Genomic DNA, 57,142 nt, shown 5'->3' with positions numbered 1-57,142 from the left:
CCTGGCCACCACATGGGTGACCTCGCCGCGCACCACCACCAGACGCAGGTCGGCCGAGCGGCCGCCGAGCGCGGCCTTGGGCACCCACCGCTCCACGTGCAGCCCGTCCGGGGCCAGCCGGTCGACGATCGCGGCGATCTCGGCCTCGGCGGTGTAGCGGCGGACCCGGAGCGAGTTGTGCAGCCCGTCCGGGGCGAGCTCCACCGAGGTGGTGGCGTGCACCCGGCCGCGCGGGCCGAACTCCAGCGCCACCACCCCGGCGGCGGAGGAGCCGTGCGCGGGCTTCACGAAGACCCGGTTCAGCCCCGCCTCCGCCAGCCGCCGGCGCAGCCCGTCCCAGCCCTCGACCGGCCCGCCGCCGAGCGCCCGGGGCACCGGGACGCCGTGAGCCGTCATCAGTGCGTGGGTGGCCCGCTTGTCGCAGACCACGGCCACCTGGGCCGGGTCGGCCAGCAGCCGGGCGCCGGGGGCGCGGCCGACCGCCTCCGCCAGGGTGCCCAGGCCGCGCAGCAGCCCGGCGTACCAGGCGGCGCTCCCCTCCACCCGGGTCGGCGCGTACCCGGGGCCGCGCAGCAGCGCGTCCACCTCCGGGTCCTCGCCGGGGGAGTCCACCCGGACGGCGGCGCCCTCGGGGACCTCGACCGCGCCGCGCAGCACCTCCCGCCAGGGCAGCAGCACCGGCTCGGGCAGCCCGGCCGCCCGGACCGCCGCCGCGAAGAGCTCCACCCGGCGGTGGCCCGGGTGGCCGACGACCGCGTGACGGACCGTCATTCGCCGTTCGCCACGTACCGCCAGTCGTCCTCCGGGTCCTCGGCCCCCGAGAGGTCCAGCTCGACGCCGGGCAGAGCGGCGCGCAGCCGCTCCTGCGCGGCCTCGGTGAGGTAGTGGTGGTGCAGGTCGAGGCGCTTGAGGTGGGTCAGCCCGAGCAGGGCGTCCGCTCCCGCGTCGGTCAGGGTGCCGAGGGCCAGGCTCAGCCCCTCCAGGCGGGCGGTCAGCGGGGCGGCGGCCACGGCGGCGGCCAGCGCGTCCTGCCGCATGCCGTTCTCCAGACCGAGGTGGCGCAGGGCGGGGAACAGCTCGCCGGAGAGCAGCGGGGCGAGGTCCTCGTCGGTGTAGCTGGCGCCGTAGTCGGAGGTGCCCAGCCAGAACTCCAGCCGCTCCAGCGCCGGCAGGTCGGAGGCCAGCACCGACCGCACCACCTCGCCCGGCAGCCCGCCGGACTCGAAGCGCAGCGCCCGCAGGTGCTGGTGCTTCACCGGCTCCAGCCTCAGCCCGCCGTTGCCCTCGTAGTCGCCGTCGGCGCCGCGGACCACCAGCTCCGTCAGCTCCGGATAGGCCGTCAGCAACGGGGTGACGTCGTCCATCTGGAGCCAGGAGATCTCGCACTCCTCGAAGGTGACCTCACCGAGGAAGAGCCCCCGCAGCTGCGGGAAGCGCGCGGCGTCCGCCACCAGCGCGGTGACCACCGGGGTCACCAGCTCGTACTCCTCCTCCCACCACGGCCCGATCACCAGGGCCCGCACCCGCGTGGTGTCCACCGCCGCGGTGAAGGCCGCCCAGACCGCCGCGAAGTCCTGGCCCCCGTCGTACTCCACCTGCACCCGCCAGGCCACCGACTCCGGCGCGGGCCCGGCATCGGGCGTGCCCTCGTGGTCGGTGAAGTCGTGGACCGGGAGCCCGTGGAACTCCTCGATGTGCTTGCTGATCGCCATGGGCACCTGTCTACCAGTCAGCTCCGACGGAGCACCGGTGGCCCGCTGTCAAGCGTGCTGGACACCGAATCGGTGCTCCGGCGGCTTGGATGAATTGATAGGAATCCGCCGACTGGACACCTCTGGATCGAAGGCTCCGGCGGTTGATATACCTCGGATGCTCCTCCATGGCATGCGACGAACCAGGTGGTGATGGGCAGTGAAGCTCCTCCGAGTCGGCCCCCAGGGCGCCGAGCGCCCCGTGGTGCTCGGGCAGGACGGCACCGCGTACGACCTCTCCGGGATCACCGGCGACATCGACGGGGCCTTCCTGGCCGCGCTCGACCCGGCCGGGCTCGCCCGGGCCGTCGCGGCCGGCGAGCTGCCGGTCACCTCGATCGAGGGCGAGCGCACCGGCGCCCCGGTCGCCCGGCCGGGCAAGGTGGTCGGGATCGGCCTCAACTACCGTGACCACGCGGCGGAGGCCGGCGCGGCGATCCCGGCCGAGCCGGTGGTCTTCCTCAAGTCCTCCAACACGGTGGTCGGTCCGTACGACGAGGTCCTGGTGCCGCGCGGCAGCACCAAGACCGACTACGAGGTCGAACTGGCCGTGGTGATCGGGCGGACGGCCCGGTACCTGGACGACCACGAGGCCGCGGCCGCGGCGATCGCCGGGTACGCGGTGGTCAACGACGTGACCGAGCGGGCCTTCCAGTTCGACCGCGGCGGCCAGTGGGACAAGGGCAAGTCCGCCGAGACCTTCACCCCGCTCGGCCCCTGGCTGGTCACCCCGGACGAGGCCGGGGACCCGCAGGAGCTGGGGCTGCGCCTCTGGGTCAACGGCGAGCTCCGGCAGGACGGCACCACCGCCGAGATGATCTTCCCGGTGGTCGAACTGGTCCGCTACCTCAGCCACTTCATGGTCCTGGAGCCCGGCGACGTCATCGTCACCGGCACCCCCGCCGGCGTCACCCTCGGCCGCCCGGGCACCCCGTTCCTCCAGCCCGCCGACGTGGTCGAACTCGAGGTCACCGGCCTCGGCCGCCAACGCCAGGTCCTCGGCAAGGCCTGACGAACGGCGCACCTGGCTGACGGAAGTGGTCACACCGGGGGCGCGGGGAACTGCGCGCGGTGGAAAGGCAGCACGTGCAACCGGCTGACGGCGGTTCAGTTGCCGGTGGGCCGCCTCCCGACCCGCGCAGTTCCTCGCGCCCCTAACGGCCCAGGCGGTGCAGGAGGGCGACCGCCTGCGGGTCGCGGTCCAGGAGGGCGGTCAACACCCCTGCGGTCTGCGGGTCGTGGGCGGCGGTCGCGGCGGTCATCACCACGAACTGGTCGATCAGCCAGTCCCGCAGCGACTCCGGCTCGATCTGGCGCCCCTCGTCGAGCCAGGTCAGCGCCGAGGCCTCGACCACCGAGATCCAGGAGCGGACCAGCAGGGTCAGCCGCGGTCCCGCGGCCTCCCGCACCCCGAGGTGCCGCAGCGTCCGCCGCAGCGCGACCCGCCGCACCTCGTCCACGATCGCCCCGGTCCGCGCCGTCTCCACCACGGACCCGCCGCGCAGCAGCGCCCCGTACCCGGTGTGGTGCTCGGCCACGAACTCGAAGTACCGGTCCAGGACCGCGGCCAGCTGCTCGGTCGGCGTGCCGTCCGGCGGCACGGTGAAACGGCCCGACAGCTCCTCCGCCGCGCTGCGCAGGGCGGCCTCGTAGAGCTGCTGCTTTCCGGCGAAGTACCGGTAGACCAGCGGCCGGGAGGCGCCGGCCGCCTCGGCCACGTCGTCGAGGCTGACCTCCTCCGGAGGGCGGGAGGCGAACAGCTCCAGCGCCACCGCGATCAGCTGCTCCCGACGTTGCTGCACGGGCAGCCGCCGGTATCCGGGCCGCCGCGTCGCCGTGGCCGGGTCCGCCGGGACCTCCGCCGTGGCCGTGGCCGGAGCCAGTGCCGGTGCCGGGTCCGTGGTCGGGATCGTCGCAGTCATGGCCGTCAGGGTAGCCGCCCGCCCGGCCTCCACCCCTCCCCCGATCTGCTCCGGTTTCGGCGGGGCGGCCCGATGAAGCGGACATAACGGACCATCATGTCAGCGTCGGCCGCACCAGCGAGGGAGTCGGGTTGCAGGAGAGCGTGAACGAGCAGCCCGTGCGCCGGGGCGCGGCCGCCCGCGCGGGGCAGGCGGTCTGGCGGTACGTCAGGGCGGCGCCCGGCACCTTCACCTGGCTGCTGCTGCTGGCCTGCACCAGCTTCGTGGTGGCCCGGATCGACCCGGCCAACCTGGACTGGTTCCTGGGGAAGCGGTCCACCAACATCGACCAGCTGCGCTCGCACCCGGTGCACGCCCTGCTGGCCAGCGCGATCTGGACCGAGTCCGCCTCCTTCCCCTTCTACTTCGTGATCTTCAACGTCTTCCACGTCCCGGCCGAGCGCTGGCTCGGCACCCTGCGCTGGCTGGCCGTCGCGCTCACCGCGCACGTGCTGGCCACCTTCATCAGCGAGGGCATCGTCGCCTGGGGAGTGGACGCCGGACGGCTGCCGGAGAACATGGCCACCACGGTGGACGTGGGGGTCTCCTACGCGCTGGCCGGGGTCGAGGGCGTGCTCACCTACCGGTTCGCCGGCCGCTGGCGCTGGGTCTACGGCACCGGCCTGCTCTTCTTCTACCTCCTCCCGCTGATCACCTCGCACACCTTCACCGACCTCGGCCACTTCTGCTCGGTGCTGATCGGCCTGAGCTTCTACCGCTTCGCCCGCGGCCGCCCGGTCTGGGACCCGGTCGAGGCCCTGCGCGCCCTGCGCCGCCGTGCCGCCCCCTGACGGTCGGTCCGAACTGCCGGGGGCAGTTTCCGGCGGCGCCCCGGCATCCCTCTCCGGGGGGCTTGCAAACCGGCCCGCCTGCGCGAGGATGTCCGGATGGTTGAACCACTGATCAACTCCGACAGCGACGGCTCCACCCCGCGCCGCATCGCCGACGCGTACGTCCACGCCCTGGTCGCCCTCGACCCGCTGACCGCGGTCTACCTCGGGCTGGGGCCGCAGGACGACGACCGGCTCCCCGACCTCTCCCCGGCCGGCCAGGCCGCCGTGGCCGAGCTGGCCCGCCACACCCTGGCGCGGCTGGACGCGGCGGAGGCGGCCGGTGCGGCCGCCGACGAGGCCGAGCGCCGCTGCGCCCGGCTGCTGCGCGAGCGGCTGACCGCGGAGCTGGCCGTCCACGAGGCCGGCGAGGACTTCCGCGCCGTCCGCAACCTCTCCTCCCCGCTGCACGGCGTCCGCGAGATCTTCGACCTGCTGCCCACCGGGACCCCGGAGCAGTGGGAGCTGATCGGCCGCAGACTCGCCCGGGTGCCCGCCACCCTGGCCGGCTACCGCGAGCTGCTCGCCGAGGGCATCGAGCGCGGCCTGCTCTCGGGCCCCCGTCAGGTCACCACCGTGGTCGGCCAGTTGGAGGAGTGGCTGGAGGGCGGCCCGGGCGGCTGGTTCGGCCGCTTCGTCGAGCCGGCCCCCGCCGAGCAGCGGGAGGCCCTGACGGCGGCCGCCGTCTCCGCCGCCGAGGCCTTCGCCGAGCTGCGCGACTGGCTGCGCGACGTCTACGGCGCGGCCGCCGCCGGCCAGTCCGACACCGTCGGCCGCGAGCGGTACGCCCGCTGGGTCCGCTACTGGACCGGCTCCGACCTCGACCTGGACGAGGCGTACGCCTGGGCCTGGGGCCAGTTCCACGAGCTGGACGCGCAGATGCGGGCCGAGGCCGGCAAGGTGCTGCCCGGAGCCACCCCGATGGAGGCGATGGCCTGGCTGGAGAAGGACGGCCCGGCGATCCGGGGGGAGGAGGCCGTCCGGGAGTACCTCCAGGGCCTGATGGACCAGGCGATGAGCGACCTCCAGGGCGTGCACTTCGACCTGGCCGACCCGCTGCTGCAGGTCGAGTCCCGGATCGCCCCGCCCGGCAGCGCCGCCGCCCCGTACTACACCGCCCCCTCGCTGGACTTCTCCCGCCCCGGCCGCACCTGGCTGCCGCTGCTGGGCCGGGAGAGCTTCCCGGTCTGGGACCTGGTCTCCACCTGGTACCACGAGGGCGTCCCCGGCCACCACCTCCAGCTGGCCCAGTGGACGTACTGCGCGGACAGGCTGTCGACCTATCAGGTCACCCTCGGCGGCGTGAGCGCCAACCTGGAGGGCTGGGCCCTGTACGCCGAGCGCCTGATGGACGAGCTCGGGTACCTGACCGACCCCGGCCACCGGCTCGGCTACCTGAACGCGCAGATGATGCGCGCGCTGCGGGTGATCGTGGACATCGGCATGCACGTCGGCCTGGACTTCCCGGCCGACTCGCCGTTCAAGCCCGGCGAGGCGATGCTGCCCGACGACGCCCGGGAGTTCTTCGGCCGTTACTGCGGGCTCTCGGTCGAGTTCCTGGACAGCGAGCTGATCCGCTACCTCGGCCTGCCCGGCCAGGCGATCGGCTACAAGCTCGGCGAGCGGGCCTGGCTGCGCGGCCGCGAGGCGGCCCGTGCCGCCGCCGCGGCCCGCGGCGAGGAGTTCGACCAGAAGGCCTGGCACATGGCCGCGCTCTCCCAGGGCTCGCTGGGCCTGGACGACCTGGTCGAGGTGCTGGCCGCACTGTAGCGGCGGACGGCCGCCCGGGCACCGGCCCGGGCGGCCGAATTGCCGCTCACCCGTCCGAGGGATCTCCTGGATGGAGCAGCTCGGAGAGAGCGCGCTCTCTCCGGCGTCCCCCGGAAGGCGGCCCACGGTGTCCCATCTGCACGCTCCCGAAGACCGCACGGCCGATTCCCGCCGCTGGTGGGCACTGGCCGTGATCGCCATCGCCCAGCTGATGATCGTGCTGGACGCGACCATCGTGAACATCGCGCTGCCATCCGCCCAGAAGGCCCTCGGCATCTCGGACGCCAACCGGCAGTGGGTGATCACCGCCTACACGCTGGCCTTCGGCGGACTGCTGCTGCTCGGCGGCCGGATCGGCGACCTGTTCGGCCGCAAGCGGACCTTCACCGTCGGCCTGCTCGGCTTCGCGGTGGCCTCCGCGATCGGCGGCCTGGCCACCGAGGGCTGGATGCTGTTCGCCGCCCGCGCCCTCCAGGGCGCCTTCGGCGCGGTGCTCGCCCCCTCGGCCCTCTCGCTGCTCTCCACCACCTTCACCGACCCGAAGGAGCGCTCCACCGCCTTCGGTGTCTTCGGCGCCATCGCCGGCTGCGGCGCGGCGATCGGCCTGATCTCCGGCGGTCTGCTCACCGAGTACCTGGACTGGCGCTGGTGCCTGTTCGTCAACATCCCGATCGCCCTCGGCGCCGCGATCGGCGCCTTCTACCTGCTCCAGCGCGACCACGTGGAGAAGCACCACCGGACCAGGCTCGACCTGCCCGGCGCGGTGCTCGGCTGCGGCGGCCTGCTGGCCATCGTCTACGGCACCTCGGAGGCCACCGGCCGCGGCTGGGGCGACTGGCTGGTGCTCGGCTGCCTGGTTCTCGGCGTGCTGCTGCTGGCCCTGCTGGTCGTGGTGGAGAAGCGCACCACCCACCCGCTGCTGCCGCTGCACATCATCGGCGACCGCAACCGCGGCGGCGCCGCGCTGGCGGTCGGCATGGCGATGATCGGGATGTTCGGCCTGTTCCTCTTCCTCACCTACTACCTCCAGGTGATCAAGGGGTACTCGCCGGTCATGGCCGGCGTCTCCTTCCTGCCGATGACCGGGGCGATCATCCTGGCCTCCACCGGCTTCGCGGCCCGGATGATGACCAGGGTGCCGTCCCGGAACCTGGTGGTGCCCGGGCTGCTGCTGGCGGCGGCCGGCATGGCCTGGCTGATCAACCTCAAGGTGGACAGCTCCTACCTGACGATGGTGCTGCCCAGCGAGCTGCTGCTCGGCTTCGGCATGGGCCTGATCTTCATGCCGACCATGAGCCTGGCCACCCTCGGCGTCGCCCCGAACGAGACCGGCGCCGCCTCCGCCGTCATCAACACCGCCCAGCAGGTGGGCGGTTCGATCGGCACCGCGCTGCTCAACACCATCGCGGCCAGCGTCACCACCACCTACCTGGTGAGCCGGAACGCGGCCGACCCGGCGGTGCAGGCCCAGGGCGCGGTGCACGGCTACTCGGTGGCCACCGTCGTGGCCATGGGCATCCTGATCGCGGCGGCGGTGATCGCCTTCCTGATGATCGACCACAAGCCCGTCCCGGGGGAGGCGGAGTCCGAGCGGACGGTGCACGCGGCGGTCTGAGCCCCGCCCGACGGGGCGTCAACTCCCGGCAATCCCTTGCGGAAAGATCCCGCAAGGGATTGCCGTCGTGCGGGCGCCCCTGGTTGACTCCCGCCATGACCGAGAACGACCTGCTGGTGGTCGGCGGAGCCGGCGTCGACACCATCGTCCGGGTGGACCGGCTCCACCTGCCCGACGCCGACTCGCTGCACGTCCCACCGGTGCGGGACCACGCCGCACACACCGGCACCGGGGTCGCGCTCGGCGCCCACCGGCTGGGGCTGCGCACCACCTTCCTCGACTACCTGGGCGAGGACCCGCAGGCCGAACTGCTGCTGGCCGAATTCCGGCGCCACGGGCTGCCATTCCACCACCTGGTCTCCCCGGACGGCACCCCGCGCTCGGTCAACCTGGTGGACGCCCAGGGCCGCCGGTTCTCCTTCTACGACGGCCGGCACCCGGCGGCGCTGCGGCTGCCGTCCGCCTTCTACCTGCCGCACCTGGAGCGCAGCCGGCACGTCCACCTCTCGATCACCGGCGTCAACCGCGACATGTTCGAGGACGTCCGGCGGCTCGGCCGGACCAGCTCGACCGACCTGCACGACTGGGACGGCGAGAACCCGCACCACCTGCACTACGCGCTCAACGCCGACCTGGTCTTCCTCTCGGCGGCGGGGAGCCGGGGGCGGACGGCGGACCTGATGCGGCGCGTCCTGGCGGACGGCCGGGCGCGGGTGGTCTGCGCCACCGACGGCGCGGCCGGCAGCCGGGTGCTGCTGCGCGAGGACCCCTCCGTCCTGCACCACGTCCCGGCCGTGGACCCGGGCCGCCCCGTGGTCGACACCAACGGCGCGGGCGACGCCCACGTCGCCGGCTTCCTGCACGCCTGGCTCGCGGGCCGCCCACCGCTCGACGCCGCCCACGCGGGCGCACTGACCGGGGCGTACGCCTGCACCGCCGCCGGAACGGGGCCCGTCGTACGCACGTGGTGACGCGAGGGACGTAGCGGCGATCCCGGGCGCGTGCCGGGACGTGCCCCGCAGGGGCGCGGGGAACTGCGCGCAGGGGAACGGCAGCACGTGCAACTGGCTGACGGTGGTTCAGTTGCCGGTGGGCCGCCTTCCGATTCGCGCAGTTCCTCGCGCCCCCAGGTCGCTGCCCTTCCGGGCCGAGTCCTACGTGTGGTCGTCCGGGCGGATCTCTATGTGGTCGGCTGCCAGGTCGGCCGCGACGCGGTGCTGCATGCCGAGGGCCGCCACGAACTTCGGGGGGAGCTGGACCCGGCCGGTGCGGTCGAGCATCACGTACTCGCGCTCGCTGACGCTCTCCTGGCCGTCCTCGTCGGTGACGGTGCGCCGCAGGACCTCGCTGCTGGTGCGGCCGTCGCGGATGGCGACCGTGCGGCGGACCTCGCCGGCCACCATCGGGTCGTGGGTCACGACCACCACCGTGACGCCGAGTTCGCGGTTGACGGTGCGCAGGGCCTCGAAGACGCCGGCGGCGGTCTCGGAGTCGAGTTCGCCGGTCGGCTCGTCCGCCAGCAGGACGGCCGGGTCGTTGGCCATGGCGACGGCGATGGCGACGCGCTGCTGCTGGCCGCCGGAGAGCTGGGCGGGGCGGCGTCCGGCCAACTCGCCGATCTCCAGGGCCTCCAGGAGCTCGCCGACCCGGGCGGCCTGCTGCCGCCCGGACTTCCGGGAGCCGCCGCGCAACTGCATGGGCAGGGCCACGTTCTGGGCCGCCGTCAGGAAGGGCAGCAGGTTACGCGCGGTCTGCTGGAAGACGAAGCCGACCACCTCGCGGCGGTAGCGCAGCAGTTCCTTGCCGCCGAGGGTGAGCAGGTCGCAGCCGGCCACGGTGGCGGAGCCGGCGGTCGGGGTGTCCAGCCCGGCGAGCACGTTGAGCAGGGTGGACTTGCCGCTGCCGGACGCGCCGACCAGGGCGACCAGGTCGCCGCGGTCGACGGTCAGGTCGAGGCCCTGGAGGGCCTGGACCTCCACCTTGTCGGTGGTGAAGATCCGGACCAGCCGCTCGCAGACGATGGCGGCGTCGCCCTTGGGGGCCGCCGGGGCGGCGGCGGCCAGCGCCTTGGCCCGGAGGTCGGCCAGGCTGGGCGGTGGGGTGGTGGTCACTGGTCACCTGCTCTCAGTTCGGTGGTGATCTGGCGTCGGGCGGTGACGGCGGCCTCGGCCAGCACCGCGAGGGTGGCCAGCGCGGCCAGGCCGAGGGCCTGGGCGGCGACCGGGCCGGTGAGCAGCCGCAGGCCGGGGTCGACGGCGGTGCCGACCAGCGGGCTGAGGTCGACGGCCGGGCCGAGCAGCAGGACGGCGGCCACCGCGACCCCGGCTCCGCCGGCTGCGGCCAGCAGCACCGGGGGCAGCGATTCGGCGAGCACCAGGGCCAGGCCCTGACGCGGCATCAGGCCCATGGTGCGCAGCCGGGCGAGCAGCGCGGCCCGTTCGGGCACGGCCCGGACGAGGGTGAGCAGCACGGCGAGCACCGCGTAGAGGGCGGTGGTGGCGACGGCGGCCCAGAAGGTGCGTTCGGCGGCGGCCTGGAGCGGGTCCTCGCCGAGCGCGCGCACCGTCCCGGCGCTGGTGTGCACGCTGAAGCCGGGCTTCTGCGCGTCCGGCACCGCGGCGTCGTCGACCCGGGGGAAGCTCTTCTCGGCGAGCGCGCGCAGGGCGCCCTCGTCGACCGGGCCGGTGGCGAGCCAGCTGTTGGCCGGGCCGACCGCCGGCACGGCGGCGATCTGCACGGTCGGGATGGAGGTGCCGAGCACGGCGGGGCTCATGCCCACCGTGCCGACGGTGTGGATCCGCAGCATGCCGCCGGGCAGGTAGAGCTTGTAGTCGCCCTGCGGGATCGAGGGGCTGACCAGGGCGGGCAGCACGCCGTCCCGGGCGGGGCCGAGCAGGGCGGGGTCGAAGGTGCCGCGCCCGGCGACCGCGGCCACCTCGGCGTACGGGACGGGGTCGGCGGCCACCAGGGCGACCCGGGCCGAGCCGCCGTCCTCCGAGGTCATGGTCAGGTCGTCCTCGGTCCGCACCGGGACGGCGGTGCGGACACCGGGCAGCCGGGCGGCGGCCTCGGCGAAGCCGTCCGGGAGGGTGCCGGGCACCAGGGCCCGGACGGTGGCGTCGCCGCCGACCTGGTAGCGGGCGGAGGCGGCGCGCTCGGTGGTCACCCCCGCCAGGGCGGTGGAGCCGAAGGCGGCGCAGCCGACCGCGAGCAGCAGGGCCAGCAGGGGCAGGACCGAGGGCCGTCCGCCGGGACCGCCACGGGCGGCCCGGGCCAGGCCGAGGAAGCCCACCGCGCCGGGACGGCGGGCGGACCACCGGGCCGGCAGGCCGATCAGCAGCGGCTGGAGCCGGGCCAGCAGCACCGCGCCGGAGAGCGCGAGCAGCAGCGGGGCGGCGACCAGCAGCGGGTCGATGCCCTCGCCGACCGGGGTCACGCCCCGGCGGCGGGCCTGCGTCACGGCGGCCACCGTGGCGGCCAGGACGAGGAGTTCGGCCATCAGCCGGCGGCGGCTGCCGGGCTTCGGGGCCCGCAGGGCGAGCAGCGCCCGGACCGGGAAGGCCAGCCAGGCGAGCAGGGTGACCGTCACCGCCGCGACCAGAGCGGTGGTGTGACGGTACGTCGGGAGGAGCAGCAGGGCGGTGGCGGTGCCGAGCGCGGCGGTGGGGAGCACGGTGACGGCGCCCTCCGCGAGCAGCCGCCGGGCCAGCCCGCCGGTGCTGCCGCCGCGGGCCCGGAGCAGCCGGAGTTCGGCGCTGCGGCGGTCGGCGGCCAGCGCGGCGGCCAGGCAGAGCACCACGGCGGCCACTCCGGCGGCCCCGGCGGGGCCGACCGAGGTGAGCGTGGTGGCGGCGGTCTGCCGGGCCCGGGCCTCGTCGATCAGGGCGCGCAGCTGGGACTCCACCCGCAGGTCGGCGCGCCGGCTCTCGGAGACCACGGAGGCGGCGACCGGGCCGGAGGTGACGGTGGCCAGCGAGCCGGAGGTCTCGGCGAGCCGGTCGGCCCGCAGCGCCTCGGTGCTGACCGGCAGGCGCCAGAAGTCCATCGTGCCGGTGCCCCAGGCGCCGACCGCCTTCACGTAGTCGGGGCTGACCAGGGCGGCCGCCTGCCAGTACATGTCGTACGGCGGGGTCCGGGTGTAGGTCTGACAGGCCTTCAGCGCGCAGCCGTGGCCGATCCAGAACGGGTCCTTGGGGTCGGCGGTGAACAGCCCGGCCACCTTGACCCGGGGGGCCTCGCCGCCGAACCGCGCGTCCGCTCCGGCGTCCAGGACCTGGCCGAGGTGGATGTTCAGGGTCTTGGCGGTGGCCTCGGAGAAGACCACCGGCCAGGGCTCGCCGTCCTGCGGCCGACCGGTCGGCCACTGACCCTGCGTCAGCCGGAGGTGCTTCTCGGCCTCGTGCAGGTAGAGCAGGGTGAGCTCCGGCGGCACCCCGTCCGGAGCGGCCACCCCCGGGGTGCTGAGCCCCTGCCAGTGGACGCCGCCGGTGCCGTACACCGGGCCGCCCGGAGCGAGCGGCAGCTCGGCGCCGATCTTCTCGGTGAGCAGCTTCGCGACGGAGTCCAGCGAGGCGATCTCGTTGCCGTACCGGCCGGGAGCGCCGGCGTGCAGGCTGGTGGCGTCCTCGCCGGCACCGGCCAGGTAGCCGCGCAGCGCGCGGTCGGCGCCCCGGTCCGCGGTCAGCGGGAGGGCGGCGGCCAGGAAGGCGGTGACCAGGGCGAGCAGCGCGGTCAGCAGGGCAGCCGCGGGCATGGCCCGCAGACGGGTGCGGACCCAGGGCGCGCCGGCGGGGCGGTGCCGGGGCTCCGGCCCGTCCGGGGTGGTGGTCAGCTGAGCGGTCATGACTCCTCCGGGCGGCGCAGACCGGCGGCCGGGCCGCCTCGACGGGCGCCGCCGAGCGCGGCCGTGAGCAGCGGGAGCCCGGCGGTGGCGGCGGTCAGCGCCAGGGTGGGCCAGAGCGGCAGGCCGACCAGCACCTCGGGCAGGGGCTGCCGGGCGGCCGGGGTGAGCACCAGCAGCGGCACCACCAGCTGGACCAGGGCGGCGCCGAGCACCAGGCCGACGCCGGTGCCGAGCAGCACCAGGACGGCCTGTTCGGCCGCCACCGCCCGGGTCAGCAGCCGCCGGGGCGTGCCGAGTGCCAGCAGGACGGCGGACTCGCCGGCCCGTTCGGTGGCCGAGGCGGCGGCGGAGGCCGCGAAGCCGATCGCCGCCAGCAGCGCGGAGACCACCGCCAGCGCGGCCAGCGCGCCCTGCGGGGCGGCGCTCAGCGGATCGCGCAGCATGGCGTCGGCGCGCTCGCCGGAGAGCTCCAGCTGCTGGAGGCCGGGCCCGCCGCGCAGCGCGGCGGCGGCCACGGCCGGGGCGCGGTCGCCCGGTGCGGCGGCGGGCAGCCACCACTCCATCAGGGCGCCGGTCTCCATCCCGCGGGCGGCCAGCCGGCCGTGCACGGCCGGCAGGTCGACGGCGATCGCGGTGGCCCCGGCCACCGGCAGCGCCTCCACCGCCCGGACGACCCGCACGGGCAGCTTCACCCCGCCGACCAGGACCTCGATCCGGTCGCCGGTCTTCGCGCCGATCGAGGCCAGGTAGTCCCGGGTGGCGACGGCGGGCAGCGGCCCGTCGTCCGGGCGCCCGTCGGGCCGGGCCCCCGGCGGGGCCAGCACGACGGAGGCCAGGCCGAAGGGGGAGGCGCCGGTCGGCTGGTACCCCATCGCCAGGCCGCCCTCCGGGCCGGGCAGCACCTTGAGCGCGTCCTTCGGCGTCGACTCGCCGGGCCGGACCTCCGCCTCCTGGTGCGCCTGCCAGCCGGTGCCGGGCAGCGCCACCGGCGCGGCCGGGCCGTCGGCGGTGTCGGACACCGCGAGCCGGCGGACCGTCAGTTCGCCCTCCGGTTGGGCGTAGCTCTGGGGGAAGTTGACCAGCACGGCGGCCAGCGTGAGCGGGGTGGCGACGGAGCCGACCGGCGGGCCGGCCAGGGCGGCCAGGTCGACCCGGACGGTCCGCTCGCCGCCGGTCCCGAGCGAGGGCACCGACACCCGGTGCACCAGGCCGTACCGGTCACGGAGCATCAGCCGGAGCGAGGGGCCCTGGACCGAGTCCGGCGGGAAGGCGGTCTCCGGCATCGGGCCCAGCTTCACGTCCACGGTCAGGTCGATCCGCACCGGACTGCCCGGCAGCGGCACGCCGCCGCCGGGCGCGCCCGCCAGCGGGCCGAGCACGTCCCGGGCCGGGACGCCGTCGAACAGGTCGGGGCGGACGGGCAGTTCGCGGGCCGCCTTGGCGGTGTCGAGCAGCAGCAGCTTGCCGATCTTGCCCGCGGGCAGGCTCTGGTCCACCTGCGAGGCCGGGACGAGCCGCTCGCCGCCGGGCAGCGAGCCGTAGCGGCCGGACTGGCCGAGGACGCCGATCGCCGAACCCCAGATCCGCAGGCCGCCGCCGGTGGCGAAGTCGGCCTGGTCGTGCTGGGAGCGGCTCCAGGCGGTGTGCTGACCGAGCGCCAGCACGCCGGTGGCCACCGCCAGCACCAGCAGCAGCACCGGGCCGTTCGCCCGCCCCGGGCGGCGGGCCAGCTGCCAGCCGGCCAGCGCCGGACCGAGCCCCGTGCCGCGGGCCGCCGTCCGGGCGCCCCAGCGGGCCGCGAACGGCAGCAGCCGCAGCACCAGCAGGGTGCCCGCGCAGAGCGCCAGGGTCGGCGCCGCGACCAGCACCGGGTCGACCCCGAGCTCGCCGTCCGCGGCGGTGGACAACCCGCCGGTGCGGCCCGCCAGCTGACGGTAGGCCAGCACCGCGAGCACCAGCAGCGCCACGTCCGCGCCGGAGCGCGCGGCCGTGCTCACCACCGCCTGCCGCCGGGACCGGGTGCGCTGCGCGCCGCCCCGAGGCAGCGAGGTCAGCACCACGCCGGCCAGCGCGCAGACCAGCGCCACCGGCCAGCGCTGCCACCAGCCGGTGCTGTCCAGCGCCAGCCCCGCCAGCGCCTCCTGACGGCCCAGCAGCCGCAGCACCGGGCCCGCCAGCAGGGGGGCCAGCAGCGCGGCGGGCAGCGCGAGCAGCACCGACTCCACCGCCGTGTACCCGGCCAGCTGGGCCCGGCTGCCGCCGCGCGCGGTCAGCAGCGCGTTCTCGCCCGCGCGGCGCTCGGTCACCAGGTGCACCACCAGCAGCAGTGCCGCCACCGCCAGCACCACCAGCTGGAGCGCCCCGATCAGCAGCGTCGACCGGGCCACCAGCGCGGCCGAGCGCAGCTCGCCGACCAGATCGGCCAGGCCGGTCTCGGCCTGCAGCCCGCTGCGCTGCTGGAAGTCCTCCCGCAGCTGCGGGAGACGCTGCCGGAGCGACGCCATCCGCTCGGTGGTGACGGTGGAGAAGTCCGTGGTCAGCAGCCAGCTGCGGCCGCCCTGGTCCACCCGGCCGCCGGTGAACGCGGAGTCGTCCACCAGCATCGGCCCGTACGTGGTGAAGCCCTTGACCTGCACCTCGCGGGCGCCCAGCGGGTCCAGCCGCCAGTAGTCCGCGGAGCGGTCGGCGGCCCGGTAGACGCCGGTGACCAGCACGTCGAGCGGGACGTTGGTGTAGCGGTCGACGATGGTCAGCTTCGCGGGCAGCGCGGCGGCGTCCAGGCCCAGCCGGGGGAGCGCGCCCTGCGGCGCGGCCACCTCGACCGGGGCGCCCGGCCGCGGCGGCTGCGGCAGCCGGCCGCCGAGCAGCTCGACCCGGTCGGGGGAGAGGGCGGCCAGTACGGTCAAGTCCGGCTGCGCGTCGGCCGGTTGGGCCTGCTTGGCGGGCAGCCCGTACGCCTTGCTGCGGGCGACGCTGCGGGTGGTCACCGGCAGCCCGTCGAACACCTCGCGGCCGAACGCGGCCACCGCGGCGTCGTCCTTCTCGCGCGCACTCTGACGGTCGGTCCCCACCAGTACGGCGGCCCGGGGCTCCCCGGTCAGGGCACGGCGGAGGCCGGCCTCGCCGACCGTGCGGTCGAATGCCGCCAGCGCGGTCAGCACGGTGGTCGTGGTGAGCACCATGAGCAGGACCGCAGCGGCGAGCGGCAGCCGCCCACGCAGGCGCCGCAGAACGAACATGAACATTCCCCGTAAACCCCCGTCCCGGATAGCGGACGACTCTGTCAGAGATCGTTCGTTACGGGAAGGGTCTTGCGCGAATCGAGATGTTGATGGGCAGAATTCTTCCCTCGTCACACTCTCTGGGGGATGCCGAAATGACGGAGAACCAGTCCGGGCCCATGGTCCAGGTCTCTGACCTGCGACGGAGCTTCGGCAGCGGGGCCAATGAGGTGCATGCCCTTAGGGGCGTTTCCTTTATGGCCGAACGGGGGGAACTCACTGCCCTGAAGGGCAGGTCCGGTTCCGGTAAGACCACCCTGCTCAACCTCGTCGGCGGTCTCGACAGCGCCACCGGCGGAAGCATCGTCATCGACGGCACCGACCTCTCCGCGCTCGACGAGAACGGCCGGCTCGCCCTGCGGCGCGACCGCATCGGCTTCGTCTTCCAGTCCTTCGGCCTGCTGCCGGTGCTCACCGCCGCCGAGAACGTCGGCGTCCCGATGCGGCTGCGGCGCCTGCCCGCCGCCGAACGCGAGGAGCGCGTCCACACCCTCCTCGCCCTGGTCGGCCTGGCCGGCCACGCCGACCAGCTCCCCTCCGAACTCTCCGGCGGCCAGCAGCAGCGCGTCGCCATCGCCCGCGCCCTCGCGAACGACCCCGCCCTGATCATCGCCGACGAGCCCACCGGCCAGCTCGACTCCGAGACCGGCCTCGCCGTCATGGACCTCCTGCGCGCCGTCGTCCACTCCCAGGGCGTCACCGCCCTGGTCGCCACCCACGACCCGACCCTGATGTCCCAGGCCGACCGCGTCCTCGAACTCCACGACGGCCGCATCGTCGAACCCGCGGTGGTGGACTGACGCCGCGTGACCGACCTCAGGTAGTCGCTCCCAGGTTCCGTCCGGGGGATTCCCAGGCTCTTCAAGGCGGTGGATCATCCGATCCTCAGAACCGCAGCCCAAGGTGGGAACCCCCGGACCCCTCTCGGCAGGAGCGCAGCCTTGAACCTCTGGCACCGCCTCGGCCTGGCCGCCGCCTTCAGCCTGCTGCTCGCCGTCACGCCCGCCGCCGCGCGCAACGCGACGCCCCCGGAGACCGCCCCCACCCCGCAGGCCCTCACCGCCGCGGAGGCGGTCACCGTCCCCGAGGCCGACCCGCCCTCCTCGCCCGCCCCCGCGCCCGTGCCCTCCCCCACCCCCGCGCCGTCTCCCGCCCCCGTCGCCGTCGTGTACGGCACCACCTCCACCGCACCGTCCGGCCCCGAGGCCGACCGCGTCGGCGTCCTCTCCTCCGGCGGCCACCACTTCTGCACGGCCAGCGTCATCGACAGCCCCGGCGGCACCCTGGCCGTCACCGCCGCCCACTGCCTGGACACCGCCGAAGGCGTCACCTTCACCCCCGCCTACCGCAACGGCGAAGCCCCGTACGGCACTTGGCGCGTCACCGCCGTCCACGCCACCGAGGCCTGGCAGGACTCCGAGGACCCGGACGAGGACTTCGCCCTGCTCGAGATCGCCCCCGACCCCACCACCGGCCGCACCATCGAGTCCGTCCTCGGCGGCACCCCGGTCGACTTCGCGGCCCCCCTCGCCGCCACCGCCCGCCTCTACGGCTACCCCGCCCGCAGCGACACCCCGCTGCTCTGCACCAACACCACCACCGCCCAGTCCCCGACCCAACGCCGCATCGACTGCCCCTCCTACCCCGGCGGCACCAGCGGCGGCCCCTTCATCGACACCACCACCGGCCACCTCATCGGCATCATCGGCGGCCACCAACAGGGCGGCGACACCGAGGACACCTCCTACAGCCCCGCCCTCGGCCCCGACCTCCAGGACCTCTACCGGGAAGTCGCCGGCTGACCCCCCGTCACCGGCAGAGGAATCCGGGACACCCGCGCTGCGCGCCCCAAGGCCCGGAACATGACGAAGGCCCAGACTGACCGATGGTCAATCTGGGCCTCTGTGGCACTTCTTGCGAAGTGCCCCCGGCAGGATTCGAACCTGCGCACCCGCCTCCGGAGGGCGGTGCTCTATCCCCTGAGCTACGGGGGCCTGCTGTGTCCCCTTGTGGCGACGGAGAGAACGTTACCAGGTCGGGGGAGTGGTCCGTGCACGGGTTTGGGAGGGGGCCGGCGGAAGGTGAGACGGATGTGGGGAAAAGGCCGGACGGGCGGGTGGGTGCGCGGCTACCCTCGGTGAGGTGTCCGGAGCCTCCGGGCGGGTCCTCGTGGTGGACGACAGCGAGGTGATCCGCCAGCTGATCAGAGTCAACCTGGAGCTTGAGGGCTTCGAGGTGGTGACCGCCGCCGACGGTGCGGAGTGCCTGGAGGTGGTCCGCCGGGTGGCGCCCGACGTGGTGACGCTGGACGTGATGATGCCGAGGCTCGACGGGCTGAAGACAGCGGCCCGGCTGCGGGCGGCGCCGGCCACCGCGCGGCTGCCGATCGCGATCGTGAGCGCCTGCGCCCCGGCCGAGTTGAGGCAGGGCCAGTCGGTGGGGGTGGACGGGTACCTGGGGAAGCCCTTCGATCCGGCCGATCTGGTGGCGCTGGTGCGCCGGTTGATGGCGATGAAGGTGAGCGACCCGGGCCGGCGGCAGCGGTTCGCGCACGGGTTCGGGGAGTAGGGGAAGCAGGGCGGGGCGTTCGCCGAGAGCGAACGCGGTCGCGGCGCGCACGTCTCAACCGGCAAACCAGGTGCGGCCCCCGGCCCCCTCTCGCCTAGGCTGGGGCCCGTGACACCCGCAGATCTCTCCCAGGCAGTCCAGGCCGCAGTGAGCGCCGCCATCGAGGCGGGCGAGCTGACCGTCGCCGTGCCCGAGCACGTGACGATCGAACGGCCCAAGAACAGGGACCACGGCGACTACGCCACCAACGTGGCCCTCCAGCTCGCGAAGCCGGCCGGCAAGCCGCCGCGAGCCGTCGCGGAGGTTCTGGCCGGGCGCCTCCGAGAGATCGCCGGTGTGTCGAAGGTGGACATCGCCGGTCCGGGCTTCCTGAACATCACCCTCGACGCCGCCACCCAGGGCGAGCTGGCGCGGACCATCGTCGAGGCCGGCCCGGCGTACGGCCGCAACGACGCGCTCAAGGGCCTCAAGATCAACCTCGAGTTCGTCTCGGCGAACCCGACCGGCCCGATCCACATCGGCGGCGTCCGGTGGGCGGCCGTCGGCGACTCGCTGGCCCGGGTGCTCAAGGCGACCGGCGCCGAGGTGACCACCGAGTACTACCTCAACGACGCGGGCGTGCAGATCGGCAAGTTCGCCGCCTCGCTGCAGGCCGCCGCGAACGGCCGGCCCGCGCCGGAGGACGGCTACGTCGGCGAGTACATCGTCGACATCGCCAAGGTCCTGGTGGAGAACGTCCCCGGCGTGCTCGACCTCCCGGAGGACGAGCAGGTCCAGGTGTTCCGCACCGAGGGCCTCAAGCTGATGGTCGCCGAGATCAAGCGCTCGATGGACGAGTTCGGCACCGACTTCGACGTCTGGTTCTCCGAGAAGACCCTGCACGACTCCGGCGCGGTGGAGAAGTCCATCGAGCGGCTGCGCGAGCAGGGCCACGTCTTCGACCAGGAGGGTGCGATCTGGCTGCGCACCACCGACTTCGGCGACGACAAGGACCGCGTCCTGATCAAGGCCGACGGCGAGACCACCTACTTCGCCGCCGACGCCGCGTACTACCTGAGCAAGCGGGACCGCGGCAGCGAGGTCTCGGTCTACATGCTCGGTGCCGACCACCACGGCTACGTCAACCGCCTCAAGGCCATCGCCGCCTGCGCGGGCGACGACATGGACAAGAACATCGAGGTGATGATCGGTCAGTTCGTGAAGATGGTCCGGGACGGCCAAGAGGTCCGGATGTCCAAGCGGGCGGGCAACATCATCACGATCGACGACGTGGTCGAGTGGATCGGCGTGGACGCCGCCCGCTACTCGCTGGTGCGCTACCCCACCGACTCGACCATCACGCTCGACATCAACGTGCTGACCAGCCAGACCAACGAGAACCCGGTCTTCTACGTCCAGTACGCGCACGCCCGGATGTGCTCGGTGCAGCGCAACGCCGAGCAGAAGGGCATCACCAAGGCCGCGGCCGAGGACTTCAAGCCCGAGCTGCTCAGCACCGAGTGGGAGTCCACCCTGCTCGGCCAGCTCGGTGAGTTCCCGCGCGTGCTGGCCAAGGCTGGCGAGCACCGCGAGCCGCATCACGTCGCGCGCTACCTCGAAGAGGTGGCCCGGGACTACCACCGGTTCTACGACAACTGCCAGATCCTGCCCAAGGGCGACGAGGAGGTCACCGACCTCACGCACGCCCGCCTCTGGCTGGCCGACGCCACGCGCACGGTCATCGCCAACGGCCTGACGCTCCTGGGCGTATCGACGCCCGAGCGGATGTAGACGCACCAACCCCCGAGAATCCAGGGGGCGGTGACGGTCCGTCAGGACTCGTCACCGCCCCTCCTCGTAAGGAAAAGCAGATGAGCCGCTCCGCCCACCCCGCCGGTCCCCGCCACGGGGACGTGCTGCCCGAGGGCCACTACCTGGCGCCCCCGGCCGACCTCAACGCGCTGGACCCGAAGGTCTGGTCGTCCACTGTCGCGCGCGGCGCCGACGGCGCCGTCACCATCGGCGGGCTGGACGTGAAAGCGATCGCGGCGGAGCACGGCACCCCGGCGTACGTGATGGACGAGGCCGACTTCCGCGAGCGGGCCCGGGCCTGGCGGGACGCCTTCGGGCCCGGGGCGGACGTCTACTACGCGGGCAAGGCCTTCCTCTCCAAGGCGATCGTGCGCTGGCTGCACGAGGAGGGGCTGAACCTCGACGTGTGCAGCCCGGGCGAGCTGGCGGTGGCGCTGGCGGCCGGGATGCCGGGGGACCGGATCGCGCTGCACGGCAACAACAAGACCGTCGAGGAGCTGGAGCAGGCGCTCAAGGCCGGGATCGGCCACGTGGTGCTGGACTCCTTCCAGGAGATCGAGCGGCTGGCCGCGGTGGCCGAGCGCCTGGGCGTCCGGCAGCCGGTGCTGATCCGGGTGACGGTCGGCGTCGAGGCGCACACCCACGAGTTCATCGCCACCGCGCACGAGGACCAGAAGTTCGGCCTCTCGCTGAACGGCGGCCGGGCCGCCGAGGCGGTGCGCCGCACCCTCGCCCACCCGAGCCTGGAGCTGCGCGGCATCCACAGCCACATCGGCTCGCAGATCTTCGACACGGCCGGCTTCGAGGTGGCCGCCCGCCGGGTGGTCGGCCTGCTGGCCGAGGTCCGGGACGAGCACGGGGTGGAGCTGCCCGAGATCGACCTGGGCGGCGGCCTGGGCATCGCGTACACCAGTGAGGACGACCCGCGCACGCCGGCCGAGATCGCCGCCTCGCTGGCGGACATCGTCCGCCGGGAGTGCGCGGCCGCCGGGCTGACCGCGCCGCGCCTGAGCGTGGAGCCGGGCCGGGCGATCGTCGGGCCGACCGCGTTCACCCTGTACCGGGTCGGTACGATCAAGCCCCTCGACGGACTGCGCACCTACGTCAGCGTCGACGGCGGGATGTCGGACAACATCCGCACCGCCCTGTACGACGCCGAGTACTCGGTGGCCCTGGTCTCCCGCACCAGCGAGGCCGCGCCGATGCTGGTCCGGGTGGTCGGCAAGCACTGCGAGTCCGGCGACATCGTGGTCCGCGACGCCTTCCTGCCCGCCGACCTGGCGGACGGGGACCTGATCGCCGTCCCCGCGACCGGCGCCTACTGCCGCTCGATGGCGAGCAACTACAACCACGCCCTCAAGCCCCCCGTGCTGGCCGTCAGGGACGGCTCGGCCCGGGTGATCGTCCGGCGCGAGACGGAGGAGGATCTCCTGCGTCTCGATATCGGATAGAGAAATCCTCGTCTCAGATCCTGGACCGGCCGTAGATCCGTGCGGCTGGTCCCGGAGACTGGTACGGACCGAATACCCTGCGGGCAGCGGCAACCGCCGACCATGGAGCCCGCCGGAATCCCCGAGAAAGCAGAGCGGAGTCGGATGATGCGTACGCGCCCGCTGAAGGTGGCGTTGCTGGGCTGTGGTGTGGTGGGCTCCGAGGTGGCGCGCATCATGACGACGCACAGCGCCGACCTCGCCGCGCGGATCGGCGCTCCGGTCGAGCTCGCCGGCATCGCGGTCCGCCGGGCCGGCCGGGCCCGCGCCGGGGTCCCCGAGGAGCTGCTCACCACCGACGCCGAGGCCCTGGTCGGCCGCGGCGACATCGACGTGGTGATCGAGGTGGTCGGCGGGATCGAGCCGTCCAAGAGCCTGATCCTCAAGGCCTTCGAGAACGGCGCCTCGGTGGTCTCGGCCAACAAGGCACTGCTCGCCAAGGACGGCACCGAGCTGCACGCGGCGGCCGCCGCGGCCGGCGTGGACCTCTACTACGAGGCCGCCGTCGCCGGTGCCATCCCGCTGATCCGCCCGCTGCGCGAGTCGCTGGCCGGCGACAAGGTGAACCGGGTGCTCGGGATCGTCAACGGCACCACCAACTTCATCATGGACAAGATGGACTCCACCGGCGCCGGGTACTCCGAGGCGCTGGAGGAGGCCACCGCGCTCGGCTACGCCGAGGCCGACCCGACCGCCGACGTGGAGGGCTTCGACGCCGCCGCCAAGGCCGCGATCCTGGCCGGCATCGCCTTCCACACCGAGGTCACCGCCGCGGACGTCTACCGCGAGGGCATCACCGAGGTCACCGCCGCCGACATCGCCTCCGCCAAGGAGATGGGCTGCGTGGTCAAACTGCTGGCCATCTGCGAGCGGGCCGCCGACGGCGAGTCGGTCACCGCCCGGGTGCACCCGGCGATGATCCCGCTCAGCCACCCGCTGGCCTCGGTCCGCGAGGCGTACAACGCGGTCTTCGTGGAGGCCGAGGCGGCCGGTCGGCTGATGTTCTACGGCCCGGGCGCCGGCGGCGCGCCGACCGCCTCGGCGGTGCTCGGCGACCTGGTCGCGGTCTGCCGCAACAAGCTCAACGGGGCCACCGGCCCGGGCGACTCGGTCTACAGCCAGCTGCCGGCCAAGCCGATGGACCAGGTGATCACCCGGTACCACGTCAGCCTGGACGTGGACGACCGGGCGGGCGTGCTGGCGCAGGTCGCCACCGTCTTCGCCGACCACGGGGTCTCCATCGACACCGTCCGCCAGCAGGGCCGCAGCGTGGGCGGCGACGAAGTCGCCTCCGTTGAGGGTGGTGGCGGGCGACGGGCGGGCGACGCCTCGCTCGTCGTGGTCACCCACCGCGCCACCGACGCCGCGCTGTCGGCGACGGTCGACAAGCTCCGCGCACTCGACAGCGTGCGCGGCGTGGCCAGCATCATGCGGGTTGAAGGGGAGTAGGAAGCACCATGAACGCCGTAGTCCAGAGCGGTCACACCCACCAGTGGCGCGGGCTCATCGAGGAGTACCGCGACCGTCTGCCGGTCACCGCCGCCACCCCCGTCGTCACCCTGCTGGAGGGCGGCACGCCGCTCGTCCCGGCCCAGGTCCTCTCCGAGCGCACCGGCTGCGAGGTCTACCTCAAGGTCGAGGGCGCCAACCCGACCGGCTCCTTCAAGGACCGCGGGATGACCATGGCGATCTCCAAGGCCAAGGAGGACGGCGCCCAGGCCGTCATCTGCGCCTCCACCGGCAACACCTCGGCCTCCGCCGCGGCGTACGCGGTGCGCGCGGGCATGGTCTCCGCCGTGCTGGTGCCGCAGGGCAAGATCGCGCTCGGCAAGATGGGCCAGGCCCTGGTGCACGGCGCGAAGATCCTCCAGGTGGACGGAAACTTCGACGACTGCCTCACCCTGGCGCGTGAACTCTCCGAGAAGTACCCGGTCGCCCTGGTCAACTCGGTGAACCCGGTGCGCATCGAGGGCCAGAAGACCGCCGCCTTCGAGATCGTCGACATGCTCGGCGACGCCCCGGACATCCACGTCCTGCCGGTCGGCAACGCGGGCAACATCACCGCCTACTGGAAGGGCTACACCGAGTACGCCAAGGACGGCCTCGCCGCCCGCACCCCGCGGATGTGGGGCTTCCAGGCGTCCGGCTCGGCCCCCATCGTGGACGGCGCCCCGGTGCTCAAGCCGCAGACCATCGCCACCGCGATCCGGATCGGCAACCCGGCCTCCTGGGACTACGCGCTGGCCGCCCGGGACGACTCCGGCGGCCTCATCGACAAGGTGACGGACCGTCAGATCCTGTCCGCCTACCGGCTGCTGGCCTCCCAGGAGGGCGTCTTCGTGGAGCCCGCCTCGGCCGCCTCGGTGGCCGGCCTGCTGGCCAAGGCGGAGGCCGGCCTGGTCGACCCGGGCCAGCGGATCGTCTGCACCGTGACCGGCAACGGCCTCAAGGACCCGGACTGGGCGGTGGCCGGCGCGCCGCAGCCGCAGATCGTCCCGATCGACCCCGAGGCGGCCGCCCGCCGTCTGGGGCTGCTGGACTGACGCCGCGTCAACGGACGGGCCGCCCCTTTCGGGGGGTGGCCCGTCCGCGTCGTCGACGGGCTCCCGCACCTGATCGCGTGCCGTCAGGAACGGCACGCTTTCCGGCCAGATCCGGCAACACGGCAGATCGGAGGGGTGCGGGGTGTACCGCTGTGGAACCTCTCTTCGATAGTCTGGATCCAGCGGGCCGTGCCGCGTGCGGACGCGCCGCCCGCCGGGGGCGCCGACCTCAGGCCCCGCACACGTACCACCGCAGGCCCGCCCCCCAACCGGGCCGTCATCCCTCAGGAGAGTCCCACCACCATGGCTGGTCCCGCGTTCCGTGCTGCCGCCGTCCGGGTCCGGGTCCCCGCGACCAGTGCCAACCTCGGCCCCGGTTTCGACGCCTTCGGACTCGCCCTCGGCCTGTACGACGACGTGGTGGTCCGGGTGGCCGACAGCGGCCTCTCGGTGGACATCGCGGGCGAGGGGGCGGACTCCCTGCCGCGCGACGAACGGCACCTGATGGTCCGTTCGATGCGCGCCGCCTTCGACCGCCTCGGCGGCCAGCCGCGCGGCCTGGAGGTCGTCTGCGCCAACCGGATACCGCACGGCCGGGGCCTCGGCTCCTCCTCCGCGGCCATCTGCGCGGGCATCGTGGCCGCCCGGGCCGTCACCATCGGCGGCCCGTCCGCCCTGGACGACGACGCCCTGCTGGCCCTCGCCTCCGAGCTGGAGGGCCACCCCGACAACGTCGCGGCCTGCCTGCGCGGCGGCTTCACCATCGCCTGGACGGACGAGGAGTCGGCCAAGGCCGTCCGCCTGGAGCCGTCCTCCCGGGTCGTCCCGGTGGTCTTCATCCCCTCCACCGAGGTGCTCACCGAGACCGCCCGCGGCCTGCTGCCCAAGACCGTCCCGCTCGGTGACGCGGCCGTCAACGCGGGCCGCGCGGCCCTGCTCGTCGAGGCCCTGACGAACCGTCCGGAACTGCTGCTCGCCGCCACCGAGGACCGCCTGCACCAGGACTACCGCGCCTCCGCCATGCCCGGCAGCGCCGCCCTGGTGGGCGCCCTGCGCGCCGAGGGCGTGCCCGCCGTCATCTCCGGAGCCGGCCCCACGGTGCTGGCGCTGGCGGACGAGGCCGGAGCCGAGAAGCTGCTCTCCTTCGCGGGCCCGGACTTCGCCGCGCACCGGCTGGACCTGGACGCCACCGGCGCCCAGGTGCTCCCGCTGGACGGCTGAGCGGTTCGCCCGCGCGGACACGATTGACGAGAACAGGGCCGGGGAATGTGTCAGGGGGTCGGTAGTGTTAACCTCATTGCTGCACCAGATGCCCTCCGGGGTGCGGTGCGCCGCGTCCCGATCCCGCCCTCCCACAGCTGCGGCCAGTCCGCACGAGTGGGGCCGTGGCCGAACGGGACCACGATCCTCCGGGACCCCTCCGCAGCGCGTACGCAGCCTGCCTGCGCGGATGCGGCCGTATCCCGAAGCCGTGACGGCACCTGACTCCCTCCCGCGGCCTCCCACGTAGCACCGCGCCCGGATGGGGCCCGGTCGCCGTGACGCGACGGGGGCCCGGGAATCGCGGGCAGCGGGGTCGGCACGAAGCCCGGCCCGCGCCACTTCGCACCACCGTGCACATCGCAGCTCTTCCCCGATTGGCAGAGCCATTCGGGGGATCACCGCCTCGGACCGACGCAGTCGAGCGTTGGTCAGGACAGCACAACCGGTCGCCGAGCCAGACAGGCCGACGTCCGCTCCAGGGAAGGACCCTTAGTGAGCGACTCCACCGATCTGATGGGCGCGCGCCCGGACGCCGAGGCGTCGGACGCGGCCAACGCCCCCGCGGCCCCGGCGCGGCGCCGTCGTACCGCCGCCGCGGGCCTGGACGGCCTGGTCCTGGCCGAGCTGCAGAAGCTCGCCTCGACCCTCGGGATCAGCGGTACCGGACGCCTCCGCAAGAGCCAGCTGATCGAGGCCATCAAGGAGAAGAGCGGCGGAGACCCGCTGCTCGCCGGTGCCGCCGCGCCCGCCGCCGCGCCGGCCAAGCGGACCACCAAGGCCGCCGCCGCTGCCGAGGCGCCCGCCGCCGAGGCCGCTCCGGCCGCCGAGCAGGCTCCGCCGCGGGCCGCCCGCCGCACGGCCAAGGCCGCCGCCGCGGCTCCGGCCGCCGAGCCGCAGGCCCAGATCGAGATCCCGGTGCAGGCCGCCGCCGAGACCGGTGCCGCCCCGGCCCGGACCGAGCGCACCCGCCGCCGGGCCACCTCGGCCGCCGGCGCTCCGGCCGCCGAGGCCGCCGAGTCCGGCACCGTGGTCGCCGAGGCCCGGACCGAGACCCGCACCGCCGACGGCGAGGCGCGCACCGAGACCCGCCGCGACCGCCGTGACCGGCGCGACCGCCGCGAGGGCGGCGAGCGCACCGAGGTGGCCGAGGGCCAGGACGGCGAGGGCCGCGAGTCCCGCCGCGAGCGCCGCAACCGCCGGGACCGCGCCGAGCGCGGTGACCGCCAGCAGGGCGGCCAGCAGACCCAGCAGCAGGAGGGCGGCCAGCAGCAGAGCCGTCAGCCCGTCGCGCCGCAGCAGTCGCAGCCGCAGGCCGCCCAGGGCGGCTTCGACGACGACGAGTTCGGCGACGGCCGCCGCGGCCGCCGGGGCCGTTACCGCGACCGCCGCGGCCGCAGCGGCCGCCGCGACGGCTTCGAGGCCGGCCCGGCCGAGGTGCAGGTCAACGACGACGACGTCCTGATCCCGGTCGCGGGCATCCTGGACATCCTCGACAACTACGCCTTCGTCCGGACCTCCGGCTACCTGCCGGGGCAGAACGACGTCTACGTCTCGCTCGCCCAGGTCCGCAAGAACGGCCTGCGCAAGGGTGACGCCATCACCGGTGCGGTGCGCCAGCCGCGCGACGGCGAGCGCCGCGAGAAGTTCAACGCCATGGTGCGGCTGGACTCCGTCAACGGCACCGACCCGGACCAGGCGCGCAACCGCCCGGAGTTCGGCAAGCTGACCCCGCTCTACCCGCAGGAGCGCCTGCGGCTGGAGACCGACCCGGGCATCCTGACCACCCGGATCATCGACCTGGTCTCGCCCATCGGCAAGGGCCAGCGCGGTCTGATCGTCGCCCCGCCGAAGACCGGCAAGACGATGATCATGCAGTCGATCGCCAACGCGATCACCACCAACAACCCCGAGTGCCACCTGATGGTCGTCCTGGTCGACGAGCGTCCGGAAGAGGTCACCGACATGCAGCGGTCGGTCAAGGGCGAGGTCATCTCCTCGACCTTCGACCGCCCGGCCGAGGACCACACCGTCGTCGCCGAGCTGGCCATCGAGCGCGCCAAGCGCCTGGTCGAGCTGGGCCACGACGTGGTCATCCTGCTGGACTCGATCACCCGCCTCGGCCGCGCCTACAACCTGGCGGCGCCGGCCTCCGGCCGCATCCTGTCCGGTGGTGTCGACTCGACCGCGCTCTACCCGCCGAAGAAGTTCTTCGGCGCCGCGCGCAACATCGAGAACGGCGGCTCGCTGACCATCCTCGCCACCGCCCTGGTGGAGACCGGCTCGCGCGCCGACGAGGTCGTCTTCGAGGAGTTCAAGGGCACCGGCAACATGGAGCTCCGGCTCGACCGCAAGCTCTCGGACAAGCGCATCTTCCCGGCCGTGGACGTGGACGCCTCCAGCACCCGCAAGGACGAGATCCTGCTGGGCAGCGAGGAGCTCGCGATCACCTGGAAGCTCCGCCGCGTGCTGCACGCGCTCGACTCGCAGCAGGCCATGGAGCTGCTGCTGGACAAGCTCAAGCAGACCAAGAGCAACGCCGAGTTCCTGATGCAGATCGCCAAGAGCACGCCGGGCTCCGGCGACTGACGATCCGCACTCCGAGGACCCCGGGACGCAACCGCGACCCGGGGTCCTCGCGTCTTCTCAGGCAGTTCTAAGAAAGGGACTTATCGGTATTCGGTTCGCTTATGCTCGGATTGAGGTCATACCGACCAGAGCCCCCCTGAGAGTGAGGACGAGAGGCGATATGGCCGAGCACCGACGCAGGGTCGTCTCCCGCAAGGTCCGACTACGACGGACCGTGGTGTGCAGCGTCGCGGGGCTGCTGGTGCTGGGCGGCGGCGCCGCCGGGTACGCGTACTGGAAGCTGAACGGGAACATCAAGGGCGTCGACATCAACGCCCAGCTGGGCGCCTCCCGCCCGCCCGCCTCGACCGACGGCTCCTTCAACGTCCTGGTGCTGGGCTCCGACTCCCGGGGCGGCGCCAACGGGAACCTCGCGGGCGGGAACACGGACGGCACCGCCCGTTCCGACACCGCGATGGTGGTCCACGTCAACCAGGACCACACCGCCGGGCAGGTGGTCTCGATACCCAGGGACACCCTGGTGTCCCGCCCCGCCTGCACCGCCAAGGACGGCAAGACCGTCCCCGCCGCGAAGAGCGCGATGTTCAACTCCGCCTTCGAGGCGGGCGGCCCGGCCTGCGCGGTGAAGACCACCGAGCAGCTCACCGGGCTGCGGATGAACCACTACGTCGAGATCGACTTCGCCGGCTTCGCGGGCCTGATCGACGCGATCGGCGGGGTGGACGTGACCACCACGGTGCCGATCGACGACAAGGACAGCGGCCTGCACCTGGAGGCCGGTGCCCACCACCTGGGCGGCGAGCAGGCGCTGGCCTTCGTCCGCACCCGGCACGGGGTCGGCGACGGCAGTGACCTGGGCCGGATCGAGCTGCAGAAGCAGATGGTGAAGTCGATCCTCGCCCAGACCAAGAGCCTGGGGCTGACCACCAACCCGGCCAAGCTGTTCTCGGTGGCGGACAAGCTCACCAAGTCCGTCACCACCGACTCCGACCTGGCCTCGGTGAGCGCGCTGACGGGCCTGGCCGAGAGCCTCAAGGGCATCGGCCCGGACGAGCTGAGCATGGTCACCCTGCCGGTCGTCACCGCCCCCAGCGACCCGAACCGGGTGATCCCGGCCGAGCCCCGGGCCGCCCAGCTCTGGACGGCGCTGAAGAACGACCAGCCGGTGCCCGCGTCGGTCCTGGCCGAGCAGCCCGCCAACCCGGCCCAGGCCACCCCGTCCGCGACCCCCAAGGCCTCCCGGGCCAAGCGCTGAGGCCTTCCCGGCGGAGCCGGAATACCCGGGGGTGCAACCCGGTTTGGGAAGATGCGCCCAGTCCTGGCAGACTGGTCCGTCGGTCCCGGTTCACGTGCGGCTGTCAGCCGCCGACCCGGTGCCCTCCCGATCACTAGGAGATCCCCTTGAAGCCCAACGTTCACCCCGAGTACGTGGTCACGCACGTCACCTGCACCTGTGGCAACGAGTTCACCACTCGTTCGACCGAGACTTCCGGCGTCATTCGCGCCGAGGTCTGCTCCGCGTGCCACCCGTTCTACACCGGCAAGCAGAAGATCCTGGACACCGGTGGCCGTGTCGCCCGCTTCGAGGCCCGCTTCGGCAAGAAGCTCTCGGTCAAGCAGGACGACTAGCGTCCGTACGGCGCCGGTTCCGGTCGCGCCCCTTCGGGGGTGCGTCCGGACCGGCGCCGTTCGCGTCCCTCCCCTTCTCGCAGCATCCCCCACCACCCGGAAGTAGGCCCACCCGATGTTCGAGGCAGTCGAAGAGCTCCTCGTCGAGCACGCCGGCCTCGAGGCGAGGCTGGCCGACCCCGCCGTCCACGCCGACCAGGCCAACGCCCGCAAGCTGGCCAAGCGGTACGCCGAGCTGACCCCGATCACCCGGACGTACCTGGCCTGGAGGCAGGCCGGCGAGGACATCGTCGCGGCCCGTGAACTGGCCGCCGAGGACTCGGACTTCATCGCCGAGGTGAAGGCGTCCGAGGTCCGCCAGGGCGAGCTGACGGAGGAGCTGCGGCTGCTGCTGGTGCCGCGCGACCCCAATGACGACAAGGACGTCATCCTGGAGGTCAAGGCCGGCGAGGGCGGCGAGGAGTCCGCGCTGTTCGCCGGGGACCTGCTCCGGATGTACCTGCGGTTCGCCGAGCGGGTCGGCTGGAAGACCGAGATCATCGACGCCAACGAGTCCGACCTCGGCGGCTACAAGGACGTCTCGGTCGCCGTGAAGACCAAGGGGAACGCCGAGCCCGGCCAGGGCGTCTGGGCCCGGCTCAAGTACGAGGGCGGCGTGCACCGGGTGCAGCGCGTCCCGGCCACAGAGTCGCAGGGCCGCATCCACACCTCGGCGGCGGGCGTGCTGGTCACCCCGGAGGCCGAGGAGGTCGAGGTGGAGATCCACGCCAACGACCTGCGGATCGACGTCTACCGCTCCTCCGGCCCGGGCGGGCAGTCCGTCAACACCACCGACTCGGCGGTCCGGATCACCCACCTGCCGACCGGTATCGTGGCGTCCTGCCAGAACGAGAAGAGCCAGCTGCAGAACAAGGAGCAGGCCATGCGCATCCTGCGTTCGCGGCTGCTCGCCGCCGCGCAGGAGGCGGCCGAGCAGGAGGCCTCGGACGCCCGGCGCAGCCAGGTCCGCACGGTGGACCGCTCGGAGCGCATCCGGACGTACAACTTCCCGGAGAACCGCATCTCGGACCACCGCACCGGCTTCAAGTCGTACAACCTGGACCAGGTGCTGGACGGCGAGCTCAACGCGGTGATCCAGTCCTGCGTGGACGCCGACGCGGCGGCCAAGCTGGCCGCCGCGCAGGAGAACTGACCCGAGGGGTGTGGACGGATGAACCTGCTGCTCGCCGAGGTGGCCCAGGCCACCCAGCGGTTGGCCGCGGCCGGGGTGCCGTCGCCGCGCTTCGACGCGGAGGAGCTCGCCGCCCACGTCCACAACGTCAAGCGCAGCCAGCTGCACACGGTGAAGGACGGCGACTTCGACGCCCGGTACTGGGAGGCCGTCTCGCGCCGTGAGGCGCGCGAGCCGCTCCAGCACATCACCGGGCGGGCGTTCTTCCGCTACCTGGAGCTGGAGGTCGGCCCCGGGGTGTTCGTGCCCCGGCCGGAGACCGAGACCGTGGTCGAGTGGGCCATAGACGCCGTCCGCGACATGGACGTGGCCGAGCCGCTGGTGGTCGACCTGTGCACCGGCTCCGGCGCCATCGCGCTCGCCCTGGCGCAGGAGCTGCCGCGCTCCACCGTGCACGCCTTCGAGCTGGACGAGGGCGCGCTCGCCTACACCCGGCGCAACGTCGAGGCCAGCTCCGACCGGGCCCGCGTGGTGCTGCACCAGGGCGACGCCACCCGCGCCTTCGAGGACGACCGCTCCTGGGACGGCCGCTTCGACCTGGTGATCTCCAACCCGCCGTACATCCCGCTCACCGAGTGGGAGTACGTCGCACCCGAGGCCCGCGACCACGACCCGCAGATGGCGCTGTTCTCCGGCGAGGACGGCCTGGACGCGATCCGCGGCATCGAGCGGGTGGCCGCCCGCCTGCTGCGGCCCGGGGGAGTGGTGGTCATCGAGCACGCCGACACCCAGGGCGGCCAGGTGCCGTGGGTGTTCCGCGAGGAGAGCGGCTGGACCGACGCCGCCGACCACCGGGACCTCAACAACCGGCCACGCTTCACAACAGCCCGAAGGGCGTCGTTGTGACAGTCGGGCACAGCACAACAGCCCGAAGGGCGTCGTTGTGACCATCGAGCACGGCACCACGGCCCGCAAGGCCTCGCTGTGACGCCGCTTTTGACGACCTGTCAGCTTTCCGAGAGGGGACCGCACCGATGAGCCGCCGCTACGACTGCGCAGACGCAGCCGACCGCGAGACCGGGCTGCGCGAGGCCGCTTCGGCGGTCCGCCGGGGCGAGCTGGTGGTGCTGCCGACCGACACGCTCTACGGCATCGGCGCGGACGCCTTCAGCCCGGAGGCGGTCTCGCACCTGCTGGACGCCAAGGGCCGCGGCCGGAACATGCCCTCCCCGGTGCTGGTCGGCTCGCCGACCACGCTGCACGGGCTGGTCACCGACTTCTCCGAGCAGGCCTGGGAGCTGGTCGACGCGTTCTGGCCGGGCGGGCTGACCCTGGTCGCCAAGCACCAGCCCTCGCTGCGCTGGGACCTGGGCGACACCCGGGGCACGGTGGCCGTCCGGATGCCGCTGCACCCCGTCGCGCTGGAGCTGCTGAACAACGTCGGCCCGATGGCCGTCTCCAGCGCCAACAAGACCGGCGGCCCCTCGCCGTCCACCTGCGACGACGCCTACAACCAGCTCGGCGACTCGGTCGCCGTCTACCTGGACGGCGGCAACGCCGACTTCGGCCAGGCGTCCAGCATCGTCGACGTCACGGGCAAGGTCCCGGTCCTGCTGCGGGCCGGCGCGATCAGCGCCGAGCAGCTGAGGGAGGTCGTCCCCGACCTGGAGGCCGGCAGTTGACAGCGGCCTCGCTGTACGGGGCCGACGCCGCCATACCCGGCGGTGCGCTGCCCGGGCCCGGCTACGTCACCGTCGCGCCCCGGCCGCTGGACACCTTCCGCATCCTCTTCGTCTGCACCGGCAACGTCTGCCGCTCGCCGATCGCCGAGCGGCTGACCCGGCACGAGCTGGACGCCCGGCTGGCCGCGGTGGCGGCCGGCCGGTTCGTGGTGGAGAGCGCCGGGACGTGGGGGCACGAGGGCGCGCCGATGGAGGCGCACGCCGCCACCGTGCTCGGTGAGTACGGGGTGGCCTCGGACAACTTCGCCGGGCGCGAGCTGCTCGACGAGCACGTGATCGACGCGGACCTGGTGCTGACCGCCACCCTGGACCACCGCGCCCAGGTGATCTCGATGGGGCACGCGGCGGGCCTGCGCACCTTCACCATCAAGGAGTTCACCCGGCTGGTGCGGCGGATCGACCCGTCCACCCTGCCGGACCCGCGCAGCGGCGCCCAGGCCACCGAGCGGGCCCGGGCGCTGGTGCGCTCGGCCGCCGCGCTGCGCGGCTGGCTGCTGGCCTCCTCCCCGGAGTCGGACGAGGTGGACGACCCGTACGGCGCGCCGATCGGGATGTTCCGCAACTGCGGCGAGGAGATATTCGACGCCCTCGACCCGGTGGTGACGGCGCTGACCGGCGTGGCCCGCTGACGCTGCCGCCGCCGCGGGGGTCCCCCGGCCGGGCGAGGCCCGGTTGGGTGCGTTGACGGGCCGTCGGGTGCGGCCCGTCCTACGCTGGTGGTGCCGCCCCACCGCGCCGCCGCCCGGGAGCACCCCATGACCGTCACCTCCGATGTGCAGCTCTCCTGGGAGGCGCCCGCCGCGCTGCGGCTGGCGGACCCTCAGATGGCCGACCTGCTGGCCGCCGAGGCCGGGCGCAGGGCCGAGACGATCCAGCTCCTGGCGGGGGAGAACCTGACCAGCCGGGCGGTGCTGGCGGCGCTGTCCGGGCCGCTGGTGGACAAGTACGCCGAGGGCTACCCGGGCCGCCGCCACCACGCCGGCTGCTCGCTGGCGGACGCCGCCGAGCTGCTCGCGGTGGACCGGGCCAAGCGGCTGTTCGGCGCCGAGCACGCCAACGTCCAGCCCCGGTCCGGCACTTCGGCGGTGCTGGCCTCGTACGCGGCGCTGCTGCGGCCCGGTGACGTGGTGCTGGCGATGTCGCTGGAGCACGGCGGGCACCTGAGCTGCGGCTCCAAGGCGAACTTCTCCGGCCGCTGGTTCGACTTCATCGGCTACGGCGTCCACGAGCAGGACCACCTGGTGGACTACGAGCAGGTGCGCGAACTGGCCCGGCTGCACCGTCCCAAGGCGATCATCGCGGGTGGCATCTCCTACCCCCGGCACCTGGACTGGCGGGCCTTCCGGGAGATCGCCGACGAGGTGGACGCCTACCTGATCGCCAACGTCTCCCAGGTCACCGGTCTGGTGGCGGCCGGCCTGGCGCCCTCGCCGGTGCCGTACGCGGACGTCACCGTGGCGGCCACCCACAAGCTGCTGCGCGGGCCGCGCGGCGGGCTGCTGCTGTGCGGGGAGGAGCTGGCCGAGCGGGTGGACCGGGCGGTCTTCCCGTTCAGCCAGGGCGGGGCGGCGATGAACGAGGTGGCGGCCAAGGCGGTGGCGTTCGCGCAGGCGGACACGCCGGAGTTCGGGGTGTATCTGCGGCGTGCGGTGGACGGTGCGCGCTCCTTGGCCCGGGAGCTGGGCCTGGCGGGGGCCGCCCCGCTGACCGGCGGGACCGACACCCACCTGGTGACCGCCGACGTCGGTCCGCTCGGCCTGACCGGCCTGGAGGCCGAACGCCGCTGCGCGGCCGCCGGACTGGTGCTCGGCAAGTGCGCACTCCCGTACGACCCGGCGCCCGCCGCGGTCGGCTCCGGCATCCGGCTCGGCACCGGCGCCGCGGCGGCCCAGGGGATGGCCGTCGAGACCATGGCCGAGCTGGGCGGACTCATCGGGCGGCTGCTCACGGCGGGCCCCGATCCGGCGGTCGGGGCGCGGGTGCGGGCCATCGCCGGGGAGCTCGCGCGGAGCTGACGGGGCGCCGGATCCAGGGCGATCCGGGGCTGTTTCCCGGATCGGGCACCCGGTAAGGCGAACCGCGGTGCACACGCGGCGCGTCCGACTCAATAAGGTGTGCTCCGTGACGACGACGCACCTCGAAACCCGGGCAGCCACGGGGGTACCTTCGGTATCCGACCGTCAGACCGTCACACCGGAGGCCAGTGGTGCGTGAGTATCTGCTGGTGCTGTTCGTCACCGCGGCCGTCACCTACCTGCTGACCGGCCCGGTGCGGAAGTTCGCCATCCTGGCCGGCGCCATGCCGCCGGTCCGGGCGCGCGACGTGCACCGCGAGCCGACCCCCCGCCTCGGTGGCATCGCGATGTTCGGCGGGCTCTGCGCGGGCCTGCTGGTGGCCTCCCAACTCACCAAGCTGAGCGGCCTGTTCATCCAGGCGGCGGACATCCGGGCGCTGCTCGCCGGGGCGGGCATCATGTGGCTGCTCGGCGTGCTGGACGACAAGTGGGGCGTGGACGCCCTGGTGAAGCTCGGCGGTCAGATGATCGCGGCCGGCGTGATGGTCTGGCAGGGCGTCACGGTGATCTCGATCCCGGTGCCGGGCATCGGCCCGGTGGCGGTCACCCCCACCATGGGCATGATCATCTCGGTCACCCTGGTGGTGGTCATGGTGAACGCGGTGAACTTCATCGACGGCCTGGACGGCCTGGCGGCCGGCATGGTCTGCATCGCCGCGATGGCGTTCTTCCTCTACTCGTACCGGCTCTGGTACGGCTACGGCATCAACGACGCGGCCCCCGCTGTGCTGTTCAGCGCGGTGCTGATCGGGATGTGCCTGGGCTTCCTGCCGCACAACCTGCACCCGGCCCGGATCTTCATGGGCGACTCCGGCTCGATGATGCTCGGCCTGATGCTGGCGGTGGCCGCCATCTCCATCACCGGCCGCGTCGACCCCGACCTGATCACCGCCCAGACCGGTTCGCAGACCGCCACCGTGCACGAGCTGGTGCCGATCTACATCCCGCTGCTGCTGCCGCTGACCGTGATCGCGCTGCCGCTGGCCGACCTGCTGCTCGCGGTGGTCCGCCGCACCTGGGCGGGCAAGTCGCCGTTCGCGGCGGACAAGCAGCACCTGCACCACCGGCTGCTGCTGGTCGGCCACTCGCACAGCCGGGCCGTGCTGATCATGTACTTCTGGGCCGCCCTGATCGCCTTCGGCACCGTCGCCTTCTCCGTCCCCGGCCGCGGGCGCGCCCTGGTGCTCGGGATGGCGGGGCTCTGCCTGCTCGGCATCGTGGTGCTGCTGATGCCGCGCTTCCGGCCGCGGGCCCCGCGTGCGGTGCAGGCCTTCGTGCCGCCCCGGTACCGGAAGGCGCCCGAGCCGCAGGTCACGGAGGTTTCGGCCGAGGTGGCGCTGTCCGCGGAGGACGAGGAGCTGCTGGGCCGGCTCGGCACCGGTGCCACCGCGGTCGGCGGGGCCCGTCACGGCGGGCAGGGCTGACGACGCGTTCCCTGACGGGGCGTCAACTGCCGTCACCCGTACGGCGGCACCGTTGCTCCCTTGGTGTGACAGGTACCACACCCGCATGGTAAAGCTCTAATCAAATAGTTTGTGATACCGTTCACGAGTACCGAGTACGCGCCGAAAGACCTGACAGGTGGAGGACTTCCGTCCCTGGTCAGGCTTCCTCGACGGGCTCGCCGTCGGGCGGCCAGGTCAGCGGCTGGACGTTCTCGGTACGGTCCCACACCGCGTCCCAAGCGCCGTCCCCCGTTCTCGACATGCCGCCGGAGTTGCCGACATGCCGTCCCACGACGCCCGGATCCCCCTCCGCGGCGCCGCAATCCCCACTGCGGTCGCCGGGGCCGTCGCCACCGTGATCTCCACGGTGGTGGTGGGCAGCAAGGGGTTGATCGGTGCCCTCTTCGCGACCCTGCTGGTGCTGGCGTTCTTCGCCTTCGGCCAGGTCGCGCTGGACCGGTTGACCAGGAACAACCCGCACATGCTGATGGCCGGCGCGCTGCTGGTGTACACCACGCAGATCCTGCTGGTCGGCATCGTGCTCGCGGTGTTCAAGAACACGACGCTCTTCGACACCAAGGCGTTCGCCTTCACGCTGCTCGGCTGCGTTCTGATCTGGACAGGCTTCCAGGTCCGCGCCGGGATGAAGGCCAAGCTCTACTACGTGGAGACCAACTCCTCGGCGAAGAAGGACGACAAGCCGTGAGCCGGCCTGCCTGTCCCTCGCACGAGGGGGGCGGTGTTTATGCCCTCCTGACGGACTGCTATCGTCCGTCGCGACGAACGAGTACGGGAAGCGGCCAGGTCCCTCCGCCTGACGGACGGATCGCCCCCCGGGCTCAGACAGTCTTCAACGATCCCGCGGCTCCCGAGGATGCCGCGCCGGGTCGGCGAGATCCCCAAGTTCCAGTGCCGCACCGTGGTCGAAGGCCACGCCGACACACCGAGGTTGCCGTAACCATGCGTCATGACGAAGGAGTCTGTGGTGTCTGCTGACGTGAAGCAGCTCGCCTCTGAGGCCGGGTGCCACCTGTTCTCCGGTTGCGGCTTCCCTGCCCCGGGTCTGAACGAGTTCCAGTTCAAGCCGATCTTCACGGTCGGTGGCGTCGAGTTCAACAAGCCGATGCTGCTGGCGTTCATCTGCGCCTTCCTGGTGATCGCGTTCTTCTGGGCCGCGTTCGCCAAGCCGAAGCTGCTCCCGGGCAAGCTGCAGCTGGTCGGTGAGATCGGCTACGACTTCGTCAAGCGGTCCATCGTCCTGGAGACGATCGGCAAAAAGGGCGAGAAGTACGTCCCGATGTTGGTCTCGATGTTCTTCTTCATCTGGATCATGAACATCATGTCGATCATCCCGTTCGCGCAGTTCCCGGTGATGTCGGCGATCGCCTTCCCCGCGGGCCTGGCGGCCGTGGTCTGGTTCACCTACATGTTCCTGACCTTCAAGACCCACGGCTTCGTGGGCGGGTTCAAGAACCTCTGCTGGCCGTCGGGCATCCCCGGCTGGGTCATGTTCATCCTGGTGCCGATCGAGTTCTTCTCGAACATCTTCGTGCGCCCCTTCACGCTCGCGGTCCGAGCCTTCGCGAACATGTTCGCGGGCCACCTGCTGATCGTGATGTTCTCCATCGCCTCCTGGTACCTGCTCAGCCCGAGCATCGGCGCGCTGTACGGCTCGGTCTCCTTCGTGGTGACCATCGGCCTGACCGCCTTCGAGCTGCTGGTCCAGTTCCTGCAGGCCTACATCTTCGTGATGCTCGCCAGCAGCTACATCGCCGGTGCCCTCGAAGAGGCGCACTGAGCCCGGCAGCCGCTCGGCTGCTCACTCCCCAAGATCGCCCGGTGGCCAACCACCACCGGCTCACCACCCCGCAAAGGACATGAAATGTCGCAGCTCGCTGAGGTCTACGGTTCCGTCGCCTCCATCGGTTACGGCCTCGCCGCGATCGGCCCCGGCATCGGCGTCGGTCTCATCTTCGGCAACGGTGTGCAGGCCATGGCCCGTCAGCCCGAGGCTGCCGGCCTGATCCGCTCCAACATGTTCATCGGCTTCGCGCTGACCGAGGCGCTCGCCCTCATCGGCATCGTCATGCCGTTCGTCTTCGGCGCCGGCAAGTAATTCTCCGTAATTACCTGTCGTAGCCCTTTTCGACGAAAGGTTCAGATATGAGCGCCTCCGTGGCTCTCCTCCTCGCGGCGGAGGAGGGGGAGAAGATGAACCCCCTGCTGCCCGCGTGGCCCGAGATCGTCATCGGCCTGCTCTGCTTCTTCATCGTCTTCGGCATCCTCGGCAAGAAGCTCCTGCCCAGCATCGAGAAGGTGCTGGCGGACCGCCGGGACGCGATCGAGGGCGGCATGGAGCGCGCGGACGCTGCTCAGGCCGAGGCCCAGGCCCTGCTTGAGCAGTACCGTGCCGAGCTGTCCGAGGCGCGTCACGAGGCCGCTCGCATCACCGAGCAGGCTCGTGAGCAGGGCGCCGCCCTGATCGCCGAGATGCGCGAGGAGGGCCAGCGTCAGCGCGAGGCCATCGTCGCCGCCGGTCACGCGCAGATCGACGCGGACAAGAAGCAGGCCACCGCGGTCCTGCGTCAGGACGTCGGCTCGCTCGCCGCGCAGCTCGCCTCCCGCATCGTCGGCGAGTCCCTCGAGGACTCCGCCCGGCAGAGCGGCGTGATCGACCGCTTCCTGGACGACCTGGAGGCCAAGGCCTCTGCGGCCCAGGGTGCGTCCAAGTGATCGGCGCCAGCCGTGAGGCCCTGGCCGCCGGCCGGAAGAACCTCGAGAGCCTGACCGACGCCACCTCGGTGGACGCGGCCAAGCTGGCCGAGGAGCTCACCGCCGTGACGGCGCTGCTGGACCGCGAGGTCTCGCTGCGCCGGGTGCTGACCGACCCCTCGCGGGACGGTCAGGACAAGGCTCAGTTCGTCACCACGCTGCTCGGCGGCCAGGTGTCCGGCGAGACCGTCGACCTGCTGTCCGGCCTGGTCCGGTCCCGCTGGTCCGGCGGCCGCGACCTGGTCGACGCGGTCGAGGAGCTCGGCGCCTACGCCGAGGTCATCGCGGCCGACAAGGCCGGCCAGCTGGACGACGTCGAGGACGAGCTGTTCCGCTTCGGACGGATCGTCAGCGGCTCGCACGAGCTGCGCAGCGCCCTGACCGAGCCGAAGGCCGGCGGCGCCGCCAAGGCGGAGCTGATCAAGAAGCTGCTCGGCGGCCGGGCCAACGCGGGCACCGCCCGTCTGGTCACCGCTCTGGTCACCAACCCGCGCGGACGTAGCCTGGAGCAGGGCCTCGAGTCCTACTCGAAGCTCGCCGCCGCCCGGCGGGACCGTGTGGTGGCCCTGGTCACCACCGCCGTTCCGCTGACGGACGGTCAGAAGGACCGCCTGGCGAACTCGCTGGGTCGGCTCTACGGCCGCCAGGTGCACCTGAACATCGACGTGGACCCCACGGTCCAGGGCGGTGTGAAGGTGCAGATCGGTGACGAGATCATCGACGGCACCGTGTCGAGCCGCCTCGAAGGCGCTCGCCAGGCCCTCGAAGGCTGACGCACCAGCACCATCCGACCCTCGGTCGGGAACCGGTTCCGCAGGAGCCGGCAAAACGTACGGCCGGTTCGCACGACCCGGCCGAGAGTCGAATACTTGCGGCCCTCAATGGCGGGCCGAGGATCGCAAACTAGGAGAGCAGGGAAGCCTGATGGCGGAGCTTACGATCCGTCCGGAGGAGATCCGGGACGCGCTGGCCGGCTTTGTCCAGTCGTACCAGCCGGACGCCGCCTCGCGTGAAGAGGTCGGCACGGTCACCGAGGCCATGGACGGTATTGCCAAGGTCGAGGGCCTGCCCTCGGTCATGGCCAACGAGCTGCTGAAGTTCGAGGACGGCACCCTCGGCCTCGCGCTGAACCTCGAGGCGCGCGAGATCGGTGTCGTCGTCCTCGGTGAGTTCAGCGGCATCGAGGAGGGCCAGACGGTGCACCGCACCGGCGAGGTCCTCTCCGTCCCGGTCGGTGACGGCTACCTCGGCCGCGTCGTGGACCCGCTGGGCAACCCGATCGACGGTCTGGGCGACGTCGCCTCCACCGGCCGTCGCGCCCTGGAGCTGCAGGCCCCCGGCGTCATGGTCCGCAAGTCGGTGCACGAGCCGATGCAGACCGGCATCAAGGCCATCGACGCGATGACCCCGATCGGCCGTGGCCAGCGTCAGCTGATCATCGGCGACCGCCAGACCGGCAAGACCGCGGTGGCGATCGACACGATCATCAACCAGCGCGACAACTGGAAGTCGGGCGACCCGAAGAAGCAGGTCCGCTGCATCTACGTCGCCGTCGGCCAGAAGGGCTCCACCATCGCGTCCGTCCGCGGCGCCCTGGAGGAGGCCGGCGCGCTGGAGTACACCACCATCGTGGCTGCTCCCGCCTCCGACCCGGCCGGCTTCAAGTACCTCGCCCCGTACACCGGTTCGGCCATCGGCCAGGAGTGGATGTACGACGGCAAGCACGTCCTCATCATCTTCGACGACCTGTCGAAGCAGGCCGAGGCGTACCGCTCCGTGTCGCTGCTGCTCCGTCGTCCGCCGGGCCGCGAGGCCTACCCGGGTGACGTCTTCTACCTGCACTCGCGCCTGCTGGAGCGTTGCGCCAAGCTCTCCGACGAGCTGGGCGCCGGCTCGATGACCGGTCTGCCGATCATCGAGACCAAGGCCAACGACGTCTCGGCGTACATCCCGACCAACGTCATCTCCATCACCGACGGCCAGTGCTTCCTGGAGTCCGACCTGTTCAACGCCGGCATCCGCCCGGCCGTGAACGTCGGCATCTCGGTCTCCCGCGTCGGTGGCTCCGCCCAGATCAAGGCCATGAAGTCGGTCGCCGGCCGCCTCCGCCTGGACCTGGCCCAGTACCGCGAGCTGGAGGCGTTCGCCGCCTTCGGTTCCGACCTGGACCCGGCCTCCAAGGCGCAGCTGGAGCGCGGTGCCCGCATGGTCGAGCTGCTGAAGCAGGGCCAGTACCAGCCGTTCCCGGTCGAGGAGCAGGTCGTCTCCATCTGGGCCGGCACCACCGGCAAGCTGGACGACGTCCCGGTCGCCGACATCCGCCGCTTCGAGCGCGAGTTCCTCGACTACCTGCGCACCTCCAAGAAGGAGCTGCTCGCGGGCATCGTCGAGACCTCGAAGCTCGAGGACGGCACCATCGACGCGCTGACCGAGTCGATCGCGTCGTTCAAGCAGGGCTTCACCACCGCCGACGGCAAGCTGCTCGGCGAGCAGGCCTGAGTCCGGTAGCGAGGGAAAGGACGTAACGACCCATGGGAGCACAGCTTCGGGTCTACAAGCGCCGGATCCGCTCTGTCACCGCGACGAAGAAGATCACCAAGGCGATGGAGATGATCTCCGCGTCGCGCATCGTCAAGGCGCAGCGCGCGGTGGCCGCCTCCACTCCGTACGCCGATGAGCTCACCCGGGCGGTGACGGCGGTGGCCACCCGGTCCAACGCCAAGCACCCGCTGACCACCGAGAAGGCCGGCGCCACCCGCGCCGCCGTTCTGGTGATCACCGCGGACCGCGGTCTGGCCGGTGGCTACTCGACCAACGCCATCAAGGCCGGCGTCGCGCTCACCGCGCGGCTCAAGGCCGAGGGCAAGGACGTCGCGACGTACATCGTCGGCCGCAAGGGCGTCTCGTACTACAACTTCCGCAACCTTGAGGTCGCGGGGTCGTGGACGGGCTTCTCGGACAAGCCGACCTACGGCGACGCCAAGGCGGTCTCCGCCGACCTGATCGCGGCCTTCACGGCCGAGGTCGGTGGCGTGGACGAGCTGCACCTGGTGTCGACGAAGTTCGAGTCGATGCTGACGCAGACCGCCCAGGACGCGCGTCTCCTGCCGCTGAAGCTGGACGAGGTCAAGCTCAGCACGGAGAAGCCGGCCAAGGCCGAGATCTTCCCGCTGTACGACTTCGAGCCGTCGGCCGAGGGCGTCCTCGACGCCCTGCTGCCGCGGTACGTCGAGAGCCGGATCTACAACGCGCTGCTGCAGTCGGCCGCTTCGGAGCACGCCGCTCGCCGGCGCGCGATGAAGTCCGCGACCGACAACGCGGGAGAGCTCATCAAGTCGCTCACGCGGCTTGCCAACTCGGCCCGTCAGGCCGAGATCACCCAGGAAATCAGCGAGATCGTCGGCGGTGCCAACGCCCTCGCCGACGCTAGCCGCGGGAGCGAATGAGAATGACCACCACTGTTGAGCCGACCACGGCGACGGGCCGCGTCGCGCGGGTCATCGGCCCGGTCGTCGACGTGGAGTTCCCCGTCGACGCGATTCCGGACATGTACAACGCCCTCAAGGTCGAGGTGGACAACCCCGACGGCTCGGGCAAGAAGGTGCTGACCCTCGAGGTCGCCCAGCACCTCGGCGACGGCCTGGTCCGCGGCATCTCGATGCAGCCGACCGACGGTCTGGTCCGTGGCGCGCAGGTCTCCGACACCGGTTCGGCGATCTCCGTCCCGGTCGGCCAGATCACCAAGGGCAAGGTCTTCAACGCCCTCGGTGAGGTCCTGAACGTCGACGCGGCCGAGTTCGAGGCCCAGGTCGAGGTCAAGTGGCCGATCCACCGCAAGGCGCCGAACTTCGCGGACCTCGAGTCGAAGACCGAGATGTTCGAGACCGGCATCAAGGTCATCGACCTGCTCACCCCGTACGTCCAGGGTGGCAAGATCGGTCTGTTCGGTGGTGCCGGTGTCGGCAAGACCGTTCTGATCCAGGAGATGATCTACCGCGTCGCCGAGAACTTCGGTGGTGTGTCGGTGTTCGCCGGTGTCGGCGAGCGCACCCGTGAGGGCAACGACCTCATCCACGAGATGGTCGACTCGGGCGTTCTGGACAAGACCGCGCTGGTCTTCGGCCAGATGGACGAGCCGCCGGGCACCCGTCTGCGGGTCGCGCTCTCCGCGCTGACCATGGCGGAGTACTTCCGTGACGTCGAGCAGCAGGACGTGCTCCTGTTCATCGACAACATCTTCCGGTTCACCCAGGCCGGTTCCGAGGTGTCGACCCTGCTCGGCCGCATGCCCTCCGCGGTGGGCTACCAGCCGAACCTGGCCGACGAGATGGGCCTCCTCCAGGAGCGCATCACCTCGACCCGCGGTCACTCGATCACCTCGATGCAGGCGATCTACGTCCCCGCGGACGACCTGACCGACCCGGCCCCGGCCACCACCTTCGCCCACCTCGACGCGACGACGGTTCTGTCCCGTCCGATCTCGGAGAAGGGCATCTACCCCGCCGTCGACCCGCTGGACTCCACGTCCCGCATCCTGGACCCGCGCTACATCGCGCAGGACCACTACGACACGGCGATCCGCATCAAGGGGATCCTGCAGAAGTACAAGGACCTCCAGGACATCATCGCGATCCTCGGCATCGACGAGCTGTCCGAGGACGACAAGATCACCGTGCACCGCGCGCGTCGGATCGAGCGCTTCCTCTCGCAGAACACCTACGTGGCGAAGCAGTTCACCGGTGTCGAGGGCTCGACCGTCCCGCTGTCGGAGACCATCGAGGCCTTCAACCGCATCGCGGACGGCAAGTACGACTCCGTCCCGGAGCAGGCCTTCTTCATGTGCGGTGGCATCGAGGACCTCGAGCGCAACGCCGCCGAGCTGGCCAAGAAGTAACCAGCCCGGCCTGATGGCTGACTGACCGTGAGGGGTGGTCCCCGTCCCTGGGGGCCGCCCCTCACGGCTCAGAGCCCGCCGTGTGACCGGAGTTCCGCTGTGATCCCGGTCATCTCCGTGTCCTTGGTTTCCTGCCGGGGCCGCGGGCCCGTTATTCTTACCGCAATCGCCGGGTCATCCGGTGGTTGCAAGAGCCTAGGAGCCCACGTTGGCTGAGCTGCACGTCGAGCTGGTCGCAGCCGACCGCAAGGTGTGGTCCGGTGCGGCCACCATCGTCGTCGCCCGTACGGCCTCCGGTGACACCGGCATCATGCCGGGTCACACCCCGGTGCTGAGCGTGCTGGAGAGTGGCCCGGTCACCATCCGCACCACCGATGGCGGCACCGTCATCGCGGCCGTGCACGGCGGCTTCATCTCCTTCGCCGACAACAAGCTGTCGCTGTTGGCGGAGATCGCCGAGCTCGCGGACGAGATCGACGTCGCCCGCGCCGAGCGCGCGCTGGAGACCGCGAAGAGCGAGCTCGACGCGCACGCCGAGCGTCGCGCCGAGGTCCGCCTCGTCGCGGCCGGCCGCCGCAAGGCCGCCTGAGTTCCAGCAGTACGTACGACCGACGGTCCCGGGGACGCGAGAGCGTGACCCCGGGACTGTCGTATCAGTTGGTAGGTCAGTGCCGGGTCGTTGATACGACCGGCAAACGGGGATGCGGGTAGCGAGGAGGTCGGTGAGCATGGTCCTCGCCCTTCTGGTGTGCGCGGCGGTCGTGGCGCTCTGTGTGCTCGGATTGGTGGCCTTCGCGGTCCGCCGCCGGGTGATCCAGCGAGTAGGCGGAACGTTCGACTGCAGTTACCGCCTCAAAATGCCCGCGGACGCCTCCACGCAGCCCGATCTCGACGAGAACGGCCAGCCCACCTCGGCCCCGGTCCCCGTGACCGACGGCAAGGGGTGGGTTTTTGGTATCGGCCGCTACAGCGGTGACTCGATCGAGTGGTTCCGGGTCTTCTCCTACGCGCCGCGCCCGCGCCGGGTGCTGCCGCGCCGCGAGATCGAGGTGCTGGGCCGGCGCTACCCGGAGGGCCAGGAGGAGCTGGCGCTGCTCTCCGGTTCGGTGGTGCTGCGCTGCCTGCACAACGGCGCCCCGCTGGAGCTCGCGATGAGCGACGACGCCCTGACCGGCTTCCTGGCCTGGCTGGAGGCGGCGCCTCCCGGCCAGCGGGTCAACGTCGCCTGACGGGACCACACTGGGTGAAGGGGGGCTCTTCGGGAAGGGAGCCGACCATGTTGACCCAGGGGAACGTCTCCACCACCCTCCCGGTGGTGGACCTGGACCGGGCCAAGAGCTGGTACCAGGAGAAGCTGGGGATGACCCCGGCGAAGGAGATCGAGGGCGGCGCGATCTACGAGGTGGCCGGCAGCTCGATCCTGCTGTTCCCGACCTCGATCGCCGACCGCGGCGGGCACACCCAGGTGGCCTTCGAGGTGCCGGACCTGCGCGCGGAGATGGCCGAACTCCGGTCCCGCGGTGTGGTGTTCGAGGAGTACGACCTGCCGGACTACAAGACCGTGGACGGTGTGATCGAGTGGCCCGGCGGAGCCTCGGCCTACTGCAAGGACAGTGAGGGCAACCTGATCTGCGTCAACGAGTTCCGGGGCTGACCCGGCGGCCGGGTACTAGGCTGCGGCGCATGGTCAACCTCACGCGCATCTACACCCGGACCGGTGACGACGGCACCACCGCGCTCGGCGACATGAGCCGCACCACCAAGACGGACCCCCGGCTGGTCGCCTACGCGGACGCCAACGAGGCCAACGCCACCATCGGGGTGGCGCTGGCCGTCGGGCAGCTCCCCGAGGACGTGGCGGCGGTCCTGACACGGGTTCAGAACGACCTCTTCGACGTCGGCGCGGACCTGGCCACCCCGGTGGTGGAGGACCCGAAGTACCCGCCGCTGCGGGTGCTCCAGTCCTACATCGACCGGCTGGAGGGGGACTGCGACCACTACCTGGAGCAGCTGGAGAAGCTGCGCAGCTTCATCCTCCCGGGCGGCACCCCCGGCGCCGCCCACCTGCACCTGGCCTGCACCGTGGTGCGGCGGGCCGAGCGGGCCACCTGGGCGGCGATCGAGGAGCACGGGGACAGCGTCAACCCGCTCACCGCGAAGTACCTCAACCGCCTCTCCGACCTGCTCTTCATCCTGGCCCGGGCGGCCAACAAGGAGCGCGGCGACGTGCTCTGGGTGCCGGGCGAGAACCGCTGACGGCCGGTCAGAGCAGGCCGGGGGACTTCTCCTTCTTCTCCTGCTTGGGCCAGATGGTGTAGCTGGCGGCGATCACCAGGTTGATGCCGGTGACCAGGCCCATCCGCTGGTACCAGGCGTTCAGCGCCCGGGTCCGCTCGGCGTCGCCGACCAGCCAGGTCACGCCGGCGATCAGGCCGACGGTGATGACGGCGGCGATCGCGGTGCGGGCGAAGATCCCCCACTCGTGCGCGGCCCTCGCGGCGCCGTACTTCGGCGGCTTCGGGGGCCGCGGTCCGCCGGCGAAGCGGTGCTGGAAGTGACCGTCGGCCCAGGTCACCATCATGTGGCCGAAGGCGATCGAGAAGCCGACGTAGCTCGCGGCCAGGCCGTGGGTCCAGCTCGCGGTGGTGCCGCCGCGCAGGTCGACCAGGGTGAGCGCCAGGATCACCAGGTCGATCAGCGGCAGGCCCAGCAGCAGCGCGGTGCTGACGGTCCGCCACCTCAGCAGGTAGCGGGCGGCCAGGGCGAGGGCGAGCAGGACCCAGAACCCGACCTCGCCGGCGACGATCAGTGTGACGATCACGGTGTACCTCCCTGGCAGCCAGCCTCCCAGGGGGCCGGGCGGCCGGTCATCGTCGGCTGCGCGGAGACCGGGGTGCACCTTTCGATGTACGGGGCTCCTCCGTACGGCGGGTCGGTGCGGGCCGGGGCGGGATGGTGAGATGGGGCGGTGCTCAACCTCGACCTCACCCCGCGGCAGGAGGACCGGGCCATCGCGCTGGGCAGCCTGCTCGGCGGGCTGGTGCTGATCGCCTTCGGCGCGTACGACCGCTCCGCCACGCTGCCGGTCTGGGCGGTGCTGCTGCCGTTGGTGGCCCTGGCGGTGCTGGAGCTGTTCCGCCGGACCCATCCGGTCTGGACGGTCAGCCTCGGCGGGCTGCTGATCGGCGTCGTGGTCTGGGCCGGCTCGCTGGCCGCCTCGCTGGTGATGTACACCGACCTGCTCTACGCGGCGGTGCTCTACGGCTCGCCCCGGATGTCCAAGGTGCTGCACCTGACCGGGATGGCCACCACGGTGGTGCTGGGCTCGCTGGCCGGGCTGTACACCACCTCGGTGGCGCAGGCGCTGCTCGCGGTGGTGGTCTGCGTGCTGGTCTTCCTCGGGCCGGTGTGGACGGCGGACCTGGTGCGCAAGCACCGGGACCGGGCCGAGACGGAGCGGCTGCGGGCCGAGCAGACCGCGCTGCTGGCGGAGCTGGACCGGCGCGAGGCGGTGGTCGCGGAGCGGGCCCGGATGGCCCGCGAGCTGCACGACGTGGTGGCCAACCACCTCTCCGCGATCGCCATCCACGCCACCGGCGCCCAGGCCCTGGCACGCCGTCAGGAACGCGACCCCGAGGACCCGCTGCTGGCCGCGATGGCGGTGATCCGGGAGAACAGCGTGCAGGGCCTCACCGAGATGCGCCGGATGATCGGCCTGCTGCGCGCCGGGGACGCCGAGGAGAGCCACGCCGCGCCCCGGTTGGAGGCGGTGGACAGCCTGGTCGCCAAGGCCGCCGAGAGCGGCCGGGCCGCGGGGCTGGGGTTCCGGCTGACCGAGCGGGGCGAGCGCGGCGAGCTGCCGGCCCCGGTCGAGCTCGCCGCCTACCGGATCGTCCAGGAGGCGCTCACCAACGCGCTCAAGCACGCCGCACCGGGTGAGGTGGAGGTCCTGCTGGCCCACGGGGCCGAGGAGTTGGAGATCCGGGTGGAGAGCCCGTACCGGGCCGGCGAGGGCCGGGGGCTGCCCGGGGCCCGGGCCGGGCTGGTCGGGATGGCCGAGCGGGCCGGGCTGCTCGGCGGCAGCTTCGTGGCGGAGCCGGTGGAGCGGAGCTGGGTGGTGCGCGCGGTGCTGCCGCGCGAGCCGGGGACGGGTGCGAGGACCGGGGGACGGGCGTGACGGACGTGGTGCGGGTGTTGGTGGCGGAGGACCAGGCGGCCGTCCGGGCGGCGCTGGTGATGATCCTGCGGACCGACCCGGGGATCGAGGTGGTCGGGGAGGCGGCGGACGGCGAGGAGGCCGTCCGGCTGGCGCTGGAGCTGCGGCCGGACGTGGTGCTGATGGACGTTCAGATGCCGCGCCTGGACGGGGTCGCGGCCACCCGCCGGGTGGTGGCGGCCGATGCCGCGCGGGTGCTGGTGCTGACCACCTTCGACCTGGACGAGTACGTCTACGGCGCGCTGCGCGCCGGGGCGGCCGGCTTCCTGCTCAAGGACCTGGAGGCGGACGCGCTGATCGAGGGCGTGCACACGGTGGCCCGCGGCGACGGGATGCTCGCCCCCTCGGTGACGCGCCGTCTGATCGCCACCTTCGCCCGGCCCGGGCGGCCCGACCAGCCCCGGGCCCGGGAGGCCGTGGCGGCGCTCACACCCCGGGAGCGGGAGGTGCTGGCCTGTCTGGGCGCCGGGCTCTCCAACGGGGAGATCGCCGGGCGGCTGGAGATGGCCGAGGCGACCACGAAGACGCACGTGAGCCGGATCCTGGCCAAGCTGGAGCTGCGCAGCCGGGTGCAGGCCGCCATCCTGGCGCAGGACTTGGGGATGGTGCCGGAGTAGGCGCGCAGGTCGGACCCACCGTGGGCACGTCAGCAGCATCACACTGCGCAATCGCACCACACGGGCTCCGTGGGCACTAGAGTCCGGCGCGTGAGCGGCGCGGCTCCGGTGGGTGATCCCTGCCCCGAGCCGCCTTCAGGAGCTTAGGGGTAGCCATGAGCAACGTAGCGGACCAGCGGATCGCCGTCATCGGCGCGGGTCTGATGGGCGCGGGCATCGCGCAGGTCTCGGCCCAGGCGGGGCACCAGGTGGTGCTGCGCGACGTGACCGACGCCGCGCTGCAGCGCGGCCTGGACGGCATCCGCGCCTCGTACGAGAAGTTCGTCTCCAAGGGCAGGCTGACCGCCGACGAGGCGGAGGCCGCGCTCGGCCGGATCACCACCACCACCGACCTCGGCGCGGTCTCCGAGGCCGACATCGTGGTCGAGGCGGTCTTCGAGCAACTCGACGTCAAGGAAGGCGTGTTCCGCGAGCTGGACAAGCTCGCCAAGGACGGCGCCGTGCTCGCCTCGAACACCTCGGCCATCCCGATCACCCGGATCGCCGCCGCCACCGGGCGCCCCGAGTCCGTGGTCGGCGTGCACTTCTTCTCGCCGGTGCCGCTGATGAAGCTGGTCGAGCTGGTCCGCGGCTACAAGACCAGCGACGAGACGCTGGCCCGGGCCCGCGCCTTCGCCGAGGGCGTCGGCAAGGAGGTCGTGGTGGTCAACCGCGACGTGGCCGGCTTCGTGACCACCCGTCTGATCACCGCCCTGGTGGTCGAGGCGGCCAAGCTGTACGAGACGGGCGTGGCCAGCGCCGAGGACATCGACACCGCCTGCCGCCTCGGCTTCGGCCACCCGATGGGCCCGCTGCAGACCGCCGACCTGACCGGCGTGGACATCCTGCTGCACGCGGCGCGCAACATCTACGCCGAGACCCAGGACGAGAAGTTCGCGGCGCCGGAGATCATGGCCCGCATGGTCACCGCGGGGGACCTCGGCCGCAAGAGCGGCCAGGGCTTCTACGACTACCAGAAGTGAGCCCCGGGCGGCGGGGGAGTGGGTGAGCTTGCTCACGACCCCGCCGCGCACGGGTGATTTGGGTGGGAATCGAGCGTGGGTGTGGGGCTCGACTGCGTATATTCCCTCTATTCCATCGGACGGGTGAAGTTGGCCCGGAACCGGCGCGGACCAGCAACCTGAACGGCTGATCCGCCGTCAGATGGGTGAGGGGGAGACGGCATTCCGATTGTCCTGACCGCTCGGGCGACCGCGGAGGAGGAGAGCGTGCACATCACCGGCGACCACCGGCGCCTGGCCATCCAGGGCCGCCTCGACGTCCGCAGCGCTGCCGACGCCCGTGCCCGCCTGCACCAGGCGGTCGACGGCGGGCACGGCGACCTGGTCCTCGACCTCGCCGGCCTGGAGTCCTGGGACGCCACCGGCCTCGGCGTCATCATGGGCACCCACCGCAGGGCGGGGCGCCTCGGGCGCCGTCTGGTGCTGCGTGCCGTCCCGGCCCAGCTGCAGCGCCTCCTGGTCGCCACCCGCCTCCACCGCATCCTCGCCGTCGAGGGCACCGTCCCCGACCCCTACGGCACCACGCTGCCCGTCGTCCTCTGACGCATGCTCCCGCCGGCCGTCGGCAGGGCAGCGCCCCAGGGGCGCGAGGAACTGCGCGCAGGGGAACGGCAACGCCTGCAACTGGCTCGCCTGCCCCGATCCAACGCTGGGCCGCCTTCCGCACTCGCGCAGTTCCCCGCCCCCCCGGTGTAGCCACTTTCGTGCCCCGGGTAGAGGCCTCGGAGACGGGTGTGCGAGAGTCTCCGGTCAGACAGTCGGCCTAGACGGGGCGGAGCGAGATCGTGAACCAGCCATCCGGTGACGTCCGGCAGGAGGCGCCGCGCCAGCGGAGCGGTGAGCTGGTCACCGGTGACTGGCTGCTGGTGGTGGGAGGGGCGGACGGGTCGGAGTTCCGGCCGTGCCCGCCGGAGTGGCGGCCGCAGCCGCGGCGGGTGGTGGCGGACAGCCACCGGCCGACCGCCGCCGCGGTGGGGCCGCTCGCCCTGGGGAGCGCCGCCGCGGACCAGCCGCTGCTGGACCGCGAGGCCGACGTGGCGCAGCTGCTGGGCCTGCTCGCGGAGGGCCGTTCGGTACGGCTGGTGGGCCAGGGCGGCTCCGGCCGGACCGCGCTGCTGGGTGCGGTGGCGGACGCCGCCGGCGAGCTGGCGCCGGACGGGGTGGTGCGCCTGACCGGGCACCGCCGGACCTCGTCCGATCTGCTCCAGGACCTGTACGCGGCCACCCACCGGTCGGCTCCGTTCCGCCCCGACCAGGACCAACTGCGCGACCTGCTGGCCCCGTTGGGTGCCGTGGTGGTGATCGACGACGTCGAGCCGAGCGGTCCCGAGCTGGAGGAGCTGCTGGCCGCCGCGCCGGACTGCGCGTTCCTGGTCTCGGTCGCCCCCGGCAGCCCCCAACTGCCGCCCGGCTCAAGGCTGCTGGACCACCTGGTGGGCGGGCTGTCCCGCCCCGCCTGTCTGAACCTGGTGAGCCGGCTGGCGGGCCGGCCGCTGGACGAGCACGAGCGGGCCTGGGCGATCGACCTCTGGTTCGAGTCCGAGGGGCTGCCGCTGCGCTTCGTGCAGGCGGCCGCGCTGCTGCGCCAGCGGGACGTCGAGGTGGACACCCTGGTCGCCGAACACGAGGACCGGGGGCGGGTGTTCGGCCTGGTCAAGGAGGTCGCCCGGCCGGAGGACCCGGCCGAGCTGGAGGGGGAGCTGCGCCGTTCGGTGCCGCTGCCCTCGGTGGCCGAATCCGCGGCGCCGACGCTGCGGCTGGCGGCCGGGCTGAGCGAGGCGGCCCGGGCGGTGCTGCTGCTGGCGGTGGCGCTCGGAGGGGAGTGCCCGACCGCCCCGCACCTGCCCGCGCTGATCGACGTGGGCCTGGGCGAGAGCGCCCTGCAGGAGCTGACCGAGTGCGGTCTGGCGGTCTCGATCGGGGGCCACCACCGGCTCACCGACGGGGTGTTGGAGACCCTGGCGGAGCAGTGGGAGCCGGGCGAGGTGGCCTTCGGGGCGGCCCGGCACTTCTCCTGGTGGGTGGGGCACAGCTCGGTCAGCCCGGCCCAACTGGCCGCCGAGGCCGAGGTGGTGGTCGGTGCGCTGCTGGCCGACCGGGCGGCCGGGCGGCCGGAGGAGGTGCTCCGGCTGGCCCGTGCGGCGGCGCCGGCCTTCGCGCTCTCGCTGCGCTGGGGCGCCTGGGAGCAGGTGCTGGAGATCGGCCTGGAGGCGGCCCGCGAACTCGGCTCGCCGACCGAAGAGGCCTGGTTCCACCAGGAGTTGGGCGTGCTGGCGGCCTGCACCGGGGTGACCGGTCCGGCCATCGGGGAGCTGGAGGCGGCGCTCTCGCTGCGGGCCTCGGTGGAGGAGGCCCGGGGCACCGCCGCCGGGCGCCGGATGCTGGCGCTGCTGCGGGCCGGGTCCGGTCGGGCGATCGAGGGCGCGGGGCGTCCCGGCGGGGGGCGGCGGCCCGTGATGCGGGCGATCGCCGCCCAGGTGCCGCTGCGGTTCCGCAAGAAGATCCTCCGCGGCGGCCGCCGCCGTGCCGCGGTGGCGGCCGGGGCGGCGGTGCTCGCGGTCGGCGTGCTGGGGACGGCGGTGGGCCTGAGCCTGGCGCGGTCGGACGAGCCCGGCCGGGGTGGCCACAACGGGGTGCTGGACGAGGGCGTCTACACCGGTGACGTCAGCATCGCCCCGGGCACCACGCCCACGCCGAGTCCGACGGCCACCTCGGCAGCCCCCTCGCCGAGCGAGTCGGAGAGCCCGAGCCCCTCCGCGAGCCCGTCCAAGAGCGGTACCCGCAAGCCGAGTTCGAGCCCGAGCAAGTCCTCGACGCCGACCACTCAGCAGCCGAGCCAACCGCAGCCGACGACCCAGGCCCCGACCACCAGGCCGGCCACCACCCCGCCGGCTCCGACGCCGACGCCCACCCCGACCCCGACGCCCACCCCGACCCCGACGCCCACCCCGACCGATACCAGCACGGCGCCGGGGTCGCCCTCGGCGTCCTAGAAGAGCTTGAGCTTGTCGTCGTCGATGCCGCGCAGCTCGTCGTAGTCGAGCACCACGCAGCCGATGCCGCGGTCGGTGGCCAGCACCCGGGCCTGCGGCTTGATCTCCTGGGCGGCGAAGACGCCCTTCACCGGGGCGAGCAGCGGGTCTCGGTTGAGCAGCTCCAGGTACCTGGTCAGCTGCTCGACGCCGTCGATCTCGCCGCGGCGCTTGATCTCGACGGCGACGGTGGCGCCGTCGGCGTCCCGGCCGAGGATGTCCACCGGGCCGATCGCGGTGGGGTACTCACGGCGGATCAGGGTCCAGCCGGTGCCGAGCACCTCCATGCGGTCGGCCAGCAGCTCCTGGAGGTGCGCCTCGACGCCGTCCTTCACCAGGCCGGGGTCCACGCCGAGCTCGTGCGAGGAGTCGTGCTGCACCTCCTCCAGGGTGATGATCAGCTTCTCGCCGGCCTTGTTGGTCACCGTCCAGACGTCGCCGTCCTGCTTCAGGGAGCAGGGGGGTGACATCCAGTTGAGGGGCTTGTAGGCCCGGTCGTCGGCGTGGATGCTGACGCTCCCGTCCGCCTTGACCAGGATCAGGCGGGTCGCGGAGGGCAGGTGGGCGGAGAGCCGACCGGCATAGTCGACGGAGCAGCGGGCAATGACGAGACGCATGGTTGACCACGCTAGCCCAGCGGGGCCAGTTGAAGCGAAACCGCGACGGACGGGTGATGAACCCGCGTGAACGGCGAAACATGGAGTCTGCACACCGCCCCGCGCCGTAGCTCCACGGGTTGTCCGGCGGGTGGGGGTCACTCAACGGGGACGGAGCACTTCGATGAACGATCCGACGGGATTCGGCCAATCTGACGGGGCACGCGGCGATTGCGGTTCGAATCGGGGGATTCCCCGGCCGTACTGACGAGCGGATGTCACTCTGTGGTGAGCGGTCGTAGCTTTCCACAACTGCACCAGCGGCACCAACGGCACCAACGGCACGACGTACGACCACCCCGGCGGTCCGCCCGGGGTGGACCGCGAGAGGAGAACCCATGTCGCTCGACGTCTCACCGGCCCTGCTGGAGAAGGCCGAGAGAGGAGAGGTCGACGAGAGGGAGTTCGTCGACTGCGTCCGAACCTCCCTGCCGTACGCCTGGGACCTGATCAGCTCGCTGGTCGCCCAGGTGCAGGTGGACGGCACCGACTTCGCCGACAACCAGGTACCGCCGCCCAGCGAGCAGGCCCGGGGCCAGCTGCTGCGGGCGATGGCCAGCGACGCGATCCGGGGTGCCCTGCAGCGGCACTTCGGCGTCCGGCTGGCGTTCCAGAACTGCCACCGGGTCGCGGTCTTCGCGCCCTCGGAGCAGAGCGACGAGCGGTACCACCGCTTCACCTCGGTCCGGGCCCAACTGCTCAACCAGTCCGATGAGTTGCGGGACTGCTGAGGCCTGACCGCCGAACTGCCGGGACGCCGGGCCGCCTGCACCAGGGCCCGGCGTCCTGACGTTCGCTCAGTCCAGCTGGGGGAGCACCTCGGTGCCCAGCCGGGCGATGTTCTCCATGGTCGCGGCGTGCTCGCCCGAGCCCTCGGCCAGCAGGGCGAAGCGGCGGATGCCGGTCCGCTCGGCGGTGGCCAGCAGCCGGTCCGCGGCCTGCCGGGGCGTGCCCACCGCGTGCAGGTCGCAGAGCAGTTCGGTGTACTCGCGCGGATCGCGCATCCGGCGCTCCCGGCCGTCCACCGTGCGGTGCGCGCCGAGCCCGTGCTCGAACCAGCCGGGCATCGCGGCCAGCAGCCGGGCCCGGGCCGTCGCCGTCCGGTCCTCGATCTGCACCACTCCGGCGGCCATGTGCTCCCGCTCCACCCGGGCCAGTTGCTCCTCGCCCCGGCCGCACTCCCGCCAGGCGGTCCGGTAGGCCTCCAGCATCAGCGACTTGTCCTCGTCGCCCGAGTGCATCCCGAGCAGCATCGGCAGCCCGCGCTCGGCCGCCGCCCGGACGCCGGCCGGCGAGGTGCAGGCGGCGATCACCGGCGGGCCGCCCTGTGCCGGGTCGGAGGTGACGGAGTGTCCGCCGATCGGCAGGGCGCCGTCCACCGCTCCGCCGCCCGGCCGCTGACGGGGGAAGCGGGTCAACGGCCTCCCGTCGAGCCAGTCGGCCAGGTCGGCCGGGCGCGGCCCGGTCGCGCGGGGCACCACGTCCACGGCCGGGAAGCTGAACTGCGGCCCCTGGGCCCCGACCCGGGTGCCGCGCAGCCAGCGCAGCAGCAGGTCGAGCCGCTCGCCGAAGCCCTCCTCGTACGCGGCCGCGCCGGTGCCGAACACCGCCAGGTCGATCCACGGCCCGCCCCGGCCCACGCCCAGCGTGAACCGGCCGTCGGAGGTCAGGTGGAGCAGCGCGGCCTTCTCGCCGAGGGCCACCGGGTGGGTGGTGGAGAGCACGCTGACCGCCGTGCCGACGCCGATCCGGCGGGTCCGGCCGAGCAGCAGGGCGGCCAGGGTGGCCGCGTCCGGGCAGACGCCGTAGGGCACGAAGTGGTGCTCGGCCAGCCAGACCGAGTCCAGGCCGGACCGTTCGGCGGTCTCGGCGGCGGCGACGGTGCGGCGCAGCACCGCACCGTGGTCCTGGCCCGGGAACTGGGCCGAGAGCAGGAAGGCGCCGACCCTGAGGGAGTCGGTCCCCGACGCGTCGCCCAGCAGCGGTGCCGGGGGCAGGTCGAGCTGAGGGGTGGTCAGTTGGTCGGTGTCGGTCATCGGATGGCCTCCTCGGGTGCCGCAGGGTCTGCGAGCCCCGCCTTGTCCCTCGTTGAGTAACCGATGTCATGTGCCATTGGCACTCGGAACGCCCCGATTCGCGGAAGATCGGGTGGATCTCCCCGGAAAGCCTGAGGCGCCGTCGGCCCGCGTGGTAGGGCTGCGGGGCGGGGTGGTGCGCCCCGTACCCTGGAGGACCAGACCGTCCGCTCCGTCCGAGAGGTGCCCGCCGTGTCGCCCCGCCGCAAGCCGCCCCGCAGTCAGGCCGCCCCGGAGGAGCCGTCAGGCGTGCCGTTCGGCGGCACGCTGCGGCGGGTCGAGGAGTTCGGCGGCGAGGACTGGGTGGTGCAGACGATCCCGGGCACCTCGGGCCGCTTCTACCGCTGCCCCGGCTGCGACCAGGAGATCCCGCCCGGTGTCGGCCACGTGGTGGCCTGGCCCGCTCACGGCGCCGGCGTGGACGACCGCCGCCACTGGCACCGCGCCTGCTGGAGCGCCCGTGAGCGCCGCAGCAGCAACGTCCAGCGCGGCAGGAACGCCCCCCGCCACTGAGGCGGAGGGCGTTCCGTGAGGGTGACGTGCCGTCAGGCGTCGCGCTTCTTGAGGACCAGGATGCCGCCGGCGATGGCGGCCACGGTCCAGGCCAGGCAGATGAAGAAGCCGGTCCAGGGCCCGTACGGCTGGCCGGACTGCTCGTAGACGGTGATCATCCGGGAACCCGCGTAGTCCGGGAAGTACCGGGCGACGTTCTTGGCGTACGGCACCGCCGACAGGATCGGCGAGAGCAGGAAGAAGAACGGCACCAGCACGCCCAGCGCCAGCGTCTGGTTGTGCAGCATGGCGGTCACGCCGGCCGCGAACAGGCAGAGCATGGTCAGGTAGAGCGCCGCCCCGATCACCGCGCGCAGCACGTTCGGCGCGCCGATCGTGGTGGAGTGGTCGCCGAGCACCGCCTGGCCGACGAAGAAGGTGATGAAGGCGGTGGCCAGCGAGACGGCCAGCGCCAGCGCGCCGAGCACCGCGGCCTTGCCGAGCAGCAGGGTCCCCCGCTGCGGGACGGCGGCCAGGCTGACCCGGATCATGCCGGTGCTGTACTCGTTGCCGACCGCCAGCACCCCGAACACGATGATGGCCAACTCGCCCAGCAGGATGCCGGAGAAGGCCGTCCCGGTGGCGTCGAAGGGGGTGCTGGAGCCCCGGGTGAACTCGTCGAAGTTCAACTTGGTGACCAGCGAGAGCAGCCCGCCGACCACCAGGGTGATGAGGAAGGTCAGGGCGAGCGTCCAGATGGTGGAGCGGACGCTGCGGATCTTGGTCCACTCGGACTGCAGGACGGCGGGGAACGACGCCATCAGCTGTTCTCCTTCCAGCCGGCGCCCCAGCCGGCGCTCTGCGGGGCGGCGGTGCTCTCGGGGGCGGCGCCGCCGCGGCCGTCGCCGGCGTGGTACTGCACCGAGTCGGCGGTCATCTGCATGAAGGCTTCCTCCAGCGAGGCCTGCTGCGG

52 protein-coding genes and 1 tRNA gene (2 of these 53 cut by a window edge) are annotated in these 57,142 nt (G+C 72.7%); 41 read left to right on the top strand and 12 right to left on the bottom strand.

From position 1 onward, the window contains the following. Both ACWCYY_RS09590 and ACWCYY_RS09585 read right to left on the bottom strand, forming a co-directional pair. Positions 1–771, bottom strand: partial view of an STM4014 family protein gene (locus tag ACWCYY_RS09590; protein ID WP_449795597.1) — the 5' portion only. The gene continues 309 nt to the left of window position 1, outside the view; the window shows 771 of its 1,080 coding nt (coding positions 1–771); its start codon is at positions 769–771; the stop codon falls past the left edge of the window. Next, positions 768–1,712 carry an STM4015 family protein gene (locus ACWCYY_RS09585; protein ID WP_449795596.1) on the bottom strand — a complete coding sequence of 315 codons (945 nt, stop codon included), beginning with the start codon at positions 1,710–1,712 and terminating at the stop codon, positions 768–770. Before ACWCYY_RS09585 ends, ACWCYY_RS09590 begins: the two co-directional genes overlap by 4 nt. Positions 1,713–1,911: 199 nt before the next feature. On the opposite strand from ACWCYY_RS09585, the gene ACWCYY_RS09580 reads away from it, so the two are divergent. Then, positions 1,912–2,763, top strand: coding sequence for a fumarylacetoacetate hydrolase family protein (locus ACWCYY_RS09580; RefSeq protein ID WP_449795595.1), 852 nt, complete (start codon positions 1,912–1,914; stop codon positions 2,761–2,763). Between the two features lie 142 nt (positions 2,764–2,905). Here the strand turns inward: ACWCYY_RS09580 and ACWCYY_RS09575 are convergent, their stop codons facing one another. Then, complete coding sequence (locus ACWCYY_RS09575) at positions 2,906–3,673, bottom strand: TetR/AcrR family transcriptional regulator (RefSeq protein ID WP_449795594.1); 768 nt, start codon at positions 3,671–3,673, stop codon at positions 2,906–2,908. Between the two features lie 143 nt (positions 3,674–3,816). Here ACWCYY_RS09575 and ACWCYY_RS09570 point away from each other — a divergent pair, with 143 nt between their 5' ends. The 4 genes from ACWCYY_RS09570 to ACWCYY_RS09555 all read left to right on the top strand — a co-directional run bounded on the left by ACWCYY_RS09570 (position 3,817) and on the right by ACWCYY_RS09555 (position 8,898). Then, positions 3,817–4,503 (top strand): rhomboid-like protein, encoded by a 687-nt coding sequence (locus tag ACWCYY_RS09570; protein ID WP_345290081.1) that lies wholly within the window; start codon positions 3,817–3,819, stop codon positions 4,501–4,503. A 96-nt stretch (positions 4,504–4,599) separates the two neighbouring features. Then, the gene (locus ACWCYY_RS09565; protein WP_449795593.1) at positions 4,600–6,312 is read left to right on the top strand and encodes a DUF885 domain-containing protein; all 1,713 of its coding nucleotides are present in this window, start codon (positions 4,600–4,602) and stop codon (positions 6,310–6,312) included. Between the two features lie 70 nt (positions 6,313–6,382). After that, entirely contained in the window at positions 6,383–7,927 is a 1,545-nt protein-coding gene (locus tag ACWCYY_RS09560; protein ID WP_380150123.1) for an MFS transporter, read from the top strand. Positions 7,928–8,022: 95 nt separating this feature from the next. Further along, the gene (locus ACWCYY_RS09555) at positions 8,023–8,898 is read left to right on the top strand and encodes a carbohydrate kinase family protein (RefSeq protein ID WP_449795592.1); all 876 of its coding nucleotides are present in this window, start codon (positions 8,023–8,025) and stop codon (positions 8,896–8,898) included. A 183-nt stretch (positions 8,899–9,081) separates the two neighbouring features. Here the strand turns inward: ACWCYY_RS09555 and ACWCYY_RS09550 are convergent, their stop codons facing one another. The 3 genes from ACWCYY_RS09550 to ACWCYY_RS09540 are packed head-to-tail and all read right to left on the bottom strand — an operon-like array spanning position 9,082 to position 16,009. After that, positions 9,082–10,038, bottom strand: coding sequence for an ABC transporter ATP-binding protein (locus ACWCYY_RS09550; protein ID WP_380150122.1), 957 nt, complete (start codon positions 10,036–10,038; stop codon positions 9,082–9,084). Then, a complete protein-coding gene (locus ACWCYY_RS09545) occupies positions 10,035–12,770 on the bottom strand; it encodes a hypothetical protein (protein ID WP_345290085.1) in 2,736 nt (911 codons plus the stop codon). Before ACWCYY_RS09545 ends, ACWCYY_RS09550 begins: the two co-directional genes overlap by 4 nt. After that, positions 12,767–16,009, bottom strand: a complete 3,243-nt coding sequence (locus ACWCYY_RS09540) for an FtsX-like permease family protein (RefSeq protein ID WP_449795591.1) — start codon at positions 16,007–16,009, stop codon at positions 12,767–12,769. The genes ACWCYY_RS09545 and ACWCYY_RS09540 overlap by 4 nt, the downstream gene beginning before the upstream one ends. 137 nt (positions 16,010–16,146) lie before the next feature. Between ACWCYY_RS09540 and ACWCYY_RS09535 the strand changes: the two genes are divergently transcribed. Both ACWCYY_RS09535 and ACWCYY_RS09530 read left to right on the top strand, forming a co-directional pair. Continuing rightward, on the top strand, positions 16,147–16,851 hold the full coding sequence (locus tag ACWCYY_RS09535) for an ABC transporter ATP-binding protein (RefSeq protein ID WP_345290087.1): 705 nt from the start codon (positions 16,147–16,149) through the stop codon (positions 16,849–16,851). 141 nt (positions 16,852–16,992) lie between these two features. Next, positions 16,993–17,853, top strand: coding sequence for a trypsin-like serine peptidase (locus ACWCYY_RS09530; RefSeq protein WP_449795590.1), 861 nt, complete (start codon positions 16,993–16,995; stop codon positions 17,851–17,853). A 120-nt stretch (positions 17,854–17,973) separates the two neighbouring features. On the opposite strand, the gene ACWCYY_RS09525 is transcribed toward ACWCYY_RS09530, so the two are convergent. Further along, positions 17,974–18,045 (bottom strand) — tRNA-Arg (locus ACWCYY_RS09525). A gap of 148 nt (positions 18,046–18,193) precedes the next feature. Here ACWCYY_RS09525 and ACWCYY_RS09520 point away from each other — a divergent pair. The 27 genes from ACWCYY_RS09520 to ACWCYY_RS09390 all read left to right on the top strand — a co-directional run bounded on the left by ACWCYY_RS09520 (position 18,194) and on the right by ACWCYY_RS09390 (position 46,276). Then, positions 18,194–18,619, top strand: a complete 426-nt coding sequence (locus tag ACWCYY_RS09520; RefSeq protein ID WP_345290089.1) for a response regulator — start codon at positions 18,194–18,196, stop codon at positions 18,617–18,619. A 108-nt stretch (positions 18,620–18,727) separates the two neighbouring features. Next, the gene (gene argS / locus ACWCYY_RS09515; RefSeq protein ID WP_449795589.1) at positions 18,728–20,389 is read left to right on the top strand and encodes an arginine--tRNA ligase; all 1,662 of its coding nucleotides are present in this window, start codon (positions 18,728–18,730) and stop codon (positions 20,387–20,389) included. Positions 20,390–20,469: 80 nt separating this feature from the next. After that, entirely contained in the window at positions 20,470–21,861 is a 1,392-nt protein-coding gene (gene lysA, locus ACWCYY_RS09510) for a diaminopimelate decarboxylase (protein ID WP_449795588.1), read from the top strand. Between the two features lie 147 nt (positions 21,862–22,008). Further along, positions 22,009–23,349 carry a homoserine dehydrogenase gene (locus ACWCYY_RS09505; RefSeq protein ID WP_345290249.1) on the top strand — a complete coding sequence of 447 codons (1,341 nt, stop codon included), beginning with the start codon at positions 22,009–22,011 and terminating at the stop codon, positions 23,347–23,349. An 8-nt stretch (positions 23,350–23,357) separates the two neighbouring features. Beyond that, positions 23,358–24,443: a threonine synthase gene (gene thrC / locus ACWCYY_RS09500; protein WP_345290093.1), complete on the top strand. Its 1,086-nt coding sequence runs from the start codon at positions 23,358–23,360 to the stop codon at positions 24,441–24,443. Positions 24,444–24,746: 303 nt separating this feature from the next. Beyond that, positions 24,747–25,664, top strand: a complete 918-nt coding sequence (thrB, locus tag ACWCYY_RS09495; RefSeq protein WP_345290094.1) for a homoserine kinase — start codon at positions 24,747–24,749, stop codon at positions 25,662–25,664. 534 nt (positions 25,665–26,198) lie between these two features. Next, positions 26,199–28,292, top strand: coding sequence for a transcription termination factor Rho (rho, locus tag ACWCYY_RS09490; protein WP_449795587.1), 2,094 nt, complete (start codon positions 26,199–26,201; stop codon positions 28,290–28,292). 160 nt (positions 28,293–28,452) lie between these two features. Continuing rightward, the gene (locus tag ACWCYY_RS09485; protein ID WP_449795586.1) at positions 28,453–29,547 is read left to right on the top strand and encodes an LCP family protein; all 1,095 of its coding nucleotides are present in this window, start codon (positions 28,453–28,455) and stop codon (positions 29,545–29,547) included. 146 nt (positions 29,548–29,693) lie between these two features. Then, a complete protein-coding gene (gene rpmE / locus ACWCYY_RS09480; protein ID WP_345290098.1) occupies positions 29,694–29,921 on the top strand; it encodes a 50S ribosomal protein L31 in 228 nt (75 codons plus the stop codon). A 115-nt stretch (positions 29,922–30,036) separates the two neighbouring features. Further along, entirely contained in the window at positions 30,037–31,113 is a 1,077-nt protein-coding gene (prfA, locus tag ACWCYY_RS09475) for a peptide chain release factor 1 (RefSeq protein ID WP_345290099.1), read from the top strand. Positions 31,114–31,131: 18 nt separating this feature from the next. Then, positions 31,132–31,998 (top strand): peptide chain release factor N(5)-glutamine methyltransferase, encoded by an 867-nt coding sequence (gene prmC, locus ACWCYY_RS09470; protein WP_345290100.1) that lies wholly within the window; start codon positions 31,132–31,134, stop codon positions 31,996–31,998. Between the two features lie 128 nt (positions 31,999–32,126). Continuing rightward, positions 32,127–32,774 carry an L-threonylcarbamoyladenylate synthase gene (locus tag ACWCYY_RS09465; protein WP_345290101.1) on the top strand — a complete coding sequence of 216 codons (648 nt, stop codon included), beginning with the start codon at positions 32,127–32,129 and terminating at the stop codon, positions 32,772–32,774. Between the two features lie 47 nt (positions 32,775–32,821). Beyond that, on the top strand, positions 32,822–33,463 hold the full coding sequence (locus ACWCYY_RS09460) for an arsenate reductase/protein-tyrosine-phosphatase family protein (RefSeq protein ID WP_345290250.1): 642 nt from the start codon (positions 32,822–32,824) through the stop codon (positions 33,461–33,463). A gap of 126 nt (positions 33,464–33,589) precedes the next feature. Beyond that, on the top strand, positions 33,590–34,849 hold the full coding sequence (locus tag ACWCYY_RS09455) for a serine hydroxymethyltransferase (RefSeq protein ID WP_345290103.1): 1,260 nt from the start codon (positions 33,590–33,592) through the stop codon (positions 34,847–34,849). Between the two features lie 191 nt (positions 34,850–35,040). Further along, positions 35,041–36,333: an MraY family glycosyltransferase gene (locus ACWCYY_RS09450; RefSeq protein ID WP_345290104.1), complete on the top strand. Its 1,293-nt coding sequence runs from the start codon at positions 35,041–35,043 to the stop codon at positions 36,331–36,333. Positions 36,334–36,634: 301 nt separating this feature from the next. Then, entirely contained in the window at positions 36,635–37,060 is a 426-nt protein-coding gene (locus ACWCYY_RS09445) for a hypothetical protein (protein WP_345290105.1), read from the top strand. Positions 37,061–37,321: 261 nt separating this feature from the next. Further along, positions 37,322–38,152, top strand: a complete 831-nt coding sequence (gene atpB / locus ACWCYY_RS09440) for a F0F1 ATP synthase subunit A (RefSeq protein WP_345290107.1) — start codon at positions 37,322–37,324, stop codon at positions 38,150–38,152. Positions 38,153–38,236: 84 nt separating this feature from the next. Then, entirely contained in the window at positions 38,237–38,470 is a 234-nt protein-coding gene (gene atpE / locus ACWCYY_RS09435) for an ATP synthase F0 subunit C (RefSeq protein WP_345290108.1), read from the top strand. 47 nt (positions 38,471–38,517) lie between these two features. Then, entirely contained in the window at positions 38,518–39,087 is a 570-nt protein-coding gene (locus tag ACWCYY_RS09430; protein WP_345290109.1) for a F0F1 ATP synthase subunit B, read from the top strand. Beyond that, positions 39,084–39,899, top strand: coding sequence for a F0F1 ATP synthase subunit delta (locus ACWCYY_RS09425; RefSeq protein ID WP_345290110.1), 816 nt, complete (start codon positions 39,084–39,086; stop codon positions 39,897–39,899). Before ACWCYY_RS09430 ends, ACWCYY_RS09425 begins: the two co-directional genes overlap by 4 nt. Positions 39,900–40,050: 151 nt before the next feature. Beyond that, complete coding sequence (atpA, locus tag ACWCYY_RS09420) at positions 40,051–41,625, top strand: F0F1 ATP synthase subunit alpha (protein WP_345290111.1); 1,575 nt, start codon at positions 40,051–40,053, stop codon at positions 41,623–41,625. Between the two features lie 32 nt (positions 41,626–41,657). After that, on the top strand, positions 41,658–42,572 hold the full coding sequence (locus ACWCYY_RS09415) for a F0F1 ATP synthase subunit gamma (protein WP_345290113.1): 915 nt from the start codon (positions 41,658–41,660) through the stop codon (positions 42,570–42,572). Between the two features lie 2 nt (positions 42,573–42,574). Beyond that, the gene (gene atpD, locus ACWCYY_RS09410) at positions 42,575–44,020 is read left to right on the top strand and encodes a F0F1 ATP synthase subunit beta (RefSeq protein ID WP_345290114.1); all 1,446 of its coding nucleotides are present in this window, start codon (positions 42,575–42,577) and stop codon (positions 44,018–44,020) included. Positions 44,021–44,228: 208 nt separating this feature from the next. Beyond that, entirely contained in the window at positions 44,229–44,609 is a 381-nt protein-coding gene (locus ACWCYY_RS09405; protein ID WP_104818316.1) for a F0F1 ATP synthase subunit epsilon, read from the top strand. Positions 44,610–44,748: 139 nt separating this feature from the next. Further along, positions 44,749–45,249 carry a DUF2550 domain-containing protein gene (locus ACWCYY_RS09400; protein WP_345290116.1) on the top strand — a complete coding sequence of 167 codons (501 nt, stop codon included), beginning with the start codon at positions 44,749–44,751 and terminating at the stop codon, positions 45,247–45,249. A 47-nt stretch (positions 45,250–45,296) separates the two neighbouring features. Continuing rightward, positions 45,297–45,674 carry a VOC family protein gene (locus ACWCYY_RS09395; protein ID WP_345290117.1) on the top strand — a complete coding sequence of 126 codons (378 nt, stop codon included), beginning with the start codon at positions 45,297–45,299 and terminating at the stop codon, positions 45,672–45,674. 29 nt (positions 45,675–45,703) lie between these two features. Next, the gene (locus ACWCYY_RS09390; protein ID WP_345290119.1) at positions 45,704–46,276 is read left to right on the top strand and encodes a cob(I)yrinic acid a,c-diamide adenosyltransferase; all 573 of its coding nucleotides are present in this window, start codon (positions 45,704–45,706) and stop codon (positions 46,274–46,276) included. Between the two features lie 7 nt (positions 46,277–46,283). On the opposite strand, the gene ACWCYY_RS09385 is transcribed toward ACWCYY_RS09390, so the two are convergent. Then, the gene (locus ACWCYY_RS09385; RefSeq protein ID WP_345290120.1) at positions 46,284–46,841 is read right to left on the bottom strand and encodes a hypothetical protein; all 558 of its coding nucleotides are present in this window, start codon (positions 46,839–46,841) and stop codon (positions 46,284–46,286) included. Positions 46,842–46,988: 147 nt separating this feature from the next. Here ACWCYY_RS09385 and ACWCYY_RS09380 point away from each other — a divergent pair, with 147 nt between their 5' ends. From ACWCYY_RS09380 to ACWCYY_RS09360, 5 genes are all read left to right on the top strand, one after another. Next, the gene (locus ACWCYY_RS09380; RefSeq protein ID WP_345290122.1) at positions 46,989–48,197 is read left to right on the top strand and encodes a sensor histidine kinase; all 1,209 of its coding nucleotides are present in this window, start codon (positions 46,989–46,991) and stop codon (positions 48,195–48,197) included. Between the two features lie 5 nt (positions 48,198–48,202). Next, complete coding sequence (locus tag ACWCYY_RS09375; RefSeq protein ID WP_345290251.1) at positions 48,203–48,853, top strand: response regulator transcription factor; 651 nt, start codon at positions 48,203–48,205, stop codon at positions 48,851–48,853. Positions 48,854–49,008: 155 nt separating this feature from the next. Further along, positions 49,009–49,875, top strand: a complete 867-nt coding sequence (locus ACWCYY_RS09370; protein ID WP_449795585.1) for a 3-hydroxyacyl-CoA dehydrogenase family protein — start codon at positions 49,009–49,011, stop codon at positions 49,873–49,875. A 246-nt stretch (positions 49,876–50,121) separates the two neighbouring features. Continuing rightward, positions 50,122–50,457, top strand: coding sequence for an STAS domain-containing protein (locus tag ACWCYY_RS09365; protein ID WP_345290124.1), 336 nt, complete (start codon positions 50,122–50,124; stop codon positions 50,455–50,457). Between the two features lie 242 nt (positions 50,458–50,699). Further along, on the top strand, positions 50,700–52,907 hold the full coding sequence (locus ACWCYY_RS09360) for an ATP-binding protein (RefSeq protein ID WP_449795584.1): 2,208 nt from the start codon (positions 50,700–50,702) through the stop codon (positions 52,905–52,907). On the opposite strand, the gene nucS is transcribed toward ACWCYY_RS09360, so the two are convergent. Further along, on the bottom strand, positions 52,904–53,563 hold the full coding sequence (gene nucS, locus ACWCYY_RS09355) for an endonuclease NucS (protein WP_345290126.1): 660 nt from the start codon (positions 53,561–53,563) through the stop codon (positions 52,904–52,906). The genes ACWCYY_RS09360 and nucS overlap by 4 nt on opposite strands. 377 nt (positions 53,564–53,940) lie before the next feature. On the opposite strand from nucS, the gene ACWCYY_RS09350 reads away from it, so the two are divergent. Beyond that, positions 53,941–54,333: an SCO5389 family protein gene (locus ACWCYY_RS09350; protein ID WP_345290128.1), complete on the top strand. Its 393-nt coding sequence runs from the start codon at positions 53,941–53,943 to the stop codon at positions 54,331–54,333. A gap of 66 nt (positions 54,334–54,399) precedes the next feature. Here ACWCYY_RS09350 and ACWCYY_RS09345 read toward each other — a convergent pair whose 3' ends face one another. Beyond that, the gene (locus tag ACWCYY_RS09345) at positions 54,400–55,638 is read right to left on the bottom strand and encodes an LLM class flavin-dependent oxidoreductase (RefSeq protein ID WP_345290129.1); all 1,239 of its coding nucleotides are present in this window, start codon (positions 55,636–55,638) and stop codon (positions 54,400–54,402) included. Positions 55,639–55,869: 231 nt separating this feature from the next. On the opposite strand from ACWCYY_RS09345, the gene ACWCYY_RS09340 reads away from it, so the two are divergent. Continuing rightward, entirely contained in the window at positions 55,870–56,190 is a 321-nt protein-coding gene (locus tag ACWCYY_RS09340; RefSeq protein ID WP_345290130.1) for an ATP/GTP-binding protein, read from the top strand. A 32-nt stretch (positions 56,191–56,222) separates the two neighbouring features. On the opposite strand, the gene ACWCYY_RS09335 is transcribed toward ACWCYY_RS09340, so the two are convergent. Then, the gene (locus ACWCYY_RS09335; protein ID WP_345290132.1) at positions 56,223–56,990 is read right to left on the bottom strand and encodes an ABC transporter permease subunit; all 768 of its coding nucleotides are present in this window, start codon (positions 56,988–56,990) and stop codon (positions 56,223–56,225) included. Further along, a protein-coding gene (locus ACWCYY_RS09330) for an ABC transporter ATP-binding protein (protein WP_449795583.1) crosses the window boundary here: on the bottom strand, positions 56,990–57,142 show its final stretch. The gene runs 831 nt beyond the window's last position; only the last 153 of its 984 coding nucleotides appear in the window; its start codon lies beyond the right edge, outside the window; its stop codon occupies positions 56,990–56,992. Before ACWCYY_RS09330 ends, ACWCYY_RS09335 begins: the two co-directional genes overlap by 1 nt.

The organism is Kitasatospora sp. NPDC001664, assembly GCF_053596675.1.
This window is presented reverse-complemented; position numbering and strand designations above follow the sequence as displayed.

Coding starts and splice junctions, on each gene's coding strand:
- ACWCYY_RS09585 (WP_449795596.1), bottom strand. CDS start 1,712: ATGGCGATCAGCAAGCACATCGAGGAGTTCCACGGGCTCCCGGTCCAC.
- ACWCYY_RS09575 (WP_449795594.1), bottom strand. CDS start 3,673: ATGACTGCGACGATCCCGACCACGGACCCGGCACCGGCACTGGCTCCG.
- ACWCYY_RS09565 (WP_449795593.1), top strand. CDS start 4,600: ATGGTTGAACCACTGATCAACTCCGACAGCGACGGCTCCACCCCGCGC.
- ACWCYY_RS09560 (WP_380150123.1), top strand. CDS start 6,383: ATGGAGCAGCTCGGAGAGAGCGCGCTCTCTCCGGCGTCCCCCGGAAGG.
- ACWCYY_RS09555 (WP_449795592.1), top strand. CDS start 8,023: ATGACCGAGAACGACCTGCTGGTGGTCGGCGGAGCCGGCGTCGACACC.
- ACWCYY_RS09545 (WP_345290085.1), bottom strand. CDS start 12,770: ATGACCGCTCAGCTGACCACCACCCCGGACGGGCCGGAGCCCCGGCAC.
- ACWCYY_RS09540 (WP_449795591.1), bottom strand. CDS start 16,009: ATGTTCGTTCTGCGGCGCCTGCGTGGGCGGCTGCCGCTCGCCGCTGCG.
- ACWCYY_RS09535 (WP_345290087.1), top strand. CDS start 16,147: ATGACGGAGAACCAGTCCGGGCCCATGGTCCAGGTCTCTGACCTGCGA.
- lysA (WP_449795588.1), top strand. CDS start 20,470: ATGAGCCGCTCCGCCCACCCCGCCGGTCCCCGCCACGGGGACGTGCTG.
- ACWCYY_RS09505 (WP_345290249.1), top strand. CDS start 22,009: ATGCGTACGCGCCCGCTGAAGGTGGCGTTGCTGGGCTGTGGTGTGGTG.
- thrC (WP_345290093.1), top strand. CDS start 23,358: ATGAACGCCGTAGTCCAGAGCGGTCACACCCACCAGTGGCGCGGGCTC.
- thrB (WP_345290094.1), top strand. CDS start 24,747: ATGGCTGGTCCCGCGTTCCGTGCTGCCGCCGTCCGGGTCCGGGTCCCC.
- ACWCYY_RS09485 (WP_449795586.1), top strand. CDS start 28,453: ATGGCCGAGCACCGACGCAGGGTCGTCTCCCGCAAGGTCCGACTACGA.
- prfA (WP_345290099.1), top strand. CDS start 30,037: ATGTTCGAGGCAGTCGAAGAGCTCCTCGTCGAGCACGCCGGCCTCGAG.
- prmC (WP_345290100.1), top strand. CDS start 31,132: ATGAACCTGCTGCTCGCCGAGGTGGCCCAGGCCACCCAGCGGTTGGCC.
- ACWCYY_RS09465 (WP_345290101.1), top strand. CDS start 32,127: ATGAGCCGCCGCTACGACTGCGCAGACGCAGCCGACCGCGAGACCGGG.
- ACWCYY_RS09455 (WP_345290103.1), top strand. CDS start 33,590: ATGACCGTCACCTCCGATGTGCAGCTCTCCTGGGAGGCGCCCGCCGCG.
- ACWCYY_RS09445 (WP_345290105.1), top strand. CDS start 36,635: ATGCCGTCCCACGACGCCCGGATCCCCCTCCGCGGCGCCGCAATCCCC.
- atpB (WP_345290107.1), top strand. CDS start 37,322: ATGACGAAGGAGTCTGTGGTGTCTGCTGACGTGAAGCAGCTCGCCTCT.
- atpE (WP_345290108.1), top strand. CDS start 38,237: ATGTCGCAGCTCGCTGAGGTCTACGGTTCCGTCGCCTCCATCGGTTAC.
- ACWCYY_RS09430 (WP_345290109.1), top strand. CDS start 38,518: ATGAGCGCCTCCGTGGCTCTCCTCCTCGCGGCGGAGGAGGGGGAGAAG.
- atpA (WP_345290111.1), top strand. CDS start 40,051: ATGGCGGAGCTTACGATCCGTCCGGAGGAGATCCGGGACGCGCTGGCC.
- ACWCYY_RS09415 (WP_345290113.1), top strand. CDS start 41,658: ATGGGAGCACAGCTTCGGGTCTACAAGCGCCGGATCCGCTCTGTCACC.
- atpD (WP_345290114.1), top strand. CDS start 42,575: ATGACCACCACTGTTGAGCCGACCACGGCGACGGGCCGCGTCGCGCGG.
- ACWCYY_RS09400 (WP_345290116.1), top strand. CDS start 44,749: ATGGTCCTCGCCCTTCTGGTGTGCGCGGCGGTCGTGGCGCTCTGTGTG.
- ACWCYY_RS09395 (WP_345290117.1), top strand. CDS start 45,297: ATGTTGACCCAGGGGAACGTCTCCACCACCCTCCCGGTGGTGGACCTG.
- ACWCYY_RS09390 (WP_345290119.1), top strand. CDS start 45,704: ATGGTCAACCTCACGCGCATCTACACCCGGACCGGTGACGACGGCACC.
- ACWCYY_RS09370 (WP_449795585.1), top strand. CDS start 49,009: ATGAGCAACGTAGCGGACCAGCGGATCGCCGTCATCGGCGCGGGTCTG.
- nucS (WP_345290126.1), bottom strand. CDS start 53,563: ATGCGTCTCGTCATTGCCCGCTGCTCCGTCGACTATGCCGGTCGGCTC.
- ACWCYY_RS09350 (WP_345290128.1), top strand. CDS start 53,941: ATGTCGCTCGACGTCTCACCGGCCCTGCTGGAGAAGGCCGAGAGAGGA.
- ACWCYY_RS09345 (WP_345290129.1), bottom strand. CDS start 55,638: ATGACCGACACCGACCAACTGACCACCCCTCAGCTCGACCTGCCCCCG.
- ACWCYY_RS09335 (WP_345290132.1), bottom strand. CDS start 56,990: ATGGCGTCGTTCCCCGCCGTCCTGCAGTCCGAGTGGACCAAGATCCGC.